The following is a 48335-nucleotide window of genomic DNA, read 5'->3' as shown; positions in this document are numbered from 1 at the left end:
GAGGAGTTTGCTAGAAAAATCAATAAACAAAATATTGCAGCTTAACTATGTGTCCATTTTATTGTTGCAATTCCAAACTTCTTATTGCTATTTTCGTAAATGAAATATTTTGTTTGACCAATACCCTTCACACAAATACCAGTGTAAAGAAGTAGAAGAACTATCCTAAGTCCACTTGTCTTAAATATTTGATTTTTCATATCTTGATCTTTTATCTTGTTCGCAAGTATATGATGATCTAAAGGATGCTATAATTGCAGCGTTGGCGGAAAGGTTTGATTAATAATTAAGGTCAGGAGCATTTGCGCCAGACCTTAGTTTTCAACGTATGGGGACAATAGGTAATAATAACCTCTTTTAATAGTTTTCAGCCATCATAACCCTTTCTTCCTTAATATTATTCATAAAGTCAGCATATTTTATCGGTAGTTTCTTTCTATTGAAATAAAAATAGAAATCAAAAGATCCGCCGACTATACCTTTGCCTGGTAGGTAGACAAACCGGTCAATGCCTCGGTCTACCTCATAGAATCGATAATCTTTTTGCCAGTCTGAGTATGTCCAGAACTGGTATGCCGTGCTCTCACCTATTTTGAATATTTTGGAAAGATATTCCCGACGGTCACGTGATCGTTGAAAAGTAACTAATTTATCACTTTCACCCATTGTATACAAAGGAAAGATATCATTAGGATAAACACTTTTATAAATCTTTTCAAAATTAAGAATGCTTATCGGAGTTTGTTTAATGTTAATTGTACAATATACATTGGCAAATGGTTCAGGTCTACTACTTATAACATAAAACTGGAGTAGGCAGTTTTTAGAAACTAAATATTTATTTCCCTTCTTGACAATTACCTGATAGTCATTAAGATATTTTGTTTCATTTCTAAGAATCTGATCAGGAAGATCTTGGGTATTCGCAGAAAATAAATGTCGTAGATAACGCAGGTCGATCATTTTGTCTTTTATGCTATCCAAATTGATTTCCTTCCAATCCTCATTTCCATCCAAATCAGGTAACACAGAAAATAAAATAAGCGGAGGTTCCTTGAATTTGACATACTGATAATCTTGGTTATTAACTCTTCTGTAACCGTTCAACATTAAATTGTACAACGTAATTTTTCTGTCAACTCCATATAGGGATTTTGTTGAAAGATCAAATTTAGTGAAAACGTATGCTTCTGAAGTTTCATCGAGCAAGAAGTATCGTAGCTTCTCATTCGCTATCCCCGAAAATCCAATTAACATAAGCAAGACGGAGAAACCAATTTTAAGGATTACATTTTGTGCCAACTTTTCCATTTTTATGATTTTTGTTTGCGTCTATTTCATTTTGGGTCATATTTATTATACTATTCCAAGTATCAGTCTTTTAGCCAAATTTTACCTGCCAAAGAATATTTTACGCTACCGGGTCGTAGAGGAAGATGGCTGTTTGCATATGGGCAACTGGATGATGATCTAAAGGATGCTATAATTGAAGCGTTGGCGAAAAGGTTTGATTAATAATTAAGGTCAGGAGCATTTGCGCCAGACCTTCAACGTATGGGGAGAATAGGTAATAATAACCTTTTTTAATAAGTGTCAGCCATCATAACCCTTTCTTCCTTAATATTATTCAAGAAATCTGTGTATTTTATCGGTAGTTTCTTTCTATTGAAATAAAAATAGAAGTCAAAAGACCCACCAATAATTCCTTTTCCGGGCAGGTAAACAAAGCGATCGATACCTCTTTCTAATTCATAATTATGGAGGTGTTCATGCCAATCTGTAAATGTCCAAAATTGGTAAGCTACCTCGTTGTTTTTTAACTTAATCACTTTAGATAAATACTCTTTTCGATCCCGAAGAAAATCAAAAGAATTATAATCGTATGGAGTATCGCCAATGGTATAAACAGGGAATTTACTTTGTGGGTATCTTTTCTTAAATAGCTGCTCCATTTCGATAATGCTAATAGGCTCCTGCTCAATATTGATGGTCCCAAAAATATTTTGAAAAACTGAAGGTCTATTGCGAATAGCAAAAAACTGAATCAAACAGTGTTTGGATGTGAAATATTTATTTCCTCTTTTTTTGATGACCTGATATTCATCAAAATATTTTGTCTTTGCACCATACTTCTGATCAAACTCCGAAAATGTGTTCAAATTAAATAACCTTTTAAGATTTGAATCAGTAATGATGTCGCTTTTCAGGCTATCAATATTAATCTCCATCCAGTTACTATTAGTTTCTAAATCTGGAAGAACAGAAAGCAGTACAAGGTTGCAATCGGTATGTGGATTCTCTACATTTTGCTTTTGTGATTTCAGCACTGGGAAAGTTAAACAGAAGAGTTCTACATGTTCGTTAACACCATATAACTCTGCTGTTGGTAACTTGTATTCATTGATCACATAGTCAGCTGGTTTATCTGGTATAATAAAATACTTTACTTTTGCAGATAAATTCACCGTAACAAATAATAGTGGCAAAAAAAGCCAAAATTTACTTTTATGATTTATAAATTGTCTCATTTTTTATTGCCTTATGATTTTAACTTTTTTACTCAACTTATATCTAAACCCATATAGTCCTGTCTAGCTTTTATGAATAATCGTCCATCCATCAAGTTATTTGGTGGTACATCTAGTTCCAGCATTACCTTCTCTATGATTGTAGTTCGCACTTTTTTCAACACTGCTCATATCACTGACTACACCTCCCTTAGCTAAAGCCATTGCGTCATATTCACTTAGTGTAGGGGCAAAAGTTCTAATTGCTGCTGCCAAGTCATTTAGTTGGGTTCCAAAGTCCTGATGTTTTTTTACAAATCTTGGTTGACCGTTAATACTGACTTCGGAAAATCCTGGATATAATATGCCAAATTGTGATGCTTTACCTTCTGCCTCAAGCCTTTTCTTCTCCAAGAATAAATAGCCGTGCAATGCTTCATGAAACATTGTTGCTGCAATATATTCTTGTGAAGCTTTTGAAAGCATATCGGCATTTAAACTAATAGTTTGTGTTGATCCAATTGCGTTGTTGTTGTTCCAAACGGCATCTACTTTGCTATCCAATTTAGTACTTACTCTAAAGGTAATATTATTTTCAATACTATTTTTGAATACTGTATTCAGCCAATTGGATATCCTATTCTCTAAATTAGGTAATTTTTTAAGAACTTCCTGTGCACATGGATATCCCTGCAAAGAATCAATGATTTCTTTGTCTTCTTCACTTGGCTTTTCAGTAGGAATAATAGGAGGAGTACTACCTCCACCGCCACCATGATTACCACTACCAGTTCCGCCTCCGCCATAATGGCCTGTGTCTCCACCACCACCACTACCGCCATTACAGTTGCCGATAGTTTCATAACTAGTCGTACATGATGTATAAGGATAGTCGCCAGAACAAACTTCGTACGGTACAGTTTGACAAGGAATATCAGGGTTATTCATTGCTTTTTTACCATATGCAGTCATTCTAAGGTTAACCTTATAGGCGCGGGGGCTAAAAAGCTTATCTTCGATATATCCTTCATAACTCAATGCTCCCGTTTGCCAATCTTCATAGATAAACAAACCTGAACCTTTACTGTTTTGGATGTCATTAGGTAACACGGTCAATTTGGTGAAATTCCATACATCTCCCTGTTTATTCGCCTTTAGCCAAATTTTACCTGCCAAAGAATATTTTACGCTGTCTGGTGTAAAGGAGTATATTCTCTTATCCGTATTTAAGGGAATATAATAAGAGCCTTCAAATTCAATGCGATCTTGCCATCTAGGCAGATAACTAATATCCCTTTTGATAGAACTCTGTTTCACTTCATCAAATGCAAGGGTAACCTCGTCATCAGATGTTCCTTCATACGTTTCGGTGTGCTTACAGGAAAAAAATAGAATTAGCAACGTGAACAATTTTAAAAATCTATACATCATTTTTAGAGGTTAAATTAATTGTTATGGCTATTTGTGAAATAAATACATTTTTTTTAACAAAGTACTTAATAGTGAATTTAGTATTTATTTCTTTAATGATAAAAAAAAATCAGCATACTACACAAAAGTGTATGCCTCCATAAGAAATTAAATCCTTCAATCATACTTGATGATTGAGTAATCCCTCCACTTCATAGAAACACCTAAATCTCTTTAATAATTGCTTGGCACCTATTAAAAATCTTCAAGCCTTTAGAGTTTGGCTAAATAGTCTACGTTGACCAAACAGATAGAGTCTTAAGTCTAAATTCTTTTACAATTATTGAAAAAAACTAGTAAAAGGCTAAATTTAGCTCAATAGACGTAAAAATGATGCTAAGATATGACAGATAGTTTTTGGAAAGAATTTCAACAGGAAATGCCCGAATATCGAGGCTTAGAGACACCTCCGTCTTATTACTTTTGTGATTCTGTTCAACAAAACTATTGGATATCCAATATATATTTACTATTCATTACCTTTAGGAAAGTAACTATCTTATGAGCAATAAAAAACGTGATATTGATAAAGAAACTATATTGGCATTAAAAGATGGCATTGAATTGCTCAGTGGTAAATGGAAATTTTGTATCCTGCACAATTTGCAGAAACACGGCACCATGAGGTTTAAAGATCTGCAAGAAATGGCTCAGGGAATATCCCCAAAAGTTCTATCCAACGAACTTCAGGAATTAGAAGATAATTTACTGATCAGCAGAACGGTTAATGACACCAAACCTGTGACCGTTTCTTATGCGCTTACCGCCTATGCTAAAGAAACGGAGGAAGTTGCTAATGCTTTAATTAAATTTGGTCTAAAGCATAGAGGTAAAATTAAAGCAAAATGAGGTTTCTATTTTAATAGCTCATTTTTTGATTATAGATCTATCATGCTTCCATCCCATATTGTCTCCCATAGATATCGATTTACGTATAGAACGTGCTCGTTTCCATTTAAAGACAGTATGGTGAATACTGTTCTTTTTCTGTTACCTCCCTTATTTGCCTAAATACATTAGAATTAGCCTATGATGTCAATTTGCTAGGCTGAAACGGTTTTATTTTCAAAAATCACAATTTAATATGGCACCACTGCTAGCATTGCCAACAAGCTGCCGATATTGACTCAACCATTTAGAATTTAGTTTTTTTCTGATCGGAATAAAGCCTTTTTGTCGCAATTGTATCTCATCTTCGCTAATGTCAGCTGAAAGCATATGTTGGTCAATATCAATAACAATGTGGTCTCCGTTTTTTAGTAAACCAATCAATCCGCCTTCAGCAGCCTCAGGTGAGACATGTCCTATAGCTATTCCGCGGGTAGCTCCGCTGAATCGGCCATCTGTTACCAACGCTACAGAACTGCCCAATCCCATTCCCATGATCAGGCTTGTAGGTGTCAACATTTCCTGCATCCCCGGGCCACCTTTGGGGCCTTCATAACGGATCACCACAACATCGCCAGCTTTGATCTCACCGGCAAGGATGCCTACTATGGCATCTTCTTGGCTATCATAGCAAACTGCAGTCCCGCTAAATTTCTTTTCGCCCGTGATTCCTGCGGATTTTACCACTGCTCCCTGCTCTGCAAGATTTCCAAATAGAATCGCCAATCCTCCAACAGGACTGTATGGATTGTTTATTGTATGTATGATTGTTGAATCTTTGATCGCTGCATTGGCAATCTTTTCGAATAGCATTTCGCCACCGACCGTCATATTATCCAGGAGGACATGGTTGCTGCGCCTGGTCATTTCGTTCATTACAGCGTTAACGCCTCCGGCGCGATGGACATCTTCCATGTGAACGGTGCTTAAACTGGGCGATATTTTTGCGATGTGCGATACTTGATCTGATATTGAGTTAATGTCCTTAAGCTGAAAATCTATACCTGCTTCATGAGCTATAGCAAGCATATGAAGGACAGTATTGGTACTACCGCCCATGGCCATATCCACTGCAAAAGCATTCTGGATGGCTTTTTCATTGATGATGTTTTTAAGTTTGAATTGTTTGGAAAGCTGATCGTCTTTGGCGATTTCACAGATCCTTCTGGCTGATTTACGATATAGATTTTCACGCTCAGGCGTCAATGCCAATATGGTTCCATTACCCGGTAGTGCTATACCCATAGCTTCCATCAGCGTGTTCATGGAATTTGCTGTAAACATACCCGAGCAACTACCACCACTGGGGCATGCATTACACTCGATATCTTTGAGCTCTTCGTCACTGATTATGCCTGCTTCGTGTTTGCCCACAGCCTCAAAAGCAGTCGACAGGTCAATGGCAGCACCATCTTTAGTATATCCTTTTCTCATCGGCCCTCCACTGACAAAGATTGTAGGCACATCTACACGTAGCGCACCCATAATCATCCCGGGTACAATCTTATCGCAGTTAGGGATAGCTATCATAGCATCCAATTTGTGTGCATTCATGACACTTTCAATTGAGTTGGCAATCAATTCTCGGCTGGGGAGCGAGTACAGCATACCATCGTGTCCCATAGCAATACCATCGTCAATACCGATCGTATTGAATTCAAAAGGAATACATCCGTTTGCCTTGATTTCTTCTTTAATGATCTCAGCAACCTTATTCAGAAAGAAATGTCCGGGTATAATTTCGATAAAGGAATTTGCCACTCCAATAAAAGGTTTATCAAAATCGTTATCATTTACGCCTGTGGCCCGAAATAGGGCTCTATGGGGAGTACGTTGGTATCCCTTCTTTACTTCGTCGCTTCTCATTTTTTATTAGTTAGATCGTAGATTTGAGCCTACTTAATGTTTCAGGTGATATCGCCAGATAAGCTGCAAGGTTAGCATTAGACAAACGCTGTACGAGCTCAGGATTATTTTTCAGTAGATCGCGATAGCGTTCTTTAGCGGTTTGGGTTAATAAGCTGCTGAGTTTATTATTTACAACAGTTAGTCCATATTCGAGGATGTAGATATAAAAATTGTCCCAGCCAGGCATGTTTTCTCTCAAAAAGGAAAAATCAGTGTTGCTGATGCTGAGCACCTCCGTATCTTCTACGGCTTGGATAAATTCTGTAGCTGGCTGTCTTGAAATAAAACTGACGATAGAGGTTAGGAATGTATGTTCAAAAGCCATGAACCGGGTTGCCGTTGATAGTTCGTCATTGCGAAAATATAGGCGCAAACAGCCCTTGCCGACAAAGAAAAGATAGTCTGCAATGGAACCTTCGTTGAGCAGATGGTCATTTTTCTTTATCGATTGGGGTTTAAAATAAGTTAGGGCCTCCGTTAATTGCTGTTCGGTTAACGACGCTTTTTCACGTAACAATTGTAATAGTTGCTCTCTCATCGCTTATTATTTATAGGTCAAAGATGCACTTTATATTAGGATATAGTCGTTGACATTGGTCAAAAACGTCAACGATTTATTAAAGTTTTAATCTCCTTTTGGATAATGGAACTTTGGTAAGTTTAATGATCTTTGTAATGCTCTTTTATTACCCCTTGAAAAGGGTATAACTTTTCCTCGTCAAATATGTTGCCCATAAAATATTGGTCAAGTATGTATAGCCTTATTTATATCCAATATATCTAATTTCGTAGAGATTTTAAAATTAGAGAAGAGCCAGGGTCATTTTGAAGGAAAGTCATGATTTGTAATTGCTATTAATAAGTTGCTATTTAAATCTGATAAATCTCATTACCTTCTGTCGCATATGTTCTGTTGTAATTCAATTCTTCATTAGCTTCAACAGCAAACGTTTCGGTAAGGAACTCCAGTTCTTCAATTAAAAATGCGACCAAGATAGATCGGATCTTGTCTATGTTATACTCACCATAGAAATTGAAATGAACATTGCTCATCCATTTATGGAAGGCAACGGGCGAAGTACGCGTATTTGGCTAGATCTCATGTTCAAAAAGGAATTAAAAAAATGTGTAGACTGGAGCAAAATATCGAAAGCCGATTATCACCAAGCCATGATAAAAAGCGTAGCGAATAGTCAACCATTGAAAATATTTATAAAGAACGCGCTGACTGATGATATTCACAGTCGAGAGATGTTTATGAAGGGAATAGACTATTCCTATTACTACGAAGAGAATTAATTTAAAAAAATGAGCGCTGAAGAAATCGCACAGAAACTTTGAAACCTCTGTGATAGACTGATACATAGCTCATATCGGATTGAACTAAAAGGTGAAAGTCTAAGAAAAAAGAAGTAATATTGTCAGGTCATCAGTTGGACTGAGATACTAACTCCCTAGAGGGAGCAGTATGTCCAGCGGAGGGGTCAATATCACCATTATATCCAGATGCCTCTTGCTCAATCAATTTTTCATTTCTTGTCTGATAGTTAATTTCACAATTTGGTAGCCATTTTTTTAAGTTGTCCTTGTCCGTCTGTGTTAAGTAATCGTCATCTATTCGTATTGACTTCAAATTTTTCAACTGGGATATTTTTGGTGAAATATATTTTATGGGGTTGTTCCAAATTTCAAGTTTTTCTAAATTTTTAAGATCAGAAATATTATCAGGGATGCGTTCTATTTCGTTGTCAAATAGTAAAAGTTCTTTTAAATTTCCTAGAAATATTGTTTCTGCTGAAATGTTTTTGATCTTGTTGGTGTATAAATAGAGTATTTCAAGCTTCCTTAGTCTACCGTCGATAAATGAAAGATCCGAAAGCTGGTTGTCATTTAATGATAGCCAAGTTAGCTTTGGTATCGACTTAATTTGTTCTGGGAAAAGTGTCAGTTCATTCCCTGACAAGTCAAAATGTTCCAAACTTCCCAATTGAGAAAGATCGCATTCGACCTGTTTAATACTTGTCTTTGCAAATGAAATACTTTTAAGGTGTTTTAATTGCGTGATTTTGCATGGAAATTTATTGATCGGATTATCTGCCATAATCAAGTCTTCAAGGGATTTAATCCGGAAAATTTGCTCTGGAACTTCTTTGAACTTATTATCTGTCAATATCACCTTATAAAGGTTAAATTTTTCAAGACCGTTAGGAAGCGAAGTCAAACTATTCGAGTGAAGCCATAGATACGGGCCGCTGCTATCTGTTTGTATCACAGTATTTACACTTTTGTAAGCACTTGTCCTTTTCCTTGATGCTATTTCATTGCACAAAGAAGTCATTACATCCTTAACCTTCGATCCTTCGCTGCCTGTTTGAAAGAGCCAAGTTTCTATTCTACTATCACAAACAATACAGTCCATTCCAAAGTTGGGATCCCAATTGATACGGGTGTTATCGAATTCAGGATTGTCGGCATAAGCATACCGAATAGTATTTGGAATATCCTCCATTTTTGTCGAAGTGATCAGGACTCCATCATCAGGCATAACAATTGTTTTTTTCCAAAACTTTGTTTTGGGCAGTTCTGGATAACCTGCTATTCCAAAAATAATCCCTGCCTGACCTTTAAAGTTTTTCGGAAAAATGATATAATTGTGTTCCTGCCATTTCATATAGGTCACAAAGACAGCAGATATATACAGGATTGTAAAAATGGATTGCAATGCCCAAAAGGATTTCCTATCCTTCGAAAATCTTTTAATCCCATAATCAATGAGGTATAACATCAATCCGACTCCAATAAAGATCAATACTAAAAAAATGAGGTAACCATATGTGAAAACTACAATCAACAATCCGAGTAGGATTGTCAATAAACCTAGTATTTTCAAAGGTGAACTTATGAGTCGCTTCATTATTGTCTTCTTTTGTTATTTTGACAGGCCATTGATCATCTCGTTCGCTATATCAATGCCAAGAAATGCGGTAGATTTGAGAACTGCTAAAGCTGAAAATTTATGAGATTGATCAAAGTATAAGGCGTGTTCGCTTCGTATGTAAGGTTCTAGATAGTTGATTAGTAAAAGACATATTAATTCAAAACATTGAGAATAATTTTATGTTTATGAGCGATAGAACTACTCTTTAATACTGTTTGATTTGTTTCTTTTGTCTATGCTAAGCTTCTGTGCCAATACTCCTGTCACACATACTGCAGTAGATATTAAAAAATTTTTTGAACTGATTTCTCCTATAGAAAATAGCACTATTGAAGTAATTTCTATGACAGCAAATGCTGCGATAATAATATAAGAAAATTTATTCATAACGTTAGTTGTTATTTAAAAAAGCAAATTCAGCGAGCCGCAGATCATTAAGATCTTATCACTTCAGGAGTCAGGGCAGTCGGTATCTGACATCTGTCGCGAGCATGGAATCAGTCAGGGGACATTTTATTTGTGGAAAAATAAGTACTCCGGAATGGGGCATCTCAGCTTAAACAAATGCCCCCCCAAAAATGTTCTGTTTTGTCATTACAGCTGAAACCCTCAAACAAATTGCTAGCGATAAGCTGGTCCATTTTCTTGTGATCTGTTGCAATGAGAAAGAAGAAGCTATCCCATTCTATGGTAAACAGTATTTCTTTGTCAACAGAATAAAGGTAAAAATCATTAAATGTGATGTGATCACAAAATTCATATTCAGTTGTTTTATCGAGGTCCACCGTTGAGGTATTTTCATAAAACTCGTCCGTTATCATGATCTGGTTCTTTCCTAATAGTTTCAAAGCTTTATAGATGGCCATCTTTGAGAGCATACCGAAGACACCTTCTGTCGGGTGGTAGATACTTTCGCTATCCGTATAATTGTTAAGCTTATCCATGAGATCCGGTCTTGTAAATTTCCGGTTTAGCACATTTATTGAAGTTAGTAGGGCTGTATTGAGTTCCGCATAACCTGCAAGACCAGAACCTTTCACAATATTGTCCCACAATATTGCCTTACCCTCCCGAAAAATATCTTCATCGGTAGGGTATCGGTCATCGTCGTAACTATAGATTTCTCTATTCGCTTCGGGAAGGTTTTTTAATAAATCTATCAGTACATCTTCGGGCGATAGTAACTTGGCTTTTTTTAGATTAGCTTTATCGGCTTCCTTTCTGTCAAACTGAAAGAAGGGGAGCAATGCAATGAAAACACTGTCATAATGGTCCTTGAAATGCTCTTTTATTACCCCTTGGTAAGGGTATAAATTTTCCTCGTCAAATATGTTGCTCATAAAATATTGGTCAAGTATGTATAGTCTTTTTTCAAATCCAATATATCTAATTTCGTAGAGATTTTAAAATTAGAGAAGAGCCAGGGTTATTGATCGTCACTAATGTGCTTCCCAATAACGGTGCAAAAGCTGGATCTAATTATATGATTATTCTCTAATCTAGGGCATTTTGAAGAAAAGTCATGATTTGTAATTGCTATTAATAAGTTGCTATTTAAATCTGATAAATCTCATTACCTTTTGTCGCATATGTTCTGTTGTAATTCAATTCTTCATTAGCTTCAATAGCAAACGTTTCGGTAAGGAACTCCAGTTCTTCAATTAAAAATGCGACCAAGATAGATCGGATCTTGTCTATGTTATACTCATTCGGTTTAATCGAAGCCAATAATACCTTGTCTTTTATTGCTACAAAAGAATCTTCGTTATTTGATCGAGAATCCGCAATACCGAACTTTACCCAATTTTATTTATGTAACAATCTGGATAATTATACTTTAATTTTATTGCTTTTCGATAGATAATATTTGTCTTTAAAGGGAAGTCATTTATACTATACGGCGAATGTTATTTCGCCAGATTAACCAGTGCCTTAATTTATGAATATTATACAGAAGCTTAAAACTTATTCACACGAGAAATTTGAAACACTAATTTTTATCAGTACCCTTTTGGCTCTTCTTATTAACGCTGCGGGTTTTAATTTCTTTAATCAATATACAGCTCTGTTGTATGGACTGTTTTCGGGATTAATGTTGGTCCTTTTTTTTAAAAATTGGCTCATTAATAATTTCATCACCCTATGGCCAATGGGATTTTTTACTTTTTGTATAGTTTTTGAATTTGCATATATGCTATTTGATCAGGTTCATCTGAAACATGATTGGTACTTTTTACCGTGGGCGGTTCTGTTAGGTGGAGTTGCTGTTGCAGCCATTAGCATCTTAATCGTATTAAAAAAGATCACTCTTCCAAAGACACTTTCGAAAGCGTTGTATATAAGCGCTATTTTTCTCTTTTCAACATTCTATTCCTACGGGCTGCTATCTGTTATAAACATTTTTAATGCGCGGCACGTCGTTACATGGGAGAGTGCTAAGGTGGGTTTACCATCCTGGGTAATGACTTTTGGAGGAAATTACAATGATGCCGTATTTGAGAATAAAGAATGGGGAAATCGGGTGATGAATCTATTTTTTATAAAATGGGAAGGTGATTTTCCGCATCCGCCAACGACTGTCGAAATAAAAGTTTTTAAAGGCAACCTGGGAAAAGATTATATGCTCAAAACGTATGATAAAGATGAAAAAAATGACGCAAGGCAAATCGACTAACATGGACAAAATTATATATCTTGACAACAACTCATCCACTCCAATGGATCCTAGGGTATTAGCTGAAATGATGCCCTATTTGACAGACAAGTATGGCAATGCAGCAAGTCCTCACAAGCTAGGTAAATATTTAGATACTGTGATAGAGACGAGTAGGAAAAAGATTGCTGATCTCATCGATACCAATACAGAAGAGATTTTCTTCACAGCCGGTGCTACTGAAGCTATCAATATGGGATTACGTGGATTAGTGAGGCCAGGGAAACACCATATTATAACTGTTCAGACAGAGCATCCCGCAGTATTGGAAACCTGTATGTATCTTGAGGCCAAAGGTAATGCGGTTACTTACCTCTCTGTAGATAGTGATGGATTGATAGATTTTGAGGAACTAGAGCTTGCCTTTACGCCTTATACAGCTTTAGTATGTGTGATGCACGTCAACCATGACACTGGCGTGATTCAGGACATAGAGCGAATTGCGGAAATAGCGCATGCCCATGGCGCCTTTTTTATGACCGATGGAAGCCTGTCTGTCGGAAAACTCCCTATTCACGCGCGGTCATTTATAGATATTCTCACTTTCTCTGCCCATAAATTTTATGGGCCAAAGGGTATCGGCGGCATTTATTTTGGTTCAGAAGTACCTCTGAAACCACTTATCTTTTCTGGGGGACATGAAGGGGAGGCAAGAAGCGGTACACTTAATGTGTCTGGTATAGTTGGTATGGGCAAAGCCGCTGAACTCGCAGCTTCACAGATGTATGAAGACGAAGAACGCATCGGGAAACTGCGTGATATATTAGAACAACAATTATTGGCAATCGGAGGGACGAAATTAATAGGTTCTAAAAAATATAGGATCTATACTACAAGTACTATTCGTTTTGATGGTATTGACAGCGAATATATTGTTCAAAAGCTCGATGATATATGTGTTTCCAACTGCTCAGTGCTCAGGTATTTTGAAGCAGCACCTTCTCCTGTACTTCAAGCTATGGGATTGAGTAAAGATGAGGCATGTAATGCGCTACGATTTAGTTTAGGGCGTTTCAATACAGCAGAAGAAATCGGACAAACTGTGGAAGCTGTAGGCGAGGTCATAAAGCAATTGCACAACAAAAATCGCTACGGCGAAATTAGGATTTAAACAAAATTATCTCAACTAATCTCGCGATCTTTACAGTAGATGAATACCCAAAGCCGGTTAACATCTAGCCCAAGCGGACATCTAGCCAACATGGCCTCCCTCGACGGTTAACGAGGGAGGCCTTTTTGTTTATTTTATTGTCTTCTTAAAACAGTTGAATAAATCAGCTACGGTTTCCCGTAACCAATCCCACTTTCAAACCAATACCTTAGCCTTACAGTTTGTAATAATCTTGAAAGTTAATATCTGTAAACATATTAATTCAGAATAAATAATGTATATTAGGCTTGGGTATTAACCTTGCCCGATTGAAAAGTATAATGCCATGATAGTAACCACGACGAATCCCGTCGAAGGGAGGGAGATTTCACGATATGATGATCCAAGAGCTGCCAATGTTGCCATCGGTGGCAATATCTTCGATATAGAAGCAAGCTATGTAGGTATCTTTCTTGGTAAGTTAAAATTATTAAAATCTAATGGCTCTATAGTTCGGTATATTTTCACTACCATCTATCGACTAACTAATTAACTCTATTCAAAAATAATTTAAAACGATATCGAAATGGAAACAAATAACACAGAAAAGCTTGAAAATCTAGAACTTGATAAAGACCTAAAGAGAAAAGAGGACATTCTTAAATTGAATGAAAATATAAGATCAAATAATTTTGATAGATTAAAAGATAGGGTTGCTTTCATTTTGAGTTATTTCCCGCAATCGCGAAATTCCGATGCGGAATTAGCTTGGAACTATTGGAAATATTTTGAGCATGAGATTTTGGGTGATGGGGAGCTTACAAAAGATAAATTATTCAAGTTAACAAAGCAAACATCGCTTTCAAGAGCTAGAGCTAAGATTCAAAATGAGTATAGACTATTTCAAGCTGATCCAGAGGTAAAAAAATTTAGACGAAAACTAAGGGAAGAGTTTGAAACAGATAACGTTAATGATAAGCCTTTAGACGATAACTTTTTTGTTTATGTAGATGAGTCTGGTAAAACGAACGATTACCTAATTATAGGGTCAATTTGGTTGTTTTCCTTCGGTCCCTCTTTGAGACAGAAACAAAAAGAATTGTTTGATTGGAAAAAGCTAAATGATATCAGATTCGAATTTCACTTTAAAGATTTGAAGACAAACAATCTAGATAGATATAAGCAATTCGTCGAGAAGTTCATCGGTTTAAATCCTGAGATTAGTTTTAAAGCTATTGTATTAAAACGGAAGGGTGTTTCAGATAATGACAGAGCCTTAGAAGATCTGACAACTCATTTGCTTTATGAGGGAGTGCTGCAAGAACATAACTCAAATAGAGCTAAATTGCCTCGAAATTTAACTCTTACAATAGATAGAGAGGAGGATGGACGAGATAAGCTCAAACTAGCTAATATAAAGGAAAGAATAAGGAGTCAAAAAATTAATGGGTTACATTTATTAAATTTTGTCGCTGAAGATTCTTTTGGAAATGAATATATTCAAATGGCTGACCTTCTAACTGCTTCCTTAAACAGGATAGTAAATTTCCCTCAAAATACTGGTGCTAAGGACGAATTTGCACGTTATCTGTTGAGCTTACTTAAAGTCGATGTTGAATCTTTTAAAGATGATAATTATAATGACGTTCTTAATGAAGCTGACACAGCTAAAATTTTTAATTTAAATTAGATTTATCCATTTTTTAAGTACCCACGATAAATAATTTTTTGATCGTGGGTATTTTTATTTACTTTTTTCGAAGATTTAGCTGTTACAATCTATACTTGTAGATCATGTATAAATAGACATTTGGTATATGCTAGAGGTTGTTTTTTAGCCAGTTTGAACATTCATTTGAAAAGCCAGTCCAAGCACCCTCGCCGCTTAACCCTACAACGAGTAGCTCGTCGTTGGAGTCAATGAAAGTCATTAGATGGTTCCTAATTAGAGTGGCTGTAGATGTTGATTTAATTATAAATGTGCTATCTAAACAATGCCACCAAGTGCCAAGTTTTTTTATTTCGTCAATTAGAGTTTCGTAATCTTGGCCGGTTCTGTTTAAATCATAGCCAATTAAATAGGTTTTTTTCATATTTTTTATATCTTAAGAAAGCAAATCTAATACAGCTAAAATTATATTATCTACGGTTTCCCGTAATGTAAAATATATCAAATTTCTCAATTTTTAGATTCTAGAAATAAACAATTGTAGGGATTAGAATCAAAGAAATCGTTATTTAATCTATTGGTTATATTTCTTTTTACTATATTAGTATTAACCATAAATTGCCATTTTATGAACAGAAGACTACCACATTTATATTTAAGAAACCCATTTGGGGTTGTTAATAAATTTAAGAAGGATCGAGGTATTGAAAAGACAGATCTTATCGACCAAAATCCGGAAGCCTATCGTAATCATAAGCAAAAGTTGAATGGCTCATTTAACCAATTATTGCTAGATCGAGAGAAACGTCTTCGAAATAAGACTCTTATAAATGTCAATATAGATATCGTTGAGATTAGATTTTTAATTCCATTTAGTAATGGTGTCAATTTTAAAACCCGAACAAAATTTCTAAATGAGTTTGGTTTAACAGCTGTTATGTTGGAAGATTTTAATAGGACAGTACTATTTGCGGTAGAAAATCAAGCCAAATTCAACGAATTTCACAGAACTTTACTTAAATACATTAATAGTAGTAATCAGACCTCTCCTAAAAATACGGATTACGCTATTATGACTACTATTTACGATATAAAATATCATACTGCTGACGATATCAGAAACCATTGTAGTGATGATCTGATTCTAGAATTGATTAATAATACCGTACCGATATTTCAGCAATATGATCATCAAAAAGGAGCTCTTAAAGAGAGGTTGGAAGATTTAAAACGATTAGGTAGCTTACAGGACTTCAAGTTTGACCCATATGAAAAGATGGTTCAACTAGAGGGGATCGAATCTTCACAATTAAATTTATTAGTAAACAACTTCGATATCCTTGCTCAAGGGCATTCTTTAAGAAGTGTAGCTGTAAGACCTAATCAATATAATCAAGAGGAGTTGACTTGGAATTTACGTATTGCTCCGAAGAATAGATCGACAACGATTGGGGTAATCGATAATGGAATACGTAGAATTCAACCTATAGAAGCGGTTATGTTAGATGAAAAACTTGACATTACAAATACTCAGGATGGACATCAGGCAATTCATACACATGGCACAGTAGTGGCCAGTTTAGCAGCCGTTGGAGAGTCTTTTTTCTCTGGTGATAGGAATATTGAAGCTGATGCAAAGATATTCTCTATAAAGATTTTAGAAGACCTAAATGGCTACATAGATGTAGTTAGTGTTGTTGAAGCAATCAGACAAGCAAACCTTGTATATGGAGTGCATATTTTTAATTTATCTGTTTGTGCTCAAAGTAAACGTTATAATGAAGCCCCTTCACACTTTGCTTATTTATTGGATAAATTAAGTTATGAATTAAATATACTAATATTTATCGCTGCTGGAAATATGCCTTATGACGACTTACAGGGGATGCAAGCAATACCTAGTCAAAGACATCAATACCCATTTCATTTTTATAATCCCCCAGAAAACGAAATGGAACTTCATAATTGTGTATATACTAATATCTGTATTCCCGCCGAGAGCATAAATAATATCACAGTAGGAGCACAGGCCGAAAATTTTAGGTCTGAAACACGTACAGATTTAAGCCTAGATAAGAATTTAGCGGCTTATTATTCAAGGAAAAATCACTATGACTTTAAACAGAAAATTAATGGTGGTGAATTAAGTATAAATCATAGTAATAAAAACTTGTTTAAACCGGATATATTAATGCCAGGAGGAGATCTGCTAACTCCAGAATCTTCGATGCAAGTGATTGGTTTTGGAGAGCTAGGGTCCGATTTTTATGCATTTGATGCAGGTACAAGTTTAGCATCTCCTTTAGCAGCAAATTTAGCTGCTAAATTGCTAAATACGTATCCTGAAATTTCTATACAATCTGTCAAAGCACTATTGATAAATTCGGCGGAAAACTATCCGTCAAACTATTTGGATGAGTTAATAAAAGTAAGAAAAGATGAATTAGCTATAGAAAAATATGGAATAGTATATAATAAACTAACTAGCAAAAGCAAAACAAATATTACTAATAGTGTGATATCAGCAGATGATCTTCACCGAAATCTATCCGGCTATGGAAAACCAAATGTTGAACAATTATTGTATTCAAAGGAAAATACAGTCTCTATACTTATTGAAGATTCTATACAACAAGATCATCATAAAGTGATCTTAGTAAAAATTCCAGATTACTTATTAGAGGGTAAAGGTAATGGTGCTTTGGATATTAAGGCAACTTTATGCTTTAAAACAAATCCGGCTTGGGGTAATCATGTTGACTATAATCCACTCCATATTTCCTTTAATTTTGCAAATTCTTTGATTAAGAATTCAATTGACGAGTTAGCAAATGTCCTTGCTGACCGTGATCACGATCTTTATGAGAGATATTGGACACCAAAGTTACATAATTTGAAAGAGAGGATGCAGAGTGGTAGCCTAACCGAAGGAGAAATAAAGCAATTCAATCTTTTAAAGGGAGTTCAAAGAAATAAAATACTCGGAGTCAAATCAAAAATACAAAGCTGGTCGGAAGATTTCTTTCCTCTAGTAAATAAACCTCTATCAAATCGGCAACAGCATTCTATTAAAATAAATAAAAATGAGTTACGAAAAATAGGTAATCAATTAGCTATCGTAATGAGATGTGCCATTAAAGAAAATCTAGATACGGAATTAAGCGAATGGGCTCGTACTACCAGAGATCATCAGTTTTCATTAGCTCTATATTTAGAAGATAAATCTAATAATCCCAACGGAAATTTGTATGAAGAGTTAAACGTTGTCAATATATTGGAAGCTATCCCTAACGTGATAGGAGATCTCGATCAAGAAGCAGATTTGGACGCATAATTCTCTGAGATTATTGATGTAAAAAACAAAATGCCTTAGCTCATTTAATAGCTAGAGACTGTAACGTAAACTGTGTCAGCGGAATAATTCAATAAGATTATTTATATTCAATTATTCAAACGACACGGTCATGAAAGAAAAAGACCCATTCGATTTTTCGTTAGTGTTTCTTTTTAAAGGCACTCAAGAGGGCTTCGCCGTTTTGAACGCTTCAAGGCAGAAGCCATGCAAGGTCTTTACGAAGGTAAAAGTTTGTCTCCCAATGATGGCGTCCTAGCGCCGTTAATGAAGCATCTGTTGGAATCAATGATGGATGGCGAACTGGAAAACCATCTGAACGAAGAGAAAGCGTCGGGCAATAGCAACCGGCGAAATGGCAAGACCAAAAAGACTGTCCGAGGCCTTAACACTGGGACATTTGAGCTGGAAACAGGCCGTGACAGATCCGGTACGTTTGAGCCGAAAGTAGTACCTAAAAGACAATTAATCATTACTGAACAGCTTGAGGGACACGTATTGAGCATGTATGCCAAAGGAATGAGCACACGGGCGATATGTGAGTTTATCCGCGAAATGTATGCAATGGAGATCTCTGCCACAGAAATATCGCGTATTACCGAAAGTGTACTTCCAGCGGTAAATGAGTGGCGTAGCAGGCCTCTTGAAGCTGTTTATCCCTTTGTATTCCTGGACTGCATGCACATTAAAGTTCGCCAGAATGGAACTGTTGAATCAAGAGCTATTTATAACATACTGGGAGTTGGTATGGATGGTAGAAAAGATTTGATCGGTCTTTATAGCTCAGAAAATGAGGGAGCTAAGTTCTGGCTTTCAGTTCTTACGGATCTAAAGCAACGTGGTGTTGAAGACATCCTTATAGCTTGTATTGATGGTCTAAAAGGGTTTCCTGAGGCCATAGAAGCTATTTTTCCAAAAACAAAGATCCAGTTGTGTATTGTTCACCAGATCAGAACAAGTATGCGCTATGTAACTGAGAAAGATAAAAAGCTTGTTATGGAGGATTTAAAGCCAGTCTATAAAGCCGTGAACGAAGAGATAGGTTATGAGAACCTCTTGTCTTTCGAAGAAAAATGGGGCAAGAAATATCCTCTTGCTGCCAAATCCTGGATGGATAATTGGACCAATCTTTCTACTTTCTTTGAATATGAGGATCAGGTTCGCAAGATTATTTACACCACAAATCCGATTGAGGGAATGCACCGTCAGATACGAAAAATCATTAAGTCTAAGGGGGCCTTCAGCTCCGAAAAGGCACTAATGAAATTGATGTATCTGATCATAAAAGATATCGCAAAAAAATGGACGATGCCAATGCATAACTGGGGCTTGACCATATCCCAACTTTATATTAGATTTGGGGATAGGCTCAAACTCGAAAGAAGTTTTTAAGTTTTAATCCTATGACACAGTTGGTGTTACATTCCCAATAGCTAAGGCATTTTTTTCTTGCTCTAATAGATCTTTCCAGATCTGAGTATCTATTTTTGGCTTGATACTTTTTACAGACTTAATAGCAAACAGGCTTCGTTTTATTGCGTTGATCAATGTCTTCTGAATACTATAATAGGATAGGCCTTTAGCGCTTTCTATTAGTGCAGTTTTCGAAACCTTTTTATCGAAAATAAACTGGTCTTTCTTGAGTACCAAATTGATCATCTTTTCGATTTGCTCTTCTTCTGGCAATTCCAATGAAATAGAAAGATCAAATCGACGAAGTAACGCTTCGTCCAACATATCTTTCTGATTTGTAGCAGCGATCACCATACTACTTTGAGGTAGGTAATCAAATAACTGCAATATCGTATTAACTACCCGTTTCATTTCGCCGTGATCCTGGCTGTAGTCACGTACTTTACCAAGAGAATCAAATTCATCGATAAAGATGATACAATCTTCCTGAGCAGCTTTACGAAATATCTTCACGAGATTTTTACTTGTTTCACCCAATTTTGATGAAACGATAGCTCCAAGGTTGACAACGATCATCAATTTGTTGAGCTCTCCAGCGATGACGTAAGAAGCTAAAGTTTTACCACATCCCGATGGCCCATAAAGTAAAAGCTTATTGGAAATAGGTAGATTGTATTTCGATAATAACTCACTTTGACGATGTTCCTCTAAAAAATTATTCAATTTATCAGCAGCACCTTCGGTCAGTACCAAGTTGTTAAGCGTATAATCTGAAGTGAGTTTTTCAAGAATCAGCTCATCAGTCTCTCTGTCCTGTATCGTTTGATAATGAGTAGGGGAGCCAACCTTCATTAAATGATTGTTCTGCTTACGCAACGAATCCTTTAATAGTGATTGGAGCTGCAAAGCAAAATTCACCTTTTTGATGTTTTTATTATGCTCAATAAATTCGTTCAACGTAGACAACAGTTTGTCCTGGTCGTTTTCCAACCCAAAACGTGCAATGTCTTTTATATAATTTTGTTGACTCATCGTATTAAACTTTTAATGGATTATCCATTTGGATATATGCAAATATAACAAATATTAAATATTGATATATTGTTACAGTGTTATATTGTTGACCTCTCCCCGAATTTAAGAGTATTCTAAAGTAGAAAATCCTGCTGTTTTAGTTTGAGCTATATTCCCCATCCCGTAGATTTTTACTGCCAATCTATTTTAATTACTCTATTTATGATTTTTTCACTATCGAAGCATTTTTTATTAGGGTTTTTTTCAAAATACGAAAAGACATAATCATATTCTGACTCCAACTCTCGAAATAGGCTCTCGATTTGTTGCTTAGGTTTTAGAAGTTCTGCGCCGATAATCGAATAATATAAAAATTTACCAACATACCATTCTAAGTGCAACCATAGATTTGTGTATTCATTAATATAATCCCCTGAATGAACAATTTGATTTCTGTGGAGATAAATTCTTTGAAGCTGATAGGAAATAGAATGCCTTGATGCTTCAATTCGTTGTTTTAATTCTGAAAGATTTCCTTCGATTAGAGGCTTCATTGTTAACAAATATTCTTGCGCTAGCAAGCCGGAAATTTCGTCAAAATCTTTGAACTTATTCAAATGGTCTTTTTTTAACCATTCAATCCACTTAATGATGTTTTCCCCAAAGGCGCTTATAGGAAGTTCATTAATGCCCATAGAGGCGAAGCAACCTCCGTTTATTTTGTTAACCACAAGAATTCTTTTTATTAAGTATTGTATATCTCTACTTATAGCACCGAAAGAGAAAGTTTTAGAGAAGATTTCTTTAATATTTTCTATATCCGATTTATATATCCGATAAGGTAAAACACATTCAATAGATGTCCATAATAGCGATAATGAATTCTCAATAGATTTTGATCCCAAGGCGAGATTATAGTAGTAAATTGCTTTTTTTAAAGTATTGTCTTGAACAAATGTTAATGAGGATTTATAATCTGCTTCAATTGATGGATTTTCTCTTAGAGAAGAAAATAAGGTACTCTTTCTAGAAACTACACTTATTGGATCAGAATCAATTATAGCATTCTTGAACTTTTTATGAATGGAATTTGATTTCTTCCAGTAACTATTCTTAAAGAAATTAGTGAAAATAGATAGAGACAGTCTATCTTTAGACAAGACTAGGTTCTTAATTAGATCGTCATATTGTTGTCTAATAAATGAAACAGGATCTTTTTCAATGCATTTATAGTGAATAACCTCATCTCTAGGTGAGAATTTTGTGGGATTAATGAAATCATCTTTAAACTCGTTAGCTTTTCTGATATCTCCTATTCCTGATTGGTATATTATTTTTTTTAGCTCATCATTGTCCCTTTCGTTTTTACCTAGCAATATTACCACTTCATATTGATGTTCATCTTTGTTGAAGAAGGTTAGGAATTTTTGTAAATCAATATGCTCACTTGATTCTATCCATCGTCTAAGTACTTCGTTTATAGAGCTTAAGCTGTATCCTCGATCTAAGAGATAGGGGATGGTCAAGTCTATCAAGTCTGATAAAGGTTTTATATATCTTTCTACCTTAATTTTTTCACTAAAATCAATTTTAGTGAATTCAGTTATCAGGTGAGAAAAATAACTCTTATCTAATTGAATTTGATGCTTTTTCAACTCATGAATGAACTTTTCAATTTTATCAAGACTATCATTTTTAAAAAGATCTTCTTCATCTAAATTTAAAATATACATTCTTAAATCTGAGAAATACCTACAAATTATCAGATCATTTGCAATATTTTGTTTGATATGTAAAGATTTTGACTCTTTTATTATAAAAACTAAAGTCCTAAGTGTTTGTATTCTTTGCTTGCTAAGTTCTGCCAGTTTTATCAGTTCTTTTAATTGAATGAAGCCATTTATAGTACGATGCTTTTTTGAAATTGTTCCATTATAGTCACTTCTTTGAATTATTTTTTCAATAAAAAACTTCTCTAATTTGGTAGCATTCTCATTCCACCTATTATTTCTAGGAACCCACATAACTAAATTGCCACGATTTCTAAAGTCTCATGATTAAATTTTTGTACTTGTAATACTTCATTAGAATCGAACCACTTACAGACTACTGTGTCATCACTCTCTGATGTGAAATCCCATCCCATAACTATTTCATATCCCTCTATGGTCATTTTGGGCCCCCCAGACTTAAGTCTTACAACATCGCCTTTTGAAAATTTTTTACTTATCATGTTTTAAACTTTTTATACAATCTAATAGATAAAAATACTGAATTTTATGAATTAAATTGTTAGCTATATCCTCATAATCTTAAATTAAATTCGAAAATTAAAAATTTAATATCTGGAATTTGAACATTAGAATAAATAATCAATAAAATCTTTAATTAATGGTTTGATTGCAAGTAATTATTCATCAAAAGAGATAGATTTAATTTTTTCTCTATTAGTTGATGTCTTCACTTTTTGCCCATTCACTTTTATAAAGCAAATCTCTTATATCCACGTCTAGAAATTTAGCGATATCATTTAGAGTATTTAGAGTTGGCTGTTGTTTATTATTTACCCACCTGGAGACTGTTTCCTTTTTTACCTTTAGATGTTCTACAAGATCGTTGTTTTTAACTCCTTTTTCCTCTAAAACTTCGGATATACGATTGATTTTATATATAGACATAAATTATTTCATTTTTATTGTTGATTCTTAAAGTCAACTTTTGTATATTTGTGTATGATTTAGTATTGCTATATCATACAGTTTGAGCAGTAATTGGACATTGTCTGATTAAATAACGAGTCTCTGACTTCTCAATTGGCACCTGGGATGGGACGGTAAGGTTATGCTCATTTCCTACAGATATTATTATATTTGTAAATAATAATAGCGTAGGGGTGGGCCTTACTGTGCAATCATTTTCAGGTGCCGCCTAAGAGTTTTCTTAGGTCTGACCTAGGGCTTTGCCTTAGTGAGAAGAATGATTAAACGTAAGGTTTCACCCTTCGTTATTATAGAGCTCGTTCATTCATATAAACCAAAAACGATTATGAGAACGAACAGTACAACCACTCTCCATTACCCGCATTCGATCAGAGATCGCTTGCCTAGGTATTCCCGCAAATCACTTTTAAAGAACATCTTCCGCGCACCTGAATAAGTAGCGCTTAATCAAAAACAGGCTATAAAGGAGCAATAAAAAGGGGAGAAGTTGACTTTCCTTATAACGAAAAGGCCGCTGAACCCAGTTCAGTTCAATTTCCCTCTTGATATGCCTGTCACCGACCTACACATTTATATGATTGCATAAAAAGGTAATATTGGCCAATGTTACAGCTTGATTTAAAATTCGCACCTTAAAATTAAGCAAATTTTCATGGAGTCCAAACTTTTTACCCGTAGTTTTTATTGCAATCCAATATTGCTGTAGGTCGGTCTTTACTTCTTTCCGGTAGGGAGCGCCATAATTAACCCTATTTATGCTTTGAAACTATATCAAGGCGCTTTTCGGACTTTTAATATTATTTGTCCATTTAGCATAGGTCGCATTTGACTTGTGCAATGACGAGCCATTTTAACGCGAAAAATCGCGAAAGGGGATGCTATGGCCTTATTTCAGCCAGCACCTCAGGGCTTGTCATACTCGATGAAACTAAATTATGAACCAACAATCAAACAATCTGCTACCTCTAGAGCTAGCATGTTATGAAATATATGACAATGGATACGATCCATTAAATACCATTTGGGAGTTCTGGTCCCAACATATGATCCACGACTGTCAGGAAAACCTATGCATACTCTTTGAAAACTATAGAAAGTGTGTAGTACAGAAAGACGCTGATGTGAAACAGATGCATGCATTTTTGATGCAGCTGAACCGTGTGCTGATGGCTTATTTCTTGGTACACTTTCGCAAGATCAAGATTGATAATGTTCCATTCACATTTGCAGAGTCAACAGAAGCCATAATGGCCGATCAGGAAACCAAGCAAAGGATCCACAATTTCTTTAACCGTATTACAGAATAATACCTAATCTATAAGCAGATGATAAAAAGATCTAATCTATGCGCTGCCTTATTGGATAAGGTAGTAGTTATAATGCTGTTTGCATTGTTTTTCAATCTTGTTAATTGTTCTTTAAATGTATTGAAGAACATAAGAGCTTTTATTGTATTAGCTCTTATGTGTTTTATGTTTAGTTTATCGGCTCAGACGCCCCGCAAGGACAGCGGGGCCAATGGGCTTCTCAATGTATCGGGGACAGTCGTATCGGCAACCGATGGTAAACCAATAGCAGGGGTATCAATCAGTATAGCCGATGAAAAGGGGAGAACATCCACCAAAAGTGATGGCTCTTTTACCATCGAAGTGAAAGCTAAAAAGGGCAAAATCCTATTCTCCCATCTGGGATATAACGCCCAGTTAGTGAATTATACTGCGGGAGTATCAATCGAAGTTCAATTGATACCTATTGATAATAGACTGGATGAAACGGTGGTAATCGGTTATGGAACTACTACCCGAAGGTTTTCTACGGGATCTGTTACCAAAATCACTAGCAAGGATATCCAAAATCAACCCATTAGCAACCCTATGTTAGCGCTGCAAGGGCTCGTACCGGGTTTGGACGTTACGCCTAGTAGTGGAGTCAGCGGAGCCGGGGTCGACCTCAAAGTGCGCGGAATAAGCTCGCTTACGCAGGGTAGTGAACCGCTGGTACTGCTCAATGGCAATCCGATAGCGACGAATGGGCAGAATATCGCCGAACTTTCCAATGCGACAAAGACGGGCTTAAGCCTGTTTAATGCCATCAATCCGGCTGATATTGAAAGTATAGAGGTACTTAAAGATGCGGATGCCACAGCTATCTATGGTAGCCGTGGTGCTAATGGGGTCATCCTCATAACCACAAAGAAAGCTTTTGCGCAAAAGGGACAGCTCAATTTTTCGTCCAATATTGGGGTGTCCCGCGCTGGAAATGTCATTCCATTGCTGGATACTAAAGGTTATCTGGCTATGCGCCGTGAAGCTTTTGCCAACAGTGGGTTGGCGCTGACGGAAGCAAATGCACCTGATCTGCTACTGGCGGATACCACGCGGTACACTGATTTTTCAAAATACCTTGTTGGTTCCAATAACCTGACACAGGATTATAACCTGGGTTATGTGACGGGGGGTGAGCGTACGTCCTTTCGTCTAAATGGTAATCTGCGCCGCGAAGCATTCCAGTTTGACCGTTCGAAGTCTTCGGATCGGTATAACATCGGATTCAACGTCAACCACCGCTCTGCAGACCGTCGGTTTACGCTAGACATGGCGGGTAATTTTACACAAAACAGCTCCGACTTGACAGTGTACGATCCGGCCTCGTACCTTTACTTGATGCCTCACTTGCAACTCCGCAATGATGATGGATCGTTGAACTGGAAGATCGGCCCGTACTCATTTTCTAGCCTCGGTTTTACAAATCCGTTCGCCCAGCTGGAAAACAGTTTCTCCGGGAAGTTCAAAAACTTGTTTGCAAATATCGGTCTGCAATATCATCTTTACCCAGATTTAAATCTGAGGATTACGGGTGGTTATTCTTTTGGAAACAACAATGAGAAAGCCCGCTATCCATCGACAGGGATAGATCCATCGACTTCAAACTTGCCCTTTGCAAATTTTTCGACAGGCAGCCGATATAGCTGGATCGTAGAGCCACAACTGGCCTATAATAAGCAGATTAAACTGCATAACCTCAGCTTTTTGTTGGGTAGTTCGATACAGCAGGACGGAAGTGAAAATACTTTACTTGCAGGAACGAATTATAGCGATGACAACCTATTGGGTACCATTGCCGCTGCCGGAAAAGTAGTGCCCAGCTATACACAATCGCGGTACAAATATGCGGCCGCATTTGCACGACTGGGATACCGGTACAATGCGCGCTATCTGGTCAATATCGCCGCGCGTAGGGATGGTTCCTCACGCTTTGGACCCGGTAAACAATTCGCTAATTTTTATTCAATCGGTGCAGGCTGGATATTCTCAGAGGAAAAATGGATGAAAGCGCACAGCACCTGGCTATCCTACGGAAAACTGCGCGGGAGCTATGGCATTACGGGAAATGATCAAATCGGCAACTATAAGTTTTTGGATACCTGGGCGTCAAATGCGCTGCTCTATAACGGGGTGGTAGGAATGGATCCCAGCATGTTGTACAATCCTGACTACGCGTGGGAAGCCAATAAAAAACTGGAACTGGCGATGGATATGGGCTTTTGGAAAGACCGTATACTCTTGTCATTCGCTTACTACCGCAATTTAAGTAACAACCAGTTGATTGCTTATTCGCTGCCTTTCCAAGCTGGTTTTAGCAGTGTAAACCAAAACTTGGATGCCGAAATTGAAAACAAGGGGCTAGAAATTACCTTGGATGCCAACCTGATACAGGGAAAGCATTTTAGCTGGTCTACCAAATTCAATATTGCTCGCTCAAGAAATAAATTGCTCAGCTTTCCGGGGCTTGAAAACTCATCCTATGCCAGTAAATATGTGATCGGGCAGTCCATACGTACGCAAAAGTTTTACCGCTATACCGGTATCAATGCGCAGACAGGCCTTTATGAGATTGAGGATAGCAATGGTGATGGCAAATACACTATTCAGGATAGAACGGTGCTTGTCGATTATTCACCGGACTTTTTTGGTGGGTGGAACAATACCTTTTCCTATAAACGTTTACGTATGGGGTTTTTGGTAGACTTTAAAAAGCAAAAGGGCAATAATGCACAAGCTGCAAATCCAAATGCGCCGGGGCTTGGACTCGTCAATCATGCAGCACTGGTGCTGGATCGCTGGCAGCAAGAGGGCGATGTGGCCGATTATCAGCGCTTTATTGCATCACGGACGGATAAGGGCTACAGCGCTTTTCAGAATTTCCTCAATTCAGATGGAAAAGTAACGGATGCCTCGTTCATTAAATTGCGTAATATATACCTCAGCTATAGTCCTGATATCTCTGTCTTGAAGCCAATAACGGCTTTGGAACTGTTCTGTCAGATTCAAAACCTAATGACCTACACGCGGTATAAAGGCGGCGATCCGGAGATACAAAATTACTTGACCACACCACCCATGCGCATCATGATGTTTGGGCTGAAAATCAGTTTGTAAAATGGAGTCAAATTTTAAGAATATGAAAAACAGTATATTACAAATATGTATCTCTAGCTTTATAGTAGCTAATCTTCTGCTGCTGCCGGCCTGTAATAAGCTAGTACAGGTGGAGACACCGGATCATCTGGTCAATTCAGAGGTACTCTTCCAGTCAAAAAAGGGGTATGAATCGGCTATGGCCGGTATCTTTCTTCAGATGCGGGCACTCAACCTTTCCATGACCAATGGCGGGCTCTCTGTGTATATGGGGATGGCTTCGGATGAGCTGTCGCCGACACTCCTGGGTGGAAACTACGATGAATTCTCGCAAAACCTATTGTTAAGTTCCAATTCGGTGGTGAATAATTTTTGGGTGTATGCCTATCGGAGCATATACCGGGCTAATCTGGTGATCGAAAATGCGGAGCGCGATCAGCTACTTTCACCTACTGATCGGGATAATTTTTTGGGTCAGGTGCTCTTTGTTCGCGCATTCTTACATTTCTATCTGACTCAATTGTTTGGCGATGTGCCCTATATCTCTTCATCAGATTATAAGGTCAATGCTGTTAAAGGTCGCGATAGTAAGGATTTCGTTATGAAATCGCTGTTAGCTGATTTAGAAAGGTCCGTAAAGCTGCTACCTAAAGAAGCTAATACAGATCGAACAATTCCGAATTATTACGTTGCGCTTGCCTTAATGGCGAGGGTGAACCTTTACCTGGGAAATCATGAGCAGGCCATTGCAAATACGGATGAAATATTGAAGAATACCAGTTACATGTTAGAAGCGGATCTCAATCAGGTGTTTAAAATAAAATCCAGGGAGATCTTGTGGCAACTGGGCGCCACAGTGAGCAATACGGCAGAGGGCGTAAGTTTTATTCCGTTCAACACCAGCACGAAACCCACGTATGTACTACGAGAAGATCTACTGCAAAGCTATGTAGCTACTGACCTCCGAAAACAGTCGTGGATCAATTCCAATACGATTTCAGGAACGACTTATCACTATCCGGTGAAGTACAAGAGCCGGCTGATGACTCCTATTGAAGAATACAATGTGGTCTTTCGATTGGCCGAAATTTATCTGATCCGTGCCGAATCATTATATGGAATGAAGCAATATGAGGAGGCGACAGCGGCTTTAAATGTGGTCCGAAAGCGGGCTGGTTTATCGGAATATCAATTTGCAAACGCTTCTTTGCTTTGGGACGCAATCAAAGGGGAGCGCCAAAATGAGCTTTTTGCAGAATGGGGACACCGCTGGTTTGACCTGATTCGCTGGAATACCATTGACGCAGTACTCGGTAAAGCAAAACCGACATGGCAGCCTTATGCCAAATATTTACCGATCCCCAGCAAAGAAATATTATTGAACACTTATCTAACACAAAATCCCGGCTATAATGAATAAACAGATTATTCTTCTCATGGCAATGGTCATCTTCATGAAGATGGCCGTTGCACAGACGCTACAAGTAGGCGATAAGCTGCCTGCATTGAAATTTAAAGAAGTATTGGCTCCAGATAAGGAAGTCGGCTTGGAACCGCATAACTATAAGCTAACTATTCTTGATTTTTGGGGGCATGGCTGCTCTTCATGCATTGAATCTTTTCCTAAAGTTGAAAAGCTACAGGCAATGTTTGGCGATTCTATACAGATTATCATGGTTAATAGGGAAAGCAAAGATTCGACAGAAAGCCTTTTCGCTAAGCGTGACTGGATTAAAAAACCTCAGGTAAAAATGATCTCGGGCGACACCTTATTACACAAGATGTTTGATGTACGGGCATTTCCACGTATTGTATGGCTAGATGAAGAGCTCAATGTAAAGTATATAGCGCATGCGATCTCAATAAACGCTGCAAATATCCGTAAATTCCTGAGAGGCGAGCATTTGAATTCAAAACCCGTTATACAAACCGACGTTAGGACCTCCTTGTTTGATAAGGCGTACGAATCTGACTTGCAGTCTTTCAGTTATCTAGCGTTAACTATTAACGGGCTTCGGTTTAACGGCGGGGACTGGGGGACTGCCCGAAGCATCACAGCGAGGAATGTAACGGTACTTTATTTGATACAGTCCGCTTTTGGTGGCTCTGGCTCTGTGAACTGGCGGCTGCCCTGGAAGACTACCCTGAATGTGCGAAATCCCGATCTTTACCGTCGTCCCGAGCATCTCGAGAACCCCGAAGAATGGTATTACAAGCATACGTATGTATATCATCTGCTGGTTCCCAAAGGAAGAGAGCGGGACAAATATGAATTTATGAAAAAAGACCTCGCCAACTACTTCTCCTTAAAATTCTCTTGGGATACCATTTCAATGGAAACCTTGGTGCTTAAACGCACTGGGAATAAAGATAAACTGAAATCGAAAGGCGGAAAGGGCTTTAGCACCTTTAGGCGCAGAAATGAATCTGCCAAAGGGAACTTGTTTGCCGATGAAAAAAGGATCTTAAAAAATCAGCCCTTTGTCGCTTTTTTGAATACCGTAGGTGGAATGATAGAAGGTACCTTACAAAAACCTTTTGTAAATGACACGCATTACGACGGAAATGTTGATATGGAGTTTGACGGCATGACGCTGGATTTCTTTACGCTAGAGGGGTTGAACGAAGAGCTGGAACGCTACGGGTTAAAAGTAGTGCCGGAGATACGTCCGATAGAAACATTGGTCATTAGTGATCAGTATTAAGTAGATGAAAAGGAAAGCCCAGCGTAATAATATTTACGGCTGGGCTTTTACTGGGTGATGAGATGATCTTTATATTAACGGTATGTATTATTGTGCAGTTTTTCGGATACTATGCTCTTCATCCGGATTTGTTGGAAGCGGCGTATTAGGGCTTTGTGGTGCTTCAAATCCAACGAGACACAACTCTGTTGCTTGGTCTTCGCAGTCAGTGATTTGATTTGATCCTCCGGGCATTGATTCTGACTTCGTTTGTGGTGAAGTGTTCACTTGATTTCCGATGGTATTGTTGACCAAATCGGCCTCATACCAATACAATGCAGGTTCTGCTTTTTCAGCAGGTGCTACAGCTTTACTGTTTTCGGTACCTTCGGATGTGAGCGACCAAGCTGACAATCCGATCATCATCGCCATACCTAGTACGGCTACGATATTTTTTTTGATGTTGTGAATTAGGTTCATAACCTTAATTTTTTAAAAATTTATTTAATCATTATGTTTTTGCTATTCGTTCTGACCGATTTTTTCGTGCGTTGCCGTCGGTAGGGAAGCTAGCTTCATACTTATCTTTTGGCAGACTCGCCCTTCCTTCTGACAACCTAGCATCAGAATTCCGATGTTGTGTTTTGTGTTCTTATTTAAAGCCTATTATTATTTACTGGCGGGCTTTTATTATTTTTTCGTTTTTGTCCCGCTAACTTTTTCATCGTTAACTTATACCAAAGTTCGGCAGTAAAAAGCAGTCGGACTTGACCGAATCTGGAGTCGGGTATACACAGGTTTGGAATAATGAAAAGGGATAGCAATAAAAAATCCCCTTCGGAAGGGGATGGTAAATTAGGATTTCAGAGGAATTGTTGTTGCTTCCCGGATAATCTCATCGACGAATAAAAGACATTCCTTTTCACTTCCAAAAGAGGGAGAAATTTTACGATCTACTCGATAAAGAACATGATCGCGTATCTCGGATTCGTCAAAAGCGGAACAGATAATTACATACTTATTTGTCAGGTCAATCTTCGAAAGAAGATGATTCACTTCAAAATAATCACCACCACTGGTCAAGATCAGTATCTCGGCTTTAGACGCGGACAATTCCAACGTTTCTTCACGAATTTCTACTAAGCGTGGGTGTTTGGGGAGGGTTGTCACGATATTCACTTTGGATAGATTAAATATTTGCCATATCATATAACTATAGCTCTTTTTAATTGGTAATGGTTGCCGTGGTGAATCTACCTTTTTCGCATTGGACAAAAGGTAATAAAGCATATGCCGTGGATGATAAATGTCATCGATAGCATTTGTATTTGCTGCCTTGAGTACATCTTCATCAAGCTGATAATTTTCCGGAAAATTGGATGCCGCTATTTCGATAAAAATATGCAAGGGACCATATTTCCGGGCGTTATATTTAGCACAGACTTTTCTCGAAATAATCGTTTTCTTGTCAATTGGCTCAGCTTCAAAAAATTTTCGCACCATTTGAGCAAATACACGGGCTTTTTGAATAATTTCTTTCATGATTTTAGGTTACAAGTACTAATTTAACAATAAAGATTTATAAATAATCATTGGTTATTAAAATTGAAAAAATCCGAAGCTGTCATGCCAGCTCGCTTTTTAAAAAAACGTGTAAAACTGCTAGGGGCAGAGTAGCCGAGTTCATAGGCAACTGCATCGGTATGCATACCATCAGCAATATATCGCTTGGCGAGATCCAGCATGAGATTTATTTTCAGCTCCTGTGGACTTAAGCCGTAATAGCTGTGGATAAGAAGATGTAGATAGTCCTTACTGATATTGAGCTGCGCGGCAATATCACTCAGTTTAAAATCCTGCCCATACTCAGCTACAGCCCGCTTAATGAATGCATAGGCTTCTTTGGATTTTAAATGCGATTCGGAAATTTTGTCGTATTCCTCAAAGATCTTTTCCTTCGAAAGCTTGATCAGTTTTTTGATACCCCAAAGGATATTGACCTCACTGTCCAGGTCGCCTTTTTTGATATTTGCCATAATGGTCTTCATCAATAAAATGGTTCGGGGGCCAACACGAAAATCAATGCTACAACATATGTTTGGATCCTTCTGTCGGTAAGCAAGGATCAATGAATGTAGAAACTGGAAAGGACGCTCGTTACCATCCCGGAAAATACTGCCTCGGAAATAGAAGTTAACGATGGTATACCTGCCGGCGGGGATCTGAAGTTGATAATCACCTGTGGGAAAGTAAATATAACGGCCACGATTGAAAGAAATAGTATAGCTGACCTGCTGCCGTATATCCTTGATCTGAATGGCAAAATCGTCGGTGATGACATAGAAGATATGAATATCCGAATGCCTGACGCGTAATGGAATAACAATATCGGTGGGAATATGGACATCCATAATATTGATAAAGCCAAGCAGTCCGTCAAACTGTTGCAGGCAGGCTTGTCCTTTGGGATTTGAATACTGCTGACAGGTTGCATTGGACATCCTGATGCGGGGGTGGAGGGCCGTATTTTCATTACCGAGTGGCTCGCCAAATAGTTGTGCGACATCGATCTGTAAAGCTGTTTTCATAATGGTTTATAGGTTATTTATATCCCCCGGTCAGGATTTCGGAATGATCGGGGGAATGGTTTTGGATAACGTGGGATTTGATTATCGATGCGGATCTCGGTATGAAATCCGTATAAAAAGGGGGGTGAAAGTCATCCCCACGACTTCATCCTGCCATTGCTCGAGGCCGTGGACGCTCAGCTCTTTAAATTCGGGATCTTCTTCTTCCTTTTCGTCTTTTTGAAATTGAAGCACGTTGCCCTGCATCAGGTAATTACTGATAGCATTGCTAAGTTGTTTCCGAAAGTCATCGGGAAGATTGTGGAGCTGCTCAACCTGATGGGACTTGAGGATAAAATTCTGCTCCATCCAAGCTGCAAAATCGTCTTTAAGAAGCTGCATCTCTAGTGCACGATCAGCTAAGGGTAGTGCTAGCAGCGTGACTACTTTTTGCGCCACACCTGCATTATTAAAGTTCTCTTTCATAAAAATACTCTTTTGGCAAATATTTGCTTTAGAAATTACTTAAGCGAATCAGGAAGAATAACCTCCTTGATTTTGGAGGATAATCTTCTTTTGGATGATTGAATTTTACTTAATATTTGATTTTTTTAGTAAATTGGGTGCTAATCAATATAAATCTGAGCCATTTAAGAGGACTTAATATTGTATATGAAAGTATTTAAACTAATTGTGGTGAGTTTGCTCGTATCCATGCTTTTTAATTTAATCGGAAATCACGGTATTTATTTGAAGCGATTTTGGACACCTGGCTATTGGACCTGGACATTGGCATTTACAGTGGCAATCATCATTGCCATAGCGCTCATTCGTATGCGCTTAAAAGCATTGTGGGTATCTTGGCAGAAGCGTTATCCGGATTTGCCCCTGTTTAGGGAGGGACGTGTACACACCAGGAGTTTACCAATAGCAGAAAAGGTGTGGGCCATCCTGTCCACTTCAGTCGCGCTCATGCTGATGTATCTTCCCTTTATCTTTTTGATATCTTTTGTACGCAGCGGCAGTACGTATTTATTTTTCAGAAGTTATTTGATCCATTATATGCCCTTTATCGGTGCTGGATGCATAGTCTATGTGAGATATGTTATTACTCGAGGCCAAGTATGGTGGTTCACCCCCACAAATGCATTGGCGCTATTCGGTCATCTGATACCGGAGAAAATTATTCCTGTAGAAAAGACCGTAGAAAGAGTGGTGACCATTGTAAATCCAAGCACATTGAATGAACGTATCGTCATCGGATCACTCTATGATGTGTTGTACAACCATGCTCGATTTGATGCCAAGACCTTGCGGAAAGATGCTGTACGTATGTTTGATGTTCCCTTTTATTTTTCCAAAACAAGAAAAAAGGAAGTCATCCTGATCGATGGTACCCGCCTAGAGGCGGATCATTTCGTGCAGGAGCTGGAAGCAAGGGGCCTTGACAAGTGGTATTTCCGTATCAGTAGCACTTGTAGGGTGAATATGATGCATGTCCGTTATCCGATAATGCCCAATGCCACTCAACTGGAGTTCCGTAAGGAAGTATTCGATAGCCTCAGGTTGAAGATGACAGCAATGGAGATCGGTAATCTGCTGCTGGTAACCGAATGGATGCGCAAAGAAAAAAAGTTAAAGGATTTTTTGGATAACTTAAATAATCTGCGGCATAAGGGCTGGGATGACCTTATACCACTGAACTGATGTATCCCACAATTATAAACCAGACAAACCGGGGACAGTAGGCAAGGCCATACTGTCTAGCTGGATTTCGGCGGTTAGTCAAGCTAACCTACCAATGTATGTTTTTCGCTATAGGTTCTCCTGATCTACAGGGGATTATTCCTCGTTTTGTGTCCAATGCGAGTGGCAACAAGATACAGATTTCCTATTCGCTACGCACTGCACCAAGCCATTCTGATCCGATGATAAATACAAAGTTGGATCGTATACTTGATCTCCTGCAAGACCAGCAGTATTCAGATCTCAACAAGCTTATAGGCACCATGACTATCAAAGAGGTAGCCTCTTATCTGAGCAAGAGTGTACGCACCATTGAGCGGCGTATCGAAAGGGGCTTGCTCAAAGCAGTCGGAAAGGTGGGCAATGCCGACCTCTATGGCAAAAAAGACGTGGTACAGTTGTATATCGCCGAATATAAGAAATGGCCCAAACGCATGCCTTAAATCTTCGGAATGTATTCGTACCTGCTTCGGATTGCCCGCGGATCTGACCGAGACTGGAGCAGATCCCGGGCAGCTATGGACCAGGCTTTTACTGACCAAGGTCTGGCTGATACCTGCTCTGAGTCTGGCTATCGTCTGCCCGCGCTCCGAAATTAAGGCGAAGTTGTTGCGATGCAAGCTGATCATTCAGTGAGCATAGTCATTGTTCCGTGCCGGTCAATACTAGTTGAGCAACCGGCCATTTCCCTTATTTTCTAGTGGACCTCCGACAGCTCGCCGACAATATTACGGATAGCACCGACAGGTCTCCGCCGACCTGTTTCCAGCTCTTGACAAGCCTATTACTTAGATGTTATGTTTGTCGATGTAAAGCAAAATATACCGGTATAAATGAATGCTTTATGATGGTTTAACTTTTTAAAATTTAAAACAAAATGGCAACAATCACAAACGGAATCAACGGGAAGGCGAGTGGTAAAGTGGGCGCGGTAATAGCCTCGTCTTGGAAGTCGATCAACTATGTCAAGGGGCTGTACAAAAAACGTACAAAGGCAGCGACGGAGGAGCAACTGATCCAACAGGAACGCTTTCTGACCATAGCCAAGTTCCTGATGCCCATCACACCGATCCTGAAGATCGGATTTGGGCTCGCCAAGTCGGACAAGATGGCTCCGACCAATGTGGCCATGCAGCTCAATATGGCGCAGGCGATCGCCGGTAATTACCCAAGTTTTGAGCTGGATTACTCCAAAATTGACATCAGTACGGGGTCATACCTCAGCGGTGGAGCAATGAGCGTAACAGTGGCGTCAGGGATCGTATCGGTGGACTGGGATACTACGCTCAATAGTCTTTATCAGACCAAAGCGGATGATCAGGTCCTTATCCTGGTCTATCAACCAGAGCAGGACGAGTTTATGACGGCACCTACGCCACCGACCCGGGCCGATGGTACGATCGATATTCAGATACCAGCGCACCTATTGGGTGGAACTGGCCATGTCTGGATTTTCTTTACGGACCGCAAAGCCAATAAGGTATCCAAGAGTACCTATCTGGGCGAATTCGACTTGGTCTAGTCGTTAGGGATGAATGAAACAGGAGGGGCTGCGCTCCTCCTGATTTTTAAACATGTAAAAATAAAAGATATGCTGGTGATTTCTGAGTTTAAAAAGCAGGCTAAAGATCCGACACGCATGCAGGCGGTGCAGGAGCGTTTTAGGCTGGCCCGAAAGTTTTTGAATCCGCTATATCCACTGATTATTAGGGGGTATGGCAGCAGCAAAGGCACGGTACAGGCAGCTTTCGGCCGGGCGATGTCACATACAATGACGAATGTGATCAAGGGCGATTTTCCGGATTTATGGATGGAACCATCCCTGGCCAAGATCAGCAATGGTATGTTGCTCCCGCTAGCGGTAAATACAATCACACGTCAGGGTAATCGGATTCAGTTGATCTGGGATAATACCGGATCAAATATCAGGGATTATAGTCAATGGGACGATCAGGTCATTTTCTGTGCTTATGATGTCATTGCTGGTCAGGCCGCGATAAACGAACACCTGATCTTACGGCAGGATGCCCAACTGGAGATTGATCTGCCCTCCATACTGCATGGAAAGGCTGTACATGTCTATCTGCTGTTGCATGACCGTGAAAAGAAGCTGTATTCCAGAAGTCAATACCTCGGTCTTTTATAATTAAAATCTAGCACATGAAAAAATCAACGATAAAAGTACATCGCACGAAACAGGGTAGGCACAGCACCCTTTCGGAGATCTACCTGAACAATCAATTTATCTGCTACGGCCTGGAGAATATCCCACGTCCGATGAAAATAAGGGGGGAGACGGCTATCCCGACAGGACGTTATCCCTTAGGATTTAACCGCGAAGGTGGAATGAACGGCCGTTACTACGACGACTATCCAAACCTACATCGCGGTATGCTTGAAATACGTGATATCCCAAACTTTAGCTATGTCTACTTCCACAAAGGGAACAGCTATAAGCAGACTGCTGGCTGTGTACTTGTCGGCAGTCAGTATGTACTGGAGGATGGTGACTATCGCCTGCTGGCTTCGGGTGTAGCCTACAAAAAACTCTATTCGCTGGTAACCGAAGAGATGGCGCAGGGGCCAGTCGAAGTACAGGTAGATTGAGCGGAGCTTGCTACCAGATAATTGATCATTCTTAAAAAAGTAATCATGAAAAAGATCTTCAACAAAATAGGACAGGTGCTGCAGCTGGTGCTGGTGGCACCTGTTAAACTGCCGGGTAAGGTGGGAAATGTATTGAAATACCTGGCTTTGGGTCTGGGTATCATAGAAACGGTATTGGATGAGGCTAGGGAGCAGCCAGAGCTTCAGGAGGATTTGAATCTAAAGGATAATGCCAAATTAAAAGAGATCAGCCCGGATGCTGTGTACAAGGACCCGGAGAAACTAATGCAGGAAGAAAGGAGTGAAGCCAATGAAAGTGAATGATATTCGTATATCAGCCATCGGTGGAACGATCTGTTCCATCTGGGCCAGTATCTCGCTGGGCGATGTACTGCAGACCGCGCTTACCGCTGCGCTTGGTACGCTGGTAAGCTTTGCCACAAGCAGACTGCTGAGCCGGTGGAAACCAAAAAGAGGCAAGTAAGGATGCCTTAGTCCACAAAAAAGGGAAGCATCGTAGGTGGTGCTTCCCTTTTTGTGTAATCGGGTTCTGTCGCCTATGGAATAAGCTATTTCTTTTTAACGTATATATACTTGATGCCATACCAGGCTACCTCATCATTCTCATTTTTCATATCTTCAGGGCCTTTAAAAAGGTATTTATTGTCATTGAAATAATAGGAATATGATATTTCACCAGAATTGTGACCATTTTCAGCAAATAAATAGGGCGGCGTGTACTTTTGAAAACTATAAAAGCGAACATATTGTTCGACTGTATCTTTCTTGTGCAAGCCATAAAACTCCCAAAATTTTGCATAACGATTCCACCGAAAAATACTGTCCTTGCGCTGCTCGAACCTAAAATTATTAATTTCATATTTATAAGGTCGCTCGAAGGTACTGTCTTTGGTCACAGTAAGTGTATCATAAAGATAACTGGACAGCTTGCTAGAATTCCAAAAAGTTTCTGGTTTCTCTTGTGCAGTTATATCAACACCGCCCTTGAGCGACCCTTTATATGCTTTGAATATGATAACATCTTTCCTTAAAAACAGAAAGGTATCTCTGATGGCTTTGGCTGGCTCTTCGGGTTTTTCTATAACCTTTTCTGGTATCTCGGATATACTATTGTCCTTGTTGCATCCATACATGAATATGGCGGCCAAAAATAGAAATGAAGCGACCTTAAGTGTTATTTTCATAAAATAATTTTTTCTTTACCTAATGTTATTGCAATAACTTATTGTCTTGATTTTCAAATTTTTCTTTTAACAATATTCTAAGGTAATGAAATTTATGTTGGATCAATACAAAATAAAAAATTATCTTGAGCCAAACGCCAACTCACCAATTTATGAACCATATTTTTATCGAAAGCCTCTAGCTATTCACATCCTTTTTCAGCTTTGCAAATGCGCGTACAGGAAATGTACCGACACTTTTAAACTTTGGTGGAGCGGCTGTAAACGTAAAGTTGTCATCAGGCAGTAGGTCCAGATGACACAAATGTTCGACAATCAGGATTTCTGATCCCAAAAGAGTGGAATGAACCGGACGTGATCGTCCACTGGTATCATCGATATTGTGTGAATCAATGCCCACCAGTTTAACACCACATTCGGCAAGGTACGTCGCTGCCGCTGCGGTCAGGTAGGGATGGTTTTCATAATAGGCTTCGGTATTCCAATGGCTATCCCATCCGGTATGGATCAATACGGCACGGTTTCGGATTTCCCTGTTTTTGAGCTGCTCATCGGTAATGGCCAGTCCGTTGCGGTAGGGAGCCCTGATGACCACGGCGTCCAGATCCACAAAAGCCTTTAAGTCCATTTCGGCGGTATCCTTGCCATGTTCATAGCGGTGAAAAGGGCAGTCAATATAGGTACCCGTATTACTGACCATCTCTATTTTGCCGATCTGAAATTCGGTACCTTCATCGTAATAGCTCTTGGAGTCGGCTCTGGATAGGTAATCGCAGATAATCGGGGCGGGCAGCCCTTTGTAGGTAACAAGGCCGTTTTCGATCGTATGGCTGAGGTCAATAAGCTGTTCCGTCGCGTTTTCTGCTGGCGCAACCTTGCGTTTATGGGGCTCCGCAAAAATTTCTTTGTTGAGGATATTTACTTTTCCGGCCATCAGCAGCCGGAGATCTTGAATGATATAGTCGGCGAGCTCTGCGTCGCTGATCGTATCGCCGTTGATATCCAAGCGGAAATCTTCGCCCTTGAGGCTGCCACCGTTGGTAAAGTATACTTCAAAATCAAATTTTACACGTTTATCCATGTTGATCTGTATGTAAGTTGGTAAAAAATAAGCCGAAATGTTAGACTAACGAAGTTAATGAAAGTACGGCTAAATTTTTAACATGAGTGTACCAAAATATTTTGCCCTCCATTTGACGGTGTAATTATTTTTGTTGACTTGTGCTAGCGCTGAGTTGCTGTGGAATACATTCAATTGTTTGATTTTCGTAATCTATTGCTTCGATTTAGTTATTAATGACATCTATTGAAGTGCTAATTTTGTCCTATAAATAAATTAGATATGGAGACAAATAAAGTTTGGTTTATAACGGGGGCTTCCAAGGGAATGGGGTTGTCGTTGGTAAAAAAACTTATCGTAGCGGGGTATAGCGTAGCAGCAACAAGTCGAAAATCTCAGCGTTTAATAGACGCTGTCGGGCATTTTGACGAGCAACAGTTCTTACCATTGGAAGTGGATTTGACAAGTGAGCAATCTATCCGTGAAGCGTTAGAACGTACGGTTGCACAGTTCGGGAAAATTGATGTGTTGGTGAATAATGCCGGCTATGGGATAGGTGGAGCTGTGGAAGAATTAAGTCAGGAAGAAATCAAGGATAGTTTTGACATTAACGTAATGGCTGTAATTAAGACGATGCAGTCTGCGATGCCTTACTTCAGGCAGCAGAAATCGGGCCATATTATCAACATTTCATCTATTGCGGGTTTTGCCCCGGGAAAGGGCTGGGCGATGTACGCTGCTACGAAATATGCGGTGACAGGGCTTTCAGAGGTGATGGCAGAGGATGTGAAAGAGTTTGGTGTTAAAGTGACAGTGGTGGCACCGGGGGCATTCCGGACGGAGTTTCTGGAAGAAAACTCCCTTGTTTTTGCTGGAAAGAAAATTGATGACTATACTGCGGTGAGAAGCTCCCACGAAAAATATGCAGCCATGAACGGATCGCAAATCGGTAATCCGGAATTGCTGGCTCAGGTTTTTATCGATTTGGTAAAGAATCCCAACCCGCCTGTACGGCTCTACCTCGGAAGCGATGCCTACAAAAGGGCAACGGAAAAAGTTAATCTGCTTTCAGAAGAATTAGAAAGCAATAAGTATATTTCTTATTCCACTGATTTTAATTGAAAATCTTATACTTAAAATAAAAAGCGTTGTCATTACTGAGTGACGGCGTTTTTTATTTGATTTTCGTACATTTATCCTATGGAAAAAATGCAGTCACTGGAGGGGTTTTACCAATCTAAATTTGACCGGATCCCCGAAAATATCCGAAATGGGGTAGGGCATTTCAATGTTTTTAAAATAGATGGATATATAGGTAAGCATACGAAGCCTGTGGTCTACAGCAGGAAAGATTATTTTAAGATTACCCTGATTATCGGTAGAAACCGAATACATTATGCTGACAAGGTCATTGAAATTAAAAAGCAGGCCTTATTTTTTACAAATCCGCAGATCCCTTACAAATTTGAATGGATTGACGATTATAAAGCTGGATTTTTTTGTGTCTTTACGGCATCATTTTTTCATCACTTCGGCAACCTAAACGACTACGAAGTCTTTAAACCCAACGCCTTACCTGTTTTTGAGCTCACGGATGAGCAATTGGAAGATATAAAGCAGATATACTTAAAGATGCAGGCTGGATTAGAGTCGGATTATGCACATAAATATGATCTGCTGAGAAATCTCGTGTTTGATCTACTTCATTATACGCATAGGATGAAAACGGCTTCTAAAGTTGAAAAGCAGCAGGCGAATGCTTCTCAACGGATCACGCATATGTTCCTGGAGCTTTTAGAGCGTCAGTTTCCGATTGAAGATCTGAGGCAGCGGATCAGCTTTCGATCGCCCGGCGAATTCGCAGGTCAGCTTTCCATCCATATCAATCACCTTAATCGCGCCGTCAAAGAGACTACTGAAAAAACAACTTCCGCAATTATTGCGGAGCGCCTGTTACAGGAGGCTAAAATATTACTGAGACATACCGAATGGAATGTCTCGGAAATCGCGTATTCTTTAGGTTTTAAAGAGGCTACTCATTTTAATAATTTCTTTAAAAAAATGATGCAGATGGCACCGATCCGCTTCCGGGAGGTGAACGAGGGTGCTATATCGCGGTGAAAATTTTGAATGAATTTTTATAACATCACCAATTTTCTTTTTCTATTCAATTTAATATTGATATTTTTGGCGCTGAAGGCCCATTTTTGTGCCAAACGAGACAGTGTATCCGATTTAAAATTCACCTAAGTGTACATGGTAAAGGTTCATTCAGTAAATACTTTATATGCAAACTAACGAAAGTCATGTGGATGAAGAATTGATCGACCAGATCCGCAATGGGGATCATCAAGCTTTTGAAATAGTATATCATCGTTATAAGGTATTGCTTGTCAGTCACGCTTACCAAAAATTGGGTAGTTATGATGGGGCAAAAGAAATCGTACAGGACGTCTTTTCGCAGATATGGATCAAACATGCAGACCTACCTGCGATAAAAAATCTTTCGGCCTGGCTCTATGTGCTGGTACGTAATAAAGTGTTAAAATATATTGCACATCAAAATGTGGTGGACCGATACGCCGAATCTTTTCGCCAATTCACAGATAATGTAAGCCATTACACAGAGTATCAAATCCGGGAAAGGGAAATGCAACAGCTAATAGATGGTGAAATTGAAAAATTGCCGCCAAAAATGAAAAATGTGCTGTTGATGAGCCGGATGCATGGATTATCACACAGTGAAATAGCCGAAAGCCTTGGAATTTCTGAAAACACGGTCAAAAACCATATTAAAGCTGCGCTAAAAACATTGCGTACTAAACTGGGTATGGTACTTTTTGTAGGTTTTTTTTAAAAAAAATAAAAACACACTAGCCCTTAATGCTTCCTCAAAGGTCTTACATTAAATAAAGCGCATGAAAAACGCAGAAGACCTAAAAGAATTGTTGTTAAAATATAATCTGGGCGATTGCTCGGAAGAGGAGGCCAGACTGCTCGAAGCCTGGTATGCCCGGCTCAATATCTCCGGACAGCAGCTGACCGATCAGCAATATGAGGAATTGGGCAGATTGAAGCCTGAAGTGGGCGCTCCGAAGCGAATTATTCACTATCCTTTCCGCATGGCTGCGGCAGCTATAATTTGTCTTTGCCTATCTTTTGTGGCTTGGCATCTGTATCAGCAAAACAGGGTGTTAGTGCCTACCGAAGCGGCCTCCATCAAAATAGAGCCAGGAACGGATAAAGCGATACTGAAGCTTTCCAATGGGCAGGTATATGCGCTGGGGGAAGGTAATGTACAGGATATCAAGGTCAATGAGCAGGTAACTGTTCACCAAGATGGAGAAGGGAATATCAGCTATGAATCGGCGGGGCAAACGAAACCGGAAATTGACCAAAAACCACTTTTGAATACCCTAACTACACCGCGGGGTGGGCAATATAGGCTTACGCTTCCTGATGGAACAAAGGCCTGGATCAATGCGGCATCTTCCATTGAGTTTCCGGCGCAATTCTCGCCACATGAACGTCTGGTAACTGTCACTGGTGAGGTCTATTTTGAGGTGATGAAACATCATACTCCATTTAAAGTGCGGACCGATCAACAGGAAATCCAAGTATTGGGAACACATTTTAATGTGACGGCTTATCCGGAAACTAGGGCTACAAAAACCACACTGATCGAAGGTGCTGTTAAAATCAATTCAAAACATGGCGTATACCTATTGAAACCGGGGCAACAATGTCTTGTATCTGTCGATGGGGGCAAAATTCAGCGAGTCGATGCGGAAGCGGAAGCTGGATGGAAGGATGGCGACTTTGTGTTCAATGCAGTACCAATCAAACAAATGATGGCGGACATCGCGCGCTGGTACAACATAGACATCGATTACGAGGCCTATACAGATAAAGGAGATACTTTTACAGGCATCATCTCTAGAAAAAAGAACCTATCGAGCATCCTACAACTTCTTGAAAAAACAAACTCCCTTAAATTTACGCTCAGGGGAAAAACACTATACCTAATCAATTAACAAATTACCACTATCATAATGAAAGAATTCGGACCTGTATAAGAACCAATAAAACCCAATAAAAAAGGGGGCCAAAGTGGCCACCCTAAAAAGCTTAAGTATTTTATAGGGCATACGACTGGCAGGAAGTATGCCCATTATTAACTCAAATCAAATGTACAAATTTTCTACCTATAAAAAACGGCGGATCAGGCGAATTCTGCTCAAAATTTCATGTATTATGAAGCTTATTATTACGCTGCTCACCTTTGGTATGGTACACGCCAGCGCGACGTCTTTTAGTCAGCAAGTCACACTCAACGTCAAAGATGCGACCTTGTCGCAGATCTTTAAAGAGATCCGAAAACAGACCGGGTATGACTTTGTATACAACGATAGTCATATAAACGCTATTCAGCGGAAAACGATCCAAGTAAAAAATAAAAGTTTACAGAAGCTTTTATTGGAACTGCTCTCAGCCGAAAATCTACGTTATAATATCACGGATAAGAGTATCGTCGTCAGCAAAAGGGCCGATGCCGCCCCACTTGCGGCACGTGCGAGTTATCAGGAAACTTACGTAAGCGGAACCGTAATGGATGAAAATGGCGTTACCTTGGCGGGTGTCATTGTCAAAGAATTAAACCCCGATGGGAATGCGACCACAACTAACCTGAAAGGGGCCTTTGTACTGAAGGTTAAAAGTAAACAATCGACAGTACGCTTCTCTTATGTTGGGTATAAAGCAGTGGATGTACAAGCGACAGCGATTAAATACCCCTTTGAACTTAAATTGGTGCCGCAACTGAATGATCTGGATGAAATCCAGGTGACTGCTTATGGTAATACGACCAAGCGCTTTAATACAGGTAATATTACGACGATAACAGCTAAAGATATTGAGAAAAATCCCGTTAACAATGTGCTGGAGGCCTTACAGGGAAAAGTCCCTGGACTATTTATCCAACAGGCCACGGGTCAACCGGGCGGTGCATTCTCTATGAGACTACGGAGTGCCAGTAATTTTAATACAGGGTCTGCCGAACCATTGGTTATCGTGGATGGGGTGCGTTACCCCAGTGGTACCCTGCCTATGAATACCAACTCACAATACGATACGGGCAACTTCTTACAGGGGGGAAGTGGACTGAATTACATCAATCCCAATGATATCGAACGCATCGATGTGCTCAAGGATATTGATGCCACCGCAATTTATGGATCCTCCGGGGCCTATGGGGTCATCTTGATCACCACAAAAAAGGCAAAGACAACCAGTAGCATGGTCAGTGCCAATGTGTATAGTGGGGTATCTGTAAAAGGGCAAATGGCACCGATACTAAACACAGCGGAATATTTGATGCTCCGTCGCGAGGCCTTTAAAAACGATGGCCTTGAACCTACCGCAACAGACTATGATGTCAATGGAACTTGGCCCGAAGATCGTTACCATGACTGGCGAACAGCTTTCTTGGGTAAAGCCGCTGTAACCAGCAATGCCAACTTGAGCTATAGCGGCGGTAGCAATAATACCTCTTTTTTGATTAATGGTAGCTTGCGCAATACGGGCAACATCCAGATGCATAGGGGGGCAAATAGGGACGGTTCGGTGCGCTTTAATCTCAATACCAAGAGCAATAATAATAAGTTTGACCTCTCTTTCAGTGGATCGTATATGGGATCCAAAAATGATATGGTACCCTACGATTTCTCTTCTTATGCCAGCTCTGTTGCGCCAAATGCTCCTTACCCGCTGACTGACAAGGGTGAAGTCAACTGGAGCGAAGTGGGGGATTGGGAAAAAGGGATCGGTAATATCAACCGTACTTATCTGAATACAACCAATAATTTATTATCGAATCTGACCTTAAATTATCGTCCTAACGAGCATATCGTCTTAAATACAATCATTGGATTTAATAGCCTCAAAGGCAGGGAATTGTCTACTGTGCCCTCTACAACCTTCAATCCCGCCTCAACATCTATTTACAATACGAATGTGGGGCTTTTGAACAATTTTGATACGCAATCGCTGACGATTAGTCCTTACGCCGAATACAAAAATGTGATCTGGAAGAAGGGGGAACTAAGTGTCAAAATGGGTGGCGAAATCAATCAGAATACAAGACGATCTAATGCAATCACGGGAACGGGATTTCCTGCGGATGCGCTGCTGAGTAATCCTGCTTTGGGGGCTTCAAAAACGTATACTATTTCGGATAACCAATACCGATCCATCGGCATGTATGGGATTGTCAAGTTTATCTGGGACAAAAAATATATGCTTGACATCAATGGTCGCCGCGATGGCTCCATCAAATTCGGGCCAAGTCGCAGATTTGGTAATTTTGGATCGGCAGCTTTGGGATGGATATTTTCCGAAGAAAGGGCTGTCAAAGAGCTGATGCCTTGGTTGAGCTTTGGTAAGTTAAGAGCAAGTAGTGGAATTGTAGGTGGGGACAAGATCGGTGATTATCAATACTTGAGTACCTATTCAGTGCTCAGCAAAACCTATGGTGGAGAAATTGGCTTTTACCCAACATCGCTCTCTAATCCACTCTTGGAATGGGAGAAAAACTTCAACTCGGAGGCCGCTATTGAGCTGGGTTTCTTTAAAAACCGCATATCTTTGGATGCCAGCTATTACCACAACAGGTCAAGTAATCAGTTGATTTCCCAGCCGCTTTCCATGGTGACCGGATTTAGCAAATACACGCTCAATTCGGATGCTTTATTACGTAATACGGGGGTAGAGATCAGCTTGAGCAGTGTCAATATTGACCATAAGGACTTTAAGTGGAATACGCGCTTTAATATATCGCTTCCGGATAGCAAAATACTTAGGATGCCAACGCAAAGTAGTATTTATTCAAACTATGTATTGGGTAAATCCGTCAACGGTATCTTGACTTATAAATATGCAGGAGTGGATCCGCAAACGGGTACGTATACGTTTACAAATGCCAAAGGTGAAACAGGCGAATTCGTAACAGGCCTATCCCAGTCTGACAAAACGGAGTTTGTCGATCTTGATCCTACCTTTTATGGTGGTCTGACCAATACGTTCACCTTCAAAAATTTCACGCTAGACTTTAGCTTTACCTTTACCAAACGTATAGGCAAGAGCCTTATGGGGCAATCTGGGATACCGATGGGTTATTATGGTACAAATGGCTCTACGATTTGGCTTGATCGCTGGCAACAGCCTGGCGATATAACCAATGTGCCAAAGGTAAGCACGACGATCATGAATTATCTCTCCATACTGAAGTTTAATGACAGCAGTGGTGCGTATGAAGATGCTACCTACGCACGTCTGCAAAATGTCAGTTTACGCTATAGCGTACCTGCTGATTTTCTTAAAAAACTTAGATTGAAACAACTTACGGCTTATTTACAGGGACAAAATCTGTTGACGATATCCAAGTTTGGCGGATTGGATCCTGAAAATCTAAATGCGAATGTACTTCCGCCCATGCGCTTATTTACAGCAGGTATTAATTTAACCCTTTAGTCCAGCATTATGAAAAAACGATTTAATATACTTATTCTTGCTTTCATGCTTGCTTTGAATAGTTGTGATAAATACCTTGACAATACCCCATTGCCCCTGAGTGTGATCCCTTCTGAAAGTCTCTACCAGTCAGATAAGTTGGTCGCTAGTGTCGTCAATGGTATCTTTGTTTCAACCACAACCGCCGGTGCCTTCTCTGGGCCTACTTTTTCGGATATGGTCATGGTGAGCGGGATGTTTACTGATGAACTCCTAAATTTGGTACCCGGTAATAATTTTGATGTTTTTTATAAAAATAATATTCAGCCCGAAAATAGCCCATTCTGGAACGATTTCTACGGAAAGATATACATCGCCAATGCTGCACTGGAAGGTATACAATCGACGTCCGCGAATCTTCAGTTTAAGGAACAATGGCTTGGTGAGTGTTACTTTATGCGGGCATTCTTATATTATCATTTAGTTAACTTTTATGGAGGAGTGCCCCTCGCAGTGGCAAGTGACTACAGAGTCAACAATCGCCTGTCTCGATCGTCCGAAGAATTGGTCTTTAAGCAGATTATTGCGGATCTAAAGTTGGCCAAAAACCTCCTTAGCGATGGGTACAGGGATGGTTCGGGAAATTCGAGTACCAAGCGTGTACGGCCCAATAAGGCGGCTGCGAAAGCGCTTCTGGCCCGGGCATACCTTTATGCTGGGCAGTGGCAGGAGGCCGAAAACGAAGCAACGGAAGTTATTCAGGATGCCAATTATGCCTTAGAGTCCTTAAATAAAGTGTTTTTGGCGGGAAGCAAAGAGACGATATGGTCTTTGGCAAATGGTGAACCCAAAACGAATGC

47 protein-coding genes (1 of these 47 cut by a window edge) are annotated in these 48335 nt (G+C 39.1%); 26 read left to right on the top strand and 21 right to left on the bottom strand.

Annotated features, from left to right (window positions below):
- Positions 1-357 precede the first annotated feature (357 nt).
- From HX021_RS16580 to HX021_RS16570, 3 genes are all read right to left on the bottom strand, one after another.
- The gene (locus HX021_RS16580; protein ID WP_286591607.1) at positions 358-1311 is read right to left on the bottom strand and encodes a hypothetical protein; all 954 of its coding nucleotides are present in this window, start codon (positions 1309-1311) and stop codon (positions 358-360) included.
- Positions 1312-1583: 272 nt separating this feature from the next.
- On the bottom strand, positions 1584-2486 hold the full coding sequence (locus HX021_RS16575; RefSeq protein ID WP_286591606.1) for a hypothetical protein: 903 nt from the start codon (positions 2484-2486) through the stop codon (positions 1584-1586).
- A gap of 138 nt (positions 2487-2624) precedes the next feature.
- The gene (locus HX021_RS16570) at positions 2625-3938 is read right to left on the bottom strand and encodes a hypothetical protein (protein WP_286591605.1); all 1314 of its coding nucleotides are present in this window, start codon (positions 3936-3938) and stop codon (positions 2625-2627) included.
- Between the two features lie 540 nt (positions 3939-4478).
- Here HX021_RS16570 and HX021_RS16565 point away from each other — a divergent pair.
- The gene (locus tag HX021_RS16565) at positions 4479-4826 is read left to right on the top strand and encodes a winged helix-turn-helix transcriptional regulator (protein ID WP_286591603.1); all 348 of its coding nucleotides are present in this window, start codon (positions 4479-4481) and stop codon (positions 4824-4826) included.
- Between the two features lie 216 nt (positions 4827-5042).
- Here the strand turns inward: HX021_RS16565 and ilvD are convergent, their stop codons facing one another.
- The 3 genes from ilvD to HX021_RS16550 form a co-directional block, all read right to left on the bottom strand.
- Positions 5043-6731, bottom strand: coding sequence for a dihydroxy-acid dehydratase (ilvD, locus tag HX021_RS16560; protein ID WP_286591602.1), 1689 nt, complete (start codon positions 6729-6731; stop codon positions 5043-5045).
- 10 nt (positions 6732-6741) lie between these two features.
- A complete protein-coding gene (locus HX021_RS16555) occupies positions 6742-7311 on the bottom strand; it encodes a Crp/Fnr family transcriptional regulator (RefSeq protein ID WP_223585054.1) in 570 nt (189 codons plus the stop codon).
- 332 nt (positions 7312-7643) lie between these two features.
- Complete coding sequence (locus tag HX021_RS16550) at positions 7644-7826, bottom strand: hypothetical protein (RefSeq protein WP_286591600.1); 183 nt, start codon at positions 7824-7826, stop codon at positions 7644-7646.
- Here HX021_RS16550 and HX021_RS16545 point away from each other — a divergent pair.
- A complete protein-coding gene (locus tag HX021_RS16545; protein WP_286591598.1) occupies positions 7812-8072 on the top strand; it encodes a hypothetical protein in 261 nt (86 codons plus the stop codon). The two genes, HX021_RS16550 and HX021_RS16545, sit on opposite strands and share 15 nt — an antisense overlap.
- Before the next feature lie 130 nt (positions 8073-8202).
- On the opposite strand, the gene HX021_RS16540 is transcribed toward HX021_RS16545, so the two are convergent.
- Together HX021_RS16540 and HX021_RS16535 are read right to left on the bottom strand one after the other, a co-directional pair.
- Positions 8203-9444, bottom strand: a complete 1242-nt coding sequence (locus tag HX021_RS16540) for a leucine-rich repeat domain-containing protein (RefSeq protein ID WP_286591597.1) — start codon at positions 9442-9444, stop codon at positions 8203-8205.
- Positions 9445-9909: 465 nt separating this feature from the next.
- Positions 9910-10098 (bottom strand): hypothetical protein, encoded by a 189-nt coding sequence (locus HX021_RS16535; RefSeq protein WP_286591596.1) that lies wholly within the window; start codon positions 10096-10098, stop codon positions 9910-9912.
- 43 nt (positions 10099-10141) lie between these two features.
- On the opposite strand from HX021_RS16535, the gene tnpA reads away from it, so the two are divergent.
- Positions 10142-10315, top strand: coding sequence for an IS66 family insertion sequence element accessory protein TnpA (gene tnpA / locus HX021_RS16530; protein WP_502959010.1), 174 nt, complete (start codon positions 10142-10144; stop codon positions 10313-10315).
- Here the strand turns inward: tnpA and HX021_RS16525 are convergent.
- Positions 10263-11051 carry a DUF2711 family protein gene (locus HX021_RS16525; protein WP_286591595.1) on the bottom strand — a complete coding sequence of 263 codons (789 nt, stop codon included), beginning with the start codon at positions 11049-11051 and terminating at the stop codon, positions 10263-10265. The genes tnpA and HX021_RS16525 overlap by 53 nt on opposite strands.
- A 214-nt stretch (positions 11052-11265) precedes the next feature.
- Positions 11266-11439 carry a hypothetical protein gene (locus HX021_RS16520; RefSeq protein ID WP_286591594.1) on the bottom strand — a complete coding sequence of 58 codons (174 nt, stop codon included), beginning with the start codon at positions 11437-11439 and terminating at the stop codon, positions 11266-11268.
- Between the two features lie 463 nt (positions 11440-11902).
- On the opposite strand from HX021_RS16520, the gene HX021_RS16515 reads away from it, so the two are divergent.
- The 3 genes from HX021_RS16515 (at position 11903) to HX021_RS16505 (ending at position 15204) form a co-directional block, all read left to right on the top strand.
- Positions 11903-12385, top strand: coding sequence for a hypothetical protein (locus tag HX021_RS16515; RefSeq protein ID WP_286591593.1), 483 nt, complete (start codon positions 11903-11905; stop codon positions 12383-12385).
- The gene (locus HX021_RS16510) at positions 12354-13535 is read left to right on the top strand and encodes a cysteine desulfurase family protein (protein ID WP_286591592.1); all 1182 of its coding nucleotides are present in this window, start codon (positions 12354-12356) and stop codon (positions 13533-13535) included. The genes HX021_RS16515 and HX021_RS16510 overlap by 32 nt, the downstream gene beginning before the upstream one ends.
- 565 nt (positions 13536-14100) lie before the next feature.
- Entirely contained in the window at positions 14101-15204 is a 1104-nt protein-coding gene (locus HX021_RS16505) for a DUF3800 domain-containing protein (protein WP_286591591.1), read from the top strand.
- A 130-nt stretch (positions 15205-15334) separates the two neighbouring features.
- Here HX021_RS16505 and HX021_RS16500 read toward each other — a convergent pair whose 3' ends face one another.
- A complete protein-coding gene (locus HX021_RS16500; protein ID WP_205397818.1) occupies positions 15335-15607 on the bottom strand; it encodes a SinR family protein in 273 nt (90 codons plus the stop codon).
- Between the two features lie 204 nt (positions 15608-15811).
- On the opposite strand from HX021_RS16500, the gene HX021_RS16495 reads away from it, so the two are divergent.
- Complete coding sequence (locus HX021_RS16495; RefSeq protein WP_286591590.1) at positions 15812-18517, top strand: S8 family serine peptidase; 2706 nt, start codon at positions 15812-15814, stop codon at positions 18515-18517.
- A gap of 225 nt (positions 18518-18742) precedes the next feature.
- On the top strand, positions 18743-19927 hold the full coding sequence (locus HX021_RS16490) for an IS256 family transposase (RefSeq protein ID WP_286591589.1): 1185 nt from the start codon (positions 18743-18745) through the stop codon (positions 19925-19927).
- A 9-nt stretch (positions 19928-19936) separates the two neighbouring features.
- On the opposite strand, the gene HX021_RS16485 is transcribed toward HX021_RS16490, so the two are convergent.
- From HX021_RS16485 to HX021_RS16470, 4 genes are all read right to left on the bottom strand, one after another.
- Positions 19937-20980, bottom strand: coding sequence for an AAA family ATPase (locus HX021_RS16485; RefSeq protein WP_286591588.1), 1044 nt, complete (start codon positions 20978-20980; stop codon positions 19937-19939).
- A 173-nt stretch (positions 20981-21153) separates the two neighbouring features.
- A complete protein-coding gene (locus HX021_RS16480; protein ID WP_286591587.1) occupies positions 21154-22986 on the bottom strand; it encodes a hypothetical protein in 1833 nt (610 codons plus the stop codon).
- 2 nt (positions 22987-22988) lie between these two features.
- Positions 22989-23195 (bottom strand): YodC family protein, encoded by a 207-nt coding sequence (locus HX021_RS16475; protein WP_286591586.1) that lies wholly within the window; start codon positions 23193-23195, stop codon positions 22989-22991.
- Between the two features lie 214 nt (positions 23196-23409).
- Positions 23410-23640: a helix-turn-helix transcriptional regulator gene (locus tag HX021_RS16470; protein WP_286591585.1), complete on the bottom strand. Its 231-nt coding sequence runs from the start codon at positions 23638-23640 to the stop codon at positions 23410-23412.
- A gap of 977 nt (positions 23641-24617) precedes the next feature.
- On the opposite strand from HX021_RS16470, the gene HX021_RS16465 reads away from it, so the two are divergent.
- The 4 genes from HX021_RS16465 to HX021_RS16450 all read left to right on the top strand — a co-directional run bounded on the left by HX021_RS16465 (position 24618) and on the right by HX021_RS16450 (position 30805).
- On the top strand, positions 24618-24989 hold the full coding sequence (locus HX021_RS16465; protein WP_286591584.1) for a hypothetical protein: 372 nt from the start codon (positions 24618-24620) through the stop codon (positions 24987-24989).
- A 165-nt stretch (positions 24990-25154) separates the two neighbouring features.
- Positions 25155-28121, top strand: coding sequence for a SusC/RagA family TonB-linked outer membrane protein (locus tag HX021_RS16460; protein ID WP_286591583.1), 2967 nt, complete (start codon positions 25155-25157; stop codon positions 28119-28121).
- 22 nt (positions 28122-28143) lie between these two features.
- Entirely contained in the window at positions 28144-29520 is a 1377-nt protein-coding gene (locus tag HX021_RS16455; RefSeq protein WP_286591582.1) for a RagB/SusD family nutrient uptake outer membrane protein, read from the top strand.
- Complete coding sequence (locus HX021_RS16450) at positions 29513-30805, top strand: TlpA family protein disulfide reductase (protein ID WP_286591581.1); 1293 nt, start codon at positions 29513-29515, stop codon at positions 30803-30805. Before HX021_RS16455 ends, HX021_RS16450 begins: the two co-directional genes overlap by 8 nt.
- A gap of 87 nt (positions 30806-30892) precedes the next feature.
- On the opposite strand, the gene HX021_RS16445 is transcribed toward HX021_RS16450, so the two are convergent.
- The 4 genes from HX021_RS16445 to HX021_RS16430 form a co-directional block, all read right to left on the bottom strand.
- The gene (locus tag HX021_RS16445) at positions 30893-31264 is read right to left on the bottom strand and encodes a hypothetical protein (RefSeq protein WP_286591580.1); all 372 of its coding nucleotides are present in this window, start codon (positions 31262-31264) and stop codon (positions 30893-30895) included.
- Between the two features lie 375 nt (positions 31265-31639).
- Positions 31640-32326 (bottom strand): hypothetical protein, encoded by a 687-nt coding sequence (locus HX021_RS16440; RefSeq protein WP_286591579.1) that lies wholly within the window; start codon positions 32324-32326, stop codon positions 31640-31642.
- 47 nt (positions 32327-32373) lie between these two features.
- Positions 32374-33372, bottom strand: coding sequence for a helix-turn-helix domain-containing protein (locus HX021_RS16435; RefSeq protein WP_286591578.1), 999 nt, complete (start codon positions 33370-33372; stop codon positions 32374-32376).
- Between the two features lie 81 nt (positions 33373-33453).
- Positions 33454-33837, bottom strand: a complete 384-nt coding sequence (locus HX021_RS16430) for a hypothetical protein (protein WP_286591577.1) — start codon at positions 33835-33837, stop codon at positions 33454-33456.
- A 186-nt stretch (positions 33838-34023) separates the two neighbouring features.
- Here HX021_RS16430 and HX021_RS16425 point away from each other — a divergent pair, with 186 nt between their 5' ends.
- From HX021_RS16425 to HX021_RS16390, 8 genes are all read left to right on the top strand, one after another.
- On the top strand, positions 34024-35058 hold the full coding sequence (locus HX021_RS16425) for a hypothetical protein (protein WP_286591576.1): 1035 nt from the start codon (positions 34024-34026) through the stop codon (positions 35056-35058).
- 98 nt (positions 35059-35156) lie between these two features.
- Entirely contained in the window at positions 35157-35540 is a 384-nt protein-coding gene (locus HX021_RS16420; RefSeq protein WP_286591575.1) for a helix-turn-helix domain-containing protein, read from the top strand.
- Positions 35541-35549: 9 nt separating this feature from the next.
- The gene (locus HX021_RS16415; protein ID WP_286591574.1) at positions 35550-35696 is read left to right on the top strand and encodes a hypothetical protein; all 147 of its coding nucleotides are present in this window, start codon (positions 35550-35552) and stop codon (positions 35694-35696) included.
- A 278-nt stretch (positions 35697-35974) separates the two neighbouring features.
- On the top strand, positions 35975-36619 hold the full coding sequence (locus HX021_RS16410; protein ID WP_286591573.1) for a DUF6266 family protein: 645 nt from the start codon (positions 35975-35977) through the stop codon (positions 36617-36619).
- Between the two features lie 9 nt (positions 36620-36628).
- Positions 36629-37243, top strand: coding sequence for a DUF6266 family protein (locus tag HX021_RS16405; protein ID WP_286591572.1), 615 nt, complete (start codon positions 36629-36631; stop codon positions 37241-37243).
- Between the two features lie 14 nt (positions 37244-37257).
- Positions 37258-37704, top strand: a complete 447-nt coding sequence (locus tag HX021_RS16400) for a DUF5675 family protein (RefSeq protein ID WP_286591571.1) — start codon at positions 37258-37260, stop codon at positions 37702-37704.
- 45 nt (positions 37705-37749) lie between these two features.
- Entirely contained in the window at positions 37750-38028 is a 279-nt protein-coding gene (locus tag HX021_RS16395) for a hypothetical protein (protein ID WP_286591569.1), read from the top strand.
- Entirely contained in the window at positions 38006-38188 is a 183-nt protein-coding gene (locus HX021_RS16390) for a hypothetical protein (RefSeq protein WP_286591567.1), read from the top strand. The genes HX021_RS16395 and HX021_RS16390 overlap by 23 nt, the downstream gene beginning before the upstream one ends.
- A gap of 85 nt (positions 38189-38273) precedes the next feature.
- Here HX021_RS16390 and HX021_RS16385 read toward each other — a convergent pair whose 3' ends face one another.
- Complete coding sequence (locus tag HX021_RS16385; RefSeq protein ID WP_286591566.1) at positions 38274-38909, bottom strand: hypothetical protein; 636 nt, start codon at positions 38907-38909, stop codon at positions 38274-38276.
- A 178-nt stretch (positions 38910-39087) separates the two neighbouring features.
- On the bottom strand, positions 39088-39990 hold the full coding sequence (locus HX021_RS16380) for a cyclase family protein (protein ID WP_286591565.1): 903 nt from the start codon (positions 39988-39990) through the stop codon (positions 39088-39090).
- A 261-nt stretch (positions 39991-40251) separates the two neighbouring features.
- Between HX021_RS16380 and HX021_RS16375 the strand changes: the two genes are divergently transcribed.
- From HX021_RS16375 to HX021_RS16350, 6 genes are all read left to right on the top strand, one after another.
- Entirely contained in the window at positions 40252-41091 is an 840-nt protein-coding gene (locus HX021_RS16375) for an SDR family oxidoreductase (RefSeq protein ID WP_286591564.1), read from the top strand.
- 78 nt (positions 41092-41169) lie between these two features.
- A complete protein-coding gene (locus HX021_RS16370) occupies positions 41170-42090 on the top strand; it encodes a helix-turn-helix domain-containing protein (protein WP_286591563.1) in 921 nt (306 codons plus the stop codon).
- A 166-nt stretch (positions 42091-42256) separates the two neighbouring features.
- Positions 42257-42826, top strand: coding sequence for an RNA polymerase sigma factor (locus HX021_RS16365; protein WP_286591562.1), 570 nt, complete (start codon positions 42257-42259; stop codon positions 42824-42826).
- A gap of 61 nt (positions 42827-42887) precedes the next feature.
- On the top strand, positions 42888-44003 hold the full coding sequence (locus tag HX021_RS16360) for a FecR family protein (RefSeq protein WP_286591561.1): 1116 nt from the start codon (positions 42888-42890) through the stop codon (positions 44001-44003).
- A 220-nt stretch (positions 44004-44223) separates the two neighbouring features.
- Positions 44224-47496 carry a SusC/RagA family TonB-linked outer membrane protein gene (locus HX021_RS16355; protein WP_286591560.1) on the top strand — a complete coding sequence of 1091 codons (3273 nt, stop codon included), beginning with the start codon at positions 44224-44226 and terminating at the stop codon, positions 47494-47496.
- A gap of 9 nt (positions 47497-47505) precedes the next feature.
- Positions 47506-48335 carry the 5' portion of a RagB/SusD family nutrient uptake outer membrane protein gene (locus HX021_RS16350; protein WP_286591558.1) on the top strand. 592 nt of this gene lie beyond the right edge of the window, so only the first 830 of its 1422 coding nucleotides appear in the window; it begins with the start codon at positions 47506-47508; its stop codon lies off the right edge, out of view.

This window comes from Sphingobacterium sp. N143 (assembly GCF_030325625.1).
In the GTDB taxonomy this organism is placed as follows: domain Bacteria; phylum Bacteroidota; class Bacteroidia; order Sphingobacteriales; family Sphingobacteriaceae; genus Sphingobacterium.
Note: the sequence above shows the minus strand (reverse complement) of the source record. Positions and strands in the feature narration are given on the sequence as shown.

Bases quoted from the DNA above. Each gene is read 5' to 3' on its own strand.
- HX021_RS16580 (WP_286591607.1), bottom strand. From the start codon at position 1,311: ATGGAAAAGTTGGCACAAAATGTAATCCTTAAAATTGGTTTCTCCGTC.
- ilvD (WP_286591602.1), bottom strand. From the start codon at position 6,731: ATGAGAAGCGACGAAGTAAAGAAGGGATACCAACGTACTCCCCATAGA.
- HX021_RS16485 (WP_286591588.1), bottom strand. From the start codon at position 20,980: ATGAGTCAACAAAATTATATAAAAGACATTGCACGTTTTGGGTTGGAA.
- HX021_RS16555 (WP_223585054.1), bottom strand. From the start codon at position 7,311: ATGAGAGAGCAACTATTACAATTGTTACGTGAAAAAGCGTCGTTAACC.
- HX021_RS16355 (WP_286591560.1), top strand. From the start codon at position 44,224: ATGAAGCTTATTATTACGCTGCTCACCTTTGGTATGGTACACGCCAGC.
- HX021_RS16445 (WP_286591580.1), bottom strand. From the start codon at position 31,264: ATGAACCTAATTCACAACATCAAAAAAAATATCGTAGCCGTACTAGGT.
- HX021_RS16410 (WP_286591573.1), top strand. From the start codon at position 35,975: ATGGCAACAATCACAAACGGAATCAACGGGAAGGCGAGTGGTAAAGTG.
- HX021_RS16465 (WP_286591584.1), top strand. From the start codon at position 24,618: ATGAACCAACAATCAAACAATCTGCTACCTCTAGAGCTAGCATGTTAT.
- HX021_RS16475 (WP_286591586.1), bottom strand. From the start codon at position 23,195: ATGATAAGTAAAAAATTTTCAAAAGGCGATGTTGTAAGACTTAAGTCT.
- HX021_RS16565 (WP_286591603.1), top strand. From the start codon at position 4,479: ATGAGCAATAAAAAACGTGATATTGATAAAGAAACTATATTGGCATTA.
- HX021_RS16370 (WP_286591563.1), top strand. From the start codon at position 41,170: ATGGAAAAAATGCAGTCACTGGAGGGGTTTTACCAATCTAAATTTGAC.
- HX021_RS16430 (WP_286591577.1), bottom strand. From the start codon at position 33,837: ATGAAAGAGAACTTTAATAATGCAGGTGTGGCGCAAAAAGTAGTCACG.
- HX021_RS16400 (WP_286591571.1), top strand. From the start codon at position 37,258: ATGAAAAAATCAACGATAAAAGTACATCGCACGAAACAGGGTAGGCAC.
- HX021_RS16360 (WP_286591561.1), top strand. From the start codon at position 42,888: ATGAAAAACGCAGAAGACCTAAAAGAATTGTTGTTAAAATATAATCTG.
- HX021_RS16395 (WP_286591569.1), top strand. From the start codon at position 37,750: ATGAAAAAGATCTTCAACAAAATAGGACAGGTGCTGCAGCTGGTGCTG.
- HX021_RS16495 (WP_286591590.1), top strand. From the start codon at position 15,812: ATGAACAGAAGACTACCACATTTATATTTAAGAAACCCATTTGGGGTT.
- HX021_RS16515 (WP_286591593.1), top strand. From the start codon at position 11,903: ATGCTATTTGATCAGGTTCATCTGAAACATGATTGGTACTTTTTACCG.
- HX021_RS16375 (WP_286591564.1), top strand. From the start codon at position 40,252: ATGGAGACAAATAAAGTTTGGTTTATAACGGGGGCTTCCAAGGGAATG.
- HX021_RS16490 (WP_286591589.1), top strand. From the start codon at position 18,743: ATGCAAGGTCTTTACGAAGGTAAAAGTTTGTCTCCCAATGATGGCGTC.
- HX021_RS16425 (WP_286591576.1), top strand. From the start codon at position 34,024: ATGAAAGTATTTAAACTAATTGTGGTGAGTTTGCTCGTATCCATGCTT.
- HX021_RS16540 (WP_286591597.1), bottom strand. From the start codon at position 9,444: ATGAAATGGCAGGAACACAATTATATCATTTTTCCGAAAAACTTTAAA.
- HX021_RS16460 (WP_286591583.1), top strand. From the start codon at position 25,155: ATGTTTAGTTTATCGGCTCAGACGCCCCGCAAGGACAGCGGGGCCAAT.
- HX021_RS16500 (WP_205397818.1), bottom strand. From the start codon at position 15,607: ATGAAAAAAACCTATTTAATTGGCTATGATTTAAACAGAACCGGCCAA.
- HX021_RS16450 (WP_286591581.1), top strand. From the start codon at position 29,513: ATGAATAAACAGATTATTCTTCTCATGGCAATGGTCATCTTCATGAAG.
- HX021_RS16365 (WP_286591562.1), top strand. From the start codon at position 42,257: ATGCAAACTAACGAAAGTCATGTGGATGAAGAATTGATCGACCAGATC.
- HX021_RS16570 (WP_286591605.1), bottom strand. From the start codon at position 3,938: ATGATGTATAGATTTTTAAAATTGTTCACGTTGCTAATTCTATTTTTT.
- HX021_RS16385 (WP_286591566.1), bottom strand. From the start codon at position 38,909: ATGAAAATAACACTTAAGGTCGCTTCATTTCTATTTTTGGCCGCCATA.
- HX021_RS16525 (WP_286591595.1), bottom strand. From the start codon at position 11,051: ATGAGCAACATATTTGACGAGGAAAATTTATACCCTTACCAAGGGGTA.
- HX021_RS16550 (WP_286591600.1), bottom strand. From the start codon at position 7,826: ATGAGCAATGTTCATTTCAATTTCTATGGTGAGTATAACATAGACAAG.
- HX021_RS16435 (WP_286591578.1), bottom strand. From the start codon at position 33,372: ATGAAAACAGCTTTACAGATCGATGTCGCACAACTATTTGGCGAGCCA.
- HX021_RS16380 (WP_286591565.1), bottom strand. From the start codon at position 39,990: ATGGATAAACGTGTAAAATTTGATTTTGAAGTATACTTTACCAACGGT.
- HX021_RS16470 (WP_286591585.1), bottom strand. From the start codon at position 23,640: ATGTCTATATATAAAATCAATCGTATATCCGAAGTTTTAGAGGAAAAA.
- HX021_RS16455 (WP_286591582.1), top strand. From the start codon at position 28,144: ATGAAAAACAGTATATTACAAATATGTATCTCTAGCTTTATAGTAGCT.
- HX021_RS16535 (WP_286591596.1), bottom strand. From the start codon at position 10,098: ATGAATAAATTTTCTTATATTATTATCGCAGCATTTGCTGTCATAGAA.
- HX021_RS16420 (WP_286591575.1), top strand. From the start codon at position 35,157: ATGTTTTTCGCTATAGGTTCTCCTGATCTACAGGGGATTATTCCTCGT.
- HX021_RS16415 (WP_286591574.1), top strand. From the start codon at position 35,550: ATGTATTCGTACCTGCTTCGGATTGCCCGCGGATCTGACCGAGACTGG.
- HX021_RS16440 (WP_286591579.1), bottom strand. From the start codon at position 32,326: ATGAAAGAAATTATTCAAAAAGCCCGTGTATTTGCTCAAATGGTGCGA.
- HX021_RS16505 (WP_286591591.1), top strand. From the start codon at position 14,101: ATGGAAACAAATAACACAGAAAAGCTTGAAAATCTAGAACTTGATAAA.
- HX021_RS16480 (WP_286591587.1), bottom strand. From the start codon at position 22,986: ATGTGGGTTCCTAGAAATAATAGGTGGAATGAGAATGCTACCAAATTA.
- HX021_RS16405 (WP_286591572.1), top strand. From the start codon at position 36,629: ATGAATGAAACAGGAGGGGCTGCGCTCCTCCTGATTTTTAAACATGTA.
- HX021_RS16545 (WP_286591598.1), top strand. From the start codon at position 7,812: ATGAACATTGCTCATCCATTTATGGAAGGCAACGGGCGAAGTACGCGT.
- HX021_RS16510 (WP_286591592.1), top strand. From the start codon at position 12,354: ATGAAAAAAATGACGCAAGGCAAATCGACTAACATGGACAAAATTATA.